This is a genomic window from Gemmatimonadaceae bacterium, assembly GCA_019752115.1.
Taxonomy (GTDB): Bacteria; Gemmatimonadota; Gemmatimonadetes; order Gemmatimonadales; family Gemmatimonadaceae; genus Gemmatimonas.
Genome location: JAIEMN010000007.1, coordinates 55,163 through 112,833, shown reverse-complemented (window position 1 = coordinate 112,833; position 57,671 = coordinate 55,163). Strand labels below are relative to the sequence as shown.

Genomic DNA, 57,671 nt, shown 5'->3' with positions numbered 1-57,671 from the left:
TCCCCAGCAGGTCCTTCACGACCTGAAGATTCAGTGCTTGGTCGGCCACCAGCCGCTTGAGCTGCCGATTCTCCTCCTCGAGCGCCTTGAGCCGCTTCGCCTCCGCGACCTGCATCCCGCCGTACTTCTTCTTCCGGCGATACAGCGTCTGCTCGGTGACGCCGTGGCGGCGCACCAGGTCCGACGTCTTCGCCCCCGCGTCCCACTCGTGCAGCACCGCCACGATCTGGGCCTCCGTAAACCGACTCTTCCACATGCGTCCCCCTCGGCTGGGACTAACATGCAGCGTGGATCAGATTTCGGAGGTCACGTCACGTCATGGGGGGCCCGGCTCGAACATCGTAGGCCCTAACGGCGGACCGTTTATGTGAGGTTGTTGTCAAGCCAGTCGTTCACCTCTTTCGGCCCCCATCCAGAATACGGCTGCCTTAAGGTGATCACGTACACGTTATCGTTCGTGTCGGTGATCTGTCTGATGCGATCTCGCACGACGGTCGGTGATTCATTGGTGCGAATCGCGTAAGACGACTCGGAGAGCTTCGCCCACGAGAACGTCTTGATGTAACCCAACAAATTCGTGTAAGCCTGCCCGGGACTGTTGAGATCGTACGTCACCAATAATACTGCCACAGATTCTCCTCGGTTTCGGGTTTACTCTTCACCGACAGGTTCGCGTCAACGATGTGCATCGGATATGATTGGCCGCACCTTCCGCGACTGGAAGTCGCGGCATTTCCGTATCCGGCCCAAGAAAACCGAGTCACGCCGAACGAAACGGCGTGAGGAGCCTTCGTTGGTGAATTCGGTGAAGGGCACCCGGCTGAACACGCCAAACCGCGTGCGACACCACGGAGAAGAAACGGTTCGGTGAGCGCCCCACTCGCGTCACCTCCCTACTGCTGGCACCGCGGAACCCGATTCTTGGAGTCAGATTCGATGATGATTTCTCCTTGGACGAAGGCGTTCGTGGCGAACGTAGTTTGGTGATCTTTACGCAGCCTTCGCCACGGCGACATCCGCACCGTCGCTATCGGTGGAGCATTTCGCCGTCACAGGCATGCCCGCACACCCCAAACGGCGCGCGGGCCTAGTCGTCCTTCGACATCACGTGCTCGCAGTACCCGCAGTACGGGGCCGAAAGGAGCTCCGACAGCGGAATGTAGGAATTGCATCGTGCACACGTACGGTTCACCGAGCTACCACAGCGCGCACACCGGTTCTCGAAGTCGATGTACGCGTTGGTCGCGCAGTCCGGGCAATCACCGACCGGATTTTCGCCCCCATCGGTGGCGGCGAGGTACTCGTCCCACGCCAGCTCACGCGCGAGGGCCTCGGGGATGACGGTGTCCGCATCGTGTGTCGCACCGCAGGCGCGGCACGACAGCACGATGTCGTCGAACGACCTCGACTCCTCTGTTGGCCGCAGCAAGTCCGAGGCGCAGGCGTCGCATCTCACTTTGACGATGCCGTTCGCCAACGTGTCGGACTCCCAGGCGATGCTTGCCAATGCGTCGTCGCAGGCCTGCCGCTCGATGGCGTGCACGGCGGCGACGTTCAACATTGCCTCCCAAGTATCGACGCCGACGAGATCGCGCGGCGCCCTGTTCAAATGCACTTCGGCGATTCGCCGCACCAACACCATTGCCGACGTAATCACATCGGCGATAGCTTCCACAGACAACTGGGAGCTGTAATGCTCCACGTCATTTCGCACGTCCCCGATCCGGTGTAACGCGTCCCAGTCGAGATGAATGCCGACGGCCGTGCAGCGCTGACGGATTTGCTGCGTGTCGATGGTGCGCTTGCCCTTCCCGCGGTAGACGACCTGCCCGGACTCGTCGAGCTGCGGTTCGATGCTCGCCCGAATGAGAGTCTCTCCAGCGGGACCGGGCACCTTGGTCAGGATGGCCTGCTTGAGCAGGAGGAGGATGCCCGCGTGGATGCTGCGCACGGCGGCCAGCAATCGCGGCCGCGTACCGGTGTGGTAATCCTCGACGCCAACCTGAATGGCATCGACGGCGTTCGAAAGCAGATCCATAGTTCGTACCGTGCTGTGTCGAGTAAAGAACCGCAAGGCCGGGTGCCCGGCCCCGACATCGCCTCGGTGAAGTTCGCGCAATTAGTCCGGCAGCAAATCGCGGAGCGGTTCGAGGCGCGCCAAGAGATCGTCGAAAGAGGGCTGCGAGTCGCCGAAGTACATCTGACGCTCGCTTTGGTGCAGAGCCGCAAATTCCCGACGTTGGTCCGCTGTGGGCGCGAAAGCCGAGCAGGTCTTGAGACCCAGACGCGTCACGTCGAAGTTGCCCCCATAGTAGGCGTTGCTCAGCTCCGCGGCCTCACGCACCAATTTCGTGAAGTCTTCGGAGGCGACGAAGTCCTTAGCTTCGGGTACCGATTCGAAGACCATGACTACGTCGTAATAGTGACGTGGACGAAGCGGGATGTTACCCACAGCGCCGGCGCTCAGCGCCAAGATTTTCTCAACGAGGGTGCGATGGGGGTGAAGCACCTCGAGCGATAGGGGCGCCAGATCAGCCTCGCATTCGGCAAATGCGTCGAGCGCGCTGCCCCGCACCTCATCCAGGTACTCCGCGCACATGGAGCGAACCGTCCGTTGTACGTGCGGGTGCGTCCCGCCGCGGTATCCTAGTTCGACGAGAACGACGTCCTCCGCCGGGCCGAGCGCTTGGTGCGGACGACCGGGCACTGGATAGCGCACATTCATGTAGTATTGACTCCGCCTGCGATACCACTCTCGCTCCTCTCGGCTGCCCAACGTGCTCTTCTCTGGCAGCACCATCCCGGTCATGTCGGTGATCTTTTGGTGCAGCGACTGGAACACGCGCTTGCGGACACCATCGCTCGTCGGCGGCTCGCCGAAGTTAGGGCCCGTGATCAACAGATCGACGTCTTCCGAGAACCGGCGAATGACGTTCCATGCTTTCGAGAGACTGGTGCCGCCCTTGAAGACGACGCAATGCGTTGCCGCTTCGCACGGCGCGATGGCCTCCAACACGCGCGTAACCCAGTAGTCCTTCTCAACCAACGCGGGCAAGAGTGCACGGGCGTCGGCAGTCAGATTGACGAGTTCGCTAAAGTCGCGGTGGTCGGCGAAGCGCATGCGTGCAGTGGCGACGGGGTGGGGTGCCGGCCGCAATGAACGGTGGGGTCCGGCTGCCCCCCAGCGCACTGATCCGGCAGTCTTTCTCGCTTAACGGTCCAACGCAGGCTTGCCCGCCTGCTCCTTTCTGCCCCGGAGGCGCCACGTACGTGCGTGACGAAGCCCAAGGTCCTCCGGCACGTCGTACGTGGTGAGCGGATGGAGCCCATCGCGGAGCTCGTCGAGCGCGCGTCGGATCTCCCCCGTTGTGGACCCAGATGAGCCATCCACGGCCTCCTTAGGCCGACCCGCGTCGGTACGCGTTCCGGTCGGTCGAGCGCGAAGGACCTCCTCGCAAATTGCACCAAGCAGGGCGCGAACGCGCGGAGGCTCTGCGGCGGCGAACTGCGTCAGCCTGGTCACATTCAGCCGTCCGCTGGAGAGCAGGAGTTTCAGCCGACCCACGATTGCCGCTGGCGTGGTGTCCGGCACACGCCGCAGTCGCCGCAGCGCATCCAAGGCCCCCCGCTCCGGAGACGTGATCCCCGCCTGTGCGGCGAGAGGCCGGGACACGACGTGGACGGCAATACCGCGATACGCCTTCGTACGGACGCGCTTGGGCGCTGCCAGCGTGATGGCGGCGCTCATTTGTGTTGTCAGTCCGAGCCGATTGAACTCAGCAAGGCCACTCGGAACGGCTTCGACACCGCGGTGGCGGAGTGCCGCCGCGACAGCCAGCGTCGGGTCCGGCCGGCTTGCCCCGAAACTGGTCATCCGGCCGGCAAAGTAGACGCCTCGCCGGACGCGTTGGAGTGCTCCCCGGCGCGCGAGGCGCGAGAGCGCGGCCGCGACGGCGCCGTCAGCGTCCAGATCGCTGAAGTCCTGAAGGCTCCAGTACCGTTCACTGCCGCCTGACGCGACACGCTCAGCGACGGCGTGCGCGACCGATTGCTCCCGTGCTCGATTCATAGCTCAAGAGTATCGCGCTCAGCCCTATAATGTCAAGTAAATGCCGCCATTTATTTGACATTATAGCTCCGCAGGATCTAAAAAACTCTCGTAAACAGTTGCAATTAAATAACTTCTATCACAGGAGGCTTTCCAAAACACCCGCTGCGTGCAGGAGTGAATGCTTCCGGTAGGGCGCGATTGCGAGGGTCGCCGAGCGTGCCCGATCTTCGCAAAACCTTCGGCTCTCGCCGGTGGTCGACCATATTACGGTAGTGCTGCCCTCCCGTTTGCGCAGAGTGCTAGACGGGTCTCATCGGCCGCGAACTATGATGATTCCTAGTAGCAAACCGAAAACGCTCCGCGACGAGGCCTTCATTGGTCAGCAGGGCGTTAACTTGGTCGCGACCCGCGTAACGGACATGGGCTACGCGTGGCACCCGGGGAACGCCTCCCTTGATGCAGGCATCGACGGGTTCGTGGAACTCAGGGATACGAACACTGGGGCTGCCCTCAACCTCATTCTGCCGGTACAGAGCAAGGCGACTGCGCAGCCGTGGGCGGAGGAGACCGCGACCTCCTTCGAGTTCGTGTGTCGCGAGCGCGATCTCGTGTATTGGTTGGGTGGAAGTCACCCGGTGGTCTTGGTCGTTTCTCGACCGCAGGACGATGAAGCCTACTGGGTATCGGTGCGGGACTACTTCCGCGATCCACTCCGCCGAAAGCAACGCAAGATTGTGTTCGACAAGGCGCGTCAGCGCTTCGACCACTCAGCAAAAGCGGCGCTAATGGAGCTCGGCGTACCGCGAGACGGCGGCTATTACTCGGCGCCGCTTCCCCGGCTGGAGCCGATCTTCTCCAATCTGCTGCGCGTCCGTCGCTTGCCTCGCTACGTCTACACAGCGACAGCGGTCAACAGCGACCCGCGGGTGCTTGGGGGCCTGCTCCGTGAGGCCGGCGTGCGGGACATCGAGTGGGTGCTTCGAAAGGGACGCATGTTCTCGGTCCACGACCTGTCGCAACGTGGCTGGCGGACTGTGGTCGATCTGGGGACAGTCGAGCGGCACGACGGCGCGGAATGGGGGGCGCTCGACGACGTCGCCCGGGCCGACGACCTGCACGACTTCATTCACCTGCTCGGGCGCTGCCTGAGCACGCGCTTGCGACCGCTTGGCGTGCGCTACGAGCGGGAGATGCGCTACCACTTCTTTGAGGCGACGCCCGACCTCACGCCACGCGCAATTGCGTATCGCAGCCTCAAGCACGCCAGTTCGCGCGTGGTGTTCAATCGCTACGGTAAGGCAAGAGGCGACGTGGTGCGCGACTGGTATCGGCACAATGCTTTCACCGGGCGCTTCATGCGGTACGACGGCGCGTGGTACCTCGAGATCGTACCCGACTATCATTTCACCCACGACGGCTGGCGGGCGCTCCGGTTTCAAGCTTCGAAGCGCGCTGGCATTAAGGCGCTCGAGCGCAACGGCACCGTCCTGGGGCAAGTGGTGATGTGGGCCGATCTGCTCTCCCCGACGGGCAGCGATCTGTTTGCCCAACCTGACTACCCCTACCTGGAGTTTGGGAGGCTCGCGGAGTTCACGCTGGAGGCAGGCATTGACGAGAACGAGTGGTTAGGAAAAGAAGACGAGCACGAACTCCGCGCAGCGGACAACGCCTGGACGAACCTCCCGCTGTTCTCGACCGAGCCGTCGCCCTACGCCGATGACGCCCCGCTGCCGAAACGCCCACACGCGCTCGACGATGTAGTGCAAATGCCCAGCACACGCGACGTGGGGATCGCGGATGAGACCCGTCCGGAGAGCGCACCGGCCGCGTCGGCCGGCCCCCTCACGTGGCACGACCGCGACGGGATCCGGGCACCAAAGCGTCGGGGACGGTCGTCCTGATGCAGCTCGACTTTCTGCCCGAGCCCGCGCTGGAGTTCGGCGGTGGCATGTCGCACATAGACATTCGCTTCGGGCTCATGCAATATGGCCCGCTCGACATCACCAGCGAGCTCGCGCCTCGCCGCATCAAGGTGGGCGTCGTCGGCACCCCCGCGGGCACCGAGATGTTGCGCGAGTGGCTGGAACGGTGTCGTGCCGAAATCGGCGCGCGCGAAAGCCGTCAGCGAAACTTGTTTCCGCGATTCCCCGGATTTGCCGAGGACGTGGCTTTCGGATCGACGCTCGTCTTGTCCGACGAAACCACGCGCACGATTGCGGATCGTTTCTTCGACGCCCTGCGACAGGGATCGGCGAACGAAGCAATTCAGGGCGCGGTGGACCTGTTCTTGCAAGAGTGTCGGGTCCTCAGCCACGACCACCGCGTGGACGTCGTCGTCTGCGTGGTGCCCATGCGCATTGCGGAGCTCATGGATCCCGCGTTGCGCGACACGCGAACACCCAGCGCCGAAAACGACGACGCGGAGGCCATCCGCGACGATGCCGACGAGCGCGACCTGCTCGCGCTCAACTTCCGGGATTTGCTGAAGGCGAAGGCGATGGGCGTGGCCCGCCTGAACACGCCGATTCAGCTCATCCTGCCCTCGAGCCTGAATCCGACGCTCGGCCGCAAACTCAAGATCCGGGAGAACGAAACTCGCTCGGTGCAAGACGAGGCGACGCGCGCGTGGAATTTTCATACAGCGCTCTACTACAAGGCTGGCGGACGGCCTTGGCGAATCCCGCGAGATCCGCGACAGTTTACGACGTGTCACGTAGGGATCAGCTTCTACGAGTCGCTGGATCGCCGCGCGATCTTGACGAGCATGGCTCAGGTGTTCGATGAGCGAGGCGACGGAGTCGTCGTGCGCGGCGGACCGATCCAGATGTCGAAGGATGATCGCGTGCCCCACCTGACGGCCCTAGATTCAGAGGCGCTGCTCATGCGCGCCTTGGCACGGTACCGGGACGTGCACAAAAACGCGCCGGCGCGCGTAGTCGTACACAAAAGTTCGCCGCACAGCCTCGCCGAACTGGAAGGGTTCGACGCGGCGGCGACGCGGGCGAACATCGAAGTCGTGGACTGCGTGAGCATCGGGCGACGCCCGACCACCCGGCTCTTTCGCTACGGGAACTATCCGCCGCTCCGCGGAACGTACCTGCACTTGGACGCACGCGACCATCTCCTCTACACGCGTGGAAGCGTCAACTTCTTCGAGACTTACCCCGGGAGCTACGTACCGCGTCCACTCTTATTCCGATGCGACCGCGTAGAGAGCACACCGAAGCACATCGCGCGCGAGATGCTGGGTCTCAGCAAGCTCAATTGGAACGTCACGCAGTTCGACGGCGGTACCCCCATCACCATCGAGGCGGCTCGACGCGTCGGGAAAATTCTCAAGCACCTCGGCGACGACGACCTCGTCGGCCATCAGTACGCGTTTTACATGTAGCGATCCGGCGTTCAGGCGAGGCGCGCGCTGCGCCATCCAGCTTGTTCGCCCACGAGCCAACGGATCGTTGAGATACCGTTCGACTATTCTTTGACGGTCCGTTTCTCCCGTGGAGTGAAGGCTGTCCGAGTTCAGTGTTGTGACCATCGAAGTCAGCGCTCCTCTAGGAGCGCCTGAACCAGAATATCGAGAGCGAGACTTATCCGAGCAGCGGTCAGCAAGGAGACGTTTTTTCTTCCGCGCTCCAATTCTCCCAGATAGGAAGCGTCTAGGCCGGCTTCATTTGCCAGCGCTGCGATGGATCGCCCCTGCTCCTTTCGATGCCGCCGGACGTTCGAGCCGAAACGCGCGAGCAACTGCCGATCTGCATCGGTCCACCCAGCGCCTTCTGCTCCCCTCTCGCCGTCTCCTTCAGCTGCGAACATGAGCCTCAAAGAGCCAACGGGATGCGGGCCGGAAGCTCGCATCCCGTTGATTTGTCGTTAGTTAGACTCGACGACAGTTATGATTCCGCGAAAACGACAATTACGGTTCCACGGAAGCGACAGTTGTGATTCCGCGCTAGGGCTATGGGCGACTCAGCCGCACTCGCTGAAGCCACACACATGGCACTTCACGCAGCCTTCGGCGAACTCCAGCTGTGACCCGCAGTCCGGGCAGGTGCCCATGAACACTTCACCGCCCACCGAGCCGAACTCGATCGCCGGCTGCGCCTGCTCGCCCATCGGCGGGCGCGTGATTGGCACACCCGCGGCCGGCGTCGGCACCGGCGCGCTGAGGGAGTTCACCGGGCCCTGACCCACGGCCGTCGAACCGCCGTTGAGCAGGTCCTGCTGCACGCCCTGCTTTTCCCGCCACCACTGCTCGAGCGCAATACCCACCGCGTCGGGGAGCGAGAGCACCTTGTTCGGGCCAAGGCCCACCGCGCGATCCGACGAGATGCCGCGCAGCTGGCGATGGATTTCCTGGAGCGAGATCCCCGAGCGCAGCGCCAGCGAGATCAGGCGGCCGATCGCTTCGGCGTCGGCCATCGCCGAGCCACCCGCCTTGCCGAGGTTGAGGAACACCTCGAACGGCTGCCCCTTCTCGTCTTCGGTGATGTTCACGAACATCACGCCGAGCGGCGTTTCCTTGCGGATGGTCGTGCCGCGCATCACGTCCGGACGGGCGCGCTTGCCACGACGGCTCGCGTTCTCCGCCTCGGCGCTGAACAGCGACTTCTTGGTGCGATCGAGCTCGTTCGTGAGCTCGGCCAGCGTGCCCTGCAGCTCGCCCATCTCGCGCTTGAGCGCGGTGATCTCGGCCTTGTCGGCCTTGTCACCATCACGCTTGGCCGCGGCATCGGCGGTGGCACCGGTGCTGAGCACCTGGCCGTCGCGCGAACCGTCGCGGTACACCGTGACGCCCTTGCACTTCATGTCGTAGGCGTACTCGTAGATCGCGCGCACATCCTCGACCGTCGCCGCGTGCGAGAAGTTCGTCGTCTTGGAGATGGCCGAGTCGCAGTGCTGCTGGAACGCCGCCTGCATCTTGATGTGGTATTCCGGCGAGATGTTGTTCGCCGTGTTGAACACCTTCTGCCACTTGGCCGGCACTTCGTTGTGCGTCACGACGCCGGTCTTGGCGATGCGCTCCATGAGCTCGTCGCTGTACCAGCCTTCAGCCTTCGCGATCGCCACGAAGTCTTCGTTCACGTCCGGCATCATGACGCCGGCCTGGTTGCGCATGAACGCCACCGCGAAGAGCGGCTCGAGACCCGACGAGCAGCCGGCGATGATGGAGATGGTGCCCGTGGGCGCGACCGTGGTGACGTTGCAGTTGCGGAGCAGCTGCATCGGGCGGATACGCTCGCCGTTCGCGTCACGCGCGCAGGTCTCGTCCGGGCCCCAGATGGAACGCGCCCACTCGGGGAACGCGCCGCGCTCCTTGGCGAGGCGCTCCGATTCCTTCTTGCCTTCGACGTCGAGGAACTCCATGACCTTGCGGCCCATCTCCACGCCTTCCGGGCTGTCGTACGGGATGCCGAGACGCACGAGCATGTCGGCAAAGCCCATCACGCCCAGGCCGATACGACGGATGCGCTTGGAGAGCGCGTCGATCTCGGGGAGCGGGTACTTGTTGACGTCGATGATGTTGTCGAGGAAGTGCGTGCTCAGCGCGATATCGCGGCGCATCGCATCCCAGTCCACCGTGCCGTTCGTGACGTAGTAGCCCACGTTCACCGAACCGAGGTTGCACACGTCGTACGGGAGCAGCGGCTGCTCACCACACGGATTCGTGGCCTCGTAGTCACCGAGGTGCGGCACCGGGTTGTAGCGGTTCGCTTCGTCGATGAAGAACACGCCCGGCTCACCCGTGCGCCACGCGCCCAGGATCATCTTGTCCCACACTTCACGCGCGCGGAGCTGACCGGTCACGGCCTTCGACACCGGGTCGATGAGGTCGTAGTTCGCGTCGGCCTTCACGGCCTCCATGAACTTGGTCGTGATGCCCACCGAGATGTTGAAGTTCGTGATCTTGGTGAGGTCTTCCTTGCACGCGATGAACTCCATCACGTCGGGATGGTCGACGCGCAGGATGCCCATGTTCGCGCCACGACGGGTGCCGCCCTGCTTCACCGCATCCGTGGAGCTGTCGTACAGCTGCATGAACGACACGGGGCCCGACGCCACGCCAGTGGTCGAGCGCACCATGCTCCCGCGCGAACGCAGACGCGAGAACGAGAAGCCCGTGCCGCCGCCGCTCTGATGAATGAGCGCCATGGAGCGGAGCGTATCATAGATGCCGCTCTGGCCATTGCTGAGCGCGTCATCGACCGGCAACACAAAGCAGGCCGAGAGCTGCCCGAGCGGGCGGCCGGCGTTCATCAGCGTCGGCGAGTTCGGCTCGAACCGGCGCTGCGTCATGAGGAAGTAGAACTCCTCGGCGAGGGCCTGGACCGCGCCATCGCTCGCCCCGTAGCGACGATCGGCCTCGGCCACGACCGTGGCAACGCGCCAGAACATGTCTTCGGGCTTTTCCGTCGACTTGCCCGACTTGTCCTTGACCAGGTAGCGCTTATCGAGGACGGTGCGGGCATTCTGGGACAGCGTGACCAAACCTTCCGGCGGCGTGGCGGAGAAGGGCATTCGTGGGGCTCCTAATGGGTATGGCGTGGGGCGGAAATCGGGCGCTCAGGCATGGTCCCGGGTGCGTCCCCGGGGACTCTGGAGGGGGGCCGAGCGGGCGGGTATGCTCGCACCGTCCGTGAGTCCGCGCAAGTCTCGCTGCAAGACATTGACCGGCATGCACTTGCGTGAGACTGATCACGTTCGTGCGACGCGCGTGGAGTTCTCCACCGACCACAAGCTTGTGAGATATTCGCCGGGGCTTCAGTCCAGACCGCCCGAATAAATGTGAACGGCTACGGTCGCGACAGTGTTCCGGGACGATTGGAAGTCATTGCACCGCAACAGTTTCACGCGACGTTCCGAAAGCTGTTACGAGCAGCACCCCAGCAGCACCGCGCCAGACGTCAGAATGTCCGTGGATAACGCACACGGGCCTGCGGATGGGACCGCTTGCCTGCACTCGCGGAGTGAGGGGCGGGTTTGCTTGGAGGCGCGAACGGGACCGCGAACAGCGTATACGAGGAGCGTACAGATGGGGCGTATACATGCCGCGTATACATGAGCGCAACCGCGGTTCCGCTCCACGTATGCGCCCCATGTATACGCCTATCGTATACGCTCCACGTATACGCCTCTACACCACCCCATCCGCCCTCACCGCACCTCCAAAAACTCCCCCCCCGAATGCCGCCGCGCGAGATCCACGTACCGCGCCGCATTCTCCCGAATCCCGGCCTGCTGCTCCGCCGACACCGCACGCACCACCTTCCCCGGCACGCCCACCACCAGGCTCCCCGGCGGCACCACGGTGCCCTCGAGCACGACCGCACCGGCCGCAATCACGCTCCCCGTGCCCACGTGCACCCGGTTGAGCAGAATCGCGCCCATCCCCACCAGCACGCCGTCCTCGAGGGTGGTGCCGTGCACGATCGCCCGATGGCCGATGACGCAGTCGGCGCCGATCGTCGTCGGCACCCCCGGGTCCGCGTGAATCACCGCGCCATCCTGCACATTGCTGCGCGCGCCGATCGTGATGCGCTCGGTATCGCCGCGAATGACGGCGCTGGGCCAGACGCTCGTGTCGTCGGCGAGATGGACGTCACCGACCACGGTGGCGGCAGAGTGAATAAAGGGCTTCGACATGCTTCGGTGCGCTTCGGTTGGAGAACCCCTGAGAGCTCAACGTGAAGAACGTCAGGAGGGAGCGCTCAGGACCGCGACCGACAGCACGCACCGCCGCCGTCCTGACGCCCACTCCCTGAAATTCTGCCCTCTGAACTCTCGCAGGAAAAAGATTCGCTCACTCAGAAGTACCCACCCAACGTGAAGTACACCGCCCCCTTCCGCGCCACCCCCGTCGGCGCGGCATACGGCGCCGCCACGCCCAGTCGGAAGCGATAGGGCACGTCGTACGCGAGCGCGGCATCGAGCACCAGCTCCGCCCCCGCCGACGCGATCCAGCCGTCGCGCACACCCGGGCGTTCGCAGATGCCCACACTCGTGGCCTGTCGCGCAAATGCCCCCGGGCACCACGCGCGCCCGGCATCGCTGAAGACCGTCAGCGACAGCTTGTCGCTGTAGAACGTCAGCGGGCTCGGCACGCGCGAAAAGAGCGTGAGAGGCGCGCGATACTCGGCGCTCGCGGCGAGCGCGCGAATGCCACGCTGCGCCGCCGGCGCAACACCGCGCACGCTGAAGGTCCGCGCCGGATCGCCCACGTTCACACCGGGAAAGACTTCCCCCGTGAGGCCACTCACTCCGCCCACCGAGAACTCGGTCGCCGTCTTCTCATCGGTCACGCCGGCGGCGGCGCGCAATGCGATCACGTGGCGCGCGTAGCCGGCAAAGTCCAGCGGGGCGTACGCGCGCGCCGACGCGACATGGCGCCACGACCCGAGCTCCGGCGCATCCAACCGCCACCGGTACGCACTGCTCGTGGAGAGCGTGACGCCCTCTTCCACACTCACGCTGCGCAGCGCGCGCCGCGCGGTGCTCACGTTGGTGTTGACGAAGAGCGTGGGATAGCGCGTGCCCGTGCGCAGCAGCGAATTGGCCGGCCCCAGCAGGGAGTCCGCCGTGGCGGTGAAGTCGCGCCACTCGTACTGCGCGCCCAAGGTGCCACTCATGGCCCAGCGCACGCGCGGCACACTCACCGTGCTCGACAGCGTCGCGAAGCGCTTCCGCCGCGCAATGCTCCCGATGACCTGGCGCGCGGTGTTCACCACGCCAAACGTGGCATCCCACTGCTGACTCATCGAGAGATCGAACACCGGCACGCCAAGTCCGGCGAAGCGATAGAGCGCGTAGCCATCCACCTCGCGGCGTTCCGGTTGGATGAGCGCGCTCGCCTGCCAGAGGTGCCGCCCGAGAATGTCATCGCCACTCGTGATGAACCCCGTCGTCGGGCGCCCGTCACGCCCCTGCCCCGCGCTGGGGAGCCAGTAGCGCGGGAGCAGCATGCGGAGCGCCGAGTACCGCGTGGCCGGGAGGGAGGCGATCGCGCGCGGATCGACCACCGTTGGGAGCGCCACCGGCTCCGTCGTATACCACGCATTCGTGGCCATCGCCCCGGCCGTATCGAGCGGCAGCACCGCCGCATGCAGCCCGTCGCCCCGCTGCACCAGCACCGCCACCGAGCGGCCATCGGGGCTTACCGTGGGCTCGTACACCGCCGTGCTCACGCGCGACGCCTGCCGTACCTCCTCACGCGCCTCACGCCAGCGCAACGTGTCGAGCATCTCGAGATCGCCCAGCGGCGCGGTCTCGAGCTGCATGCGCCCGCTGCGATCACTCGCCCACACCAACCGGTCGCCCTTGGGCGTGAACGACGGCGACGCAGACACGCCGCGCCCGCCCGCCACCGCCTGCCAGATGTGCCCGAGCGTATCGAGCACCATCACCCGCTGCTCACCCGTCCCCAGCAGCTGCACCGCCGTGAGGTACGCACCCGACGGATGCCACCGCGGCTCCGCCCACATCTCGCGCCCCGCCCCCGCCGCGATCACGCGCACCGACTGCCCATTCGGACTCACGCGCACCAGCGACGAGGTCCCCGCCGCCAACTGGATCGCCACAATCTCTCCATCCCGTCGCACATCCGGCATCACCAAGCGCGCACCCGTCGTCAGCCGCCGCTCCCCCCCGCAGTCCGTCTTCCCGCCGTTCGTCTTCCCGCCGTAAGTCTTCCCGCCCTTCAAGCAGTCCCAATACAGGTCCGCCCGCACCGTATACGGATCCAAGAAGTCGTTCTGCGCCCCCACCAGCCCATCCGGCCCCACCGCCCACGTATCGAGCGACGTCTTCCACCCAAGCCGCCGCGGCGCTCCCCCGCGCACCGACGCCGCATATAACCCGGTGACCCGCCGCCCATCACTCGCCGCGTACACCAGCGAGTCCGCACTCAGCCAGCGCGGGCCGTTCGCGAAGTATCCGTGTGCACTCACCCAGGTGAAGCGATCCGCCGTGGTGTCGATCGGCGCGCGCGTGAGCGAATCGCGATACGCCGCCCAGATCGCATTGAACGAGCGACCGAAACCGATCGTGGCGTTGTACTGCGGGAGGTACGGCACCAGCATCGCCGCCGTCGCGTCCACATATCGCCGCATCCCCTTCCCCGCCGGCGCCGAACGCGCGGCTTGTTCCATCACGGTGGCGCCGTAGAGATACGCGGCGTTACCCCGCGGATAGCGCGTCGCACTGAGCGACCACCGCCCCAATGGCATCAGCAGTGAATCCCGCGCCGCGGCACGCAGCAGCGACGGGAACTCGGTACTCACGTCCCGCCCGAAGCCCGTGAACTTGGACTCGTAGTGTACCGCCAACCCTTCCTTCACCCAGCTCGGCGTGAAGGTGTTCGGAAAGAGGACCGGGTTGCGCCCCAGCACCCACCGCCCAAGCGCCCACACGCCGCGCGCGCGATCAAGGTGAAAGACATGCGCGAGCTCGTGCGTGATCACCGAGCGCAGCCAGTCGCCCGTATAGCGCAACTCCGCCGCGGCGATCGGCGGCGTCGCATAGATCACCACCCGCGGCGTCGGAAACACCTGCGCGTAGCCGTTGCTGAAGTCCACATTGTCCGCAACCAGCAGATCAATGCGCCCCCGCGGCGCCACCAGCTCTCCCGACAGCTGCGCATACGCGCCCTCGGCATACACCGCCGCCGCACGCGCCACCGAATCCAGCCGCGCCGCGAAGTGCACATGGAAGTGCGGCGTGGTGATGGTCCGTATCGGCCCCCGCGGATCCACCTGGGCAGCGAGCGAGCCGGCACCTAGCAAGACGAACAGCAAAGCACACACAGAGCGCACGGCGACAGACGAGCGCACAGAGACTCCCTGTGATCTCCTCACCTCTGTGAACTCTGTGTGAGCTGTTGCTGTTCTTGGCGCGAAGATCACCGCATCAACCCTCGGAAGTACCGCTCCAACCCCGCCACGATCGCGTCCGCGTACTTGTCCTGGAACCCTGGATCACGCATCGCCGCCTCCTGCTCCGGCATCATCACGAACAAGCCCTCCGTCAACGCACTCGGATACCAGCTCGGCCGCGCCACCGCGAGGTTCTGATAGTGCACACCCAGATCGCGCAGCCCGAAGCGCTTCACCAACTCCTCTTCCAGCACGCGCGCCAGCGGCTCCGACGCGTTGTGGAAGAAGAGCGTGCTCGTGCCGTTGGCCGTGAACGGATTCACGCCATCCGGCAACGCGTTCAGATGAATCGACACGAACGCATGCGCGTCGCGCCGCCGCGCAATCACGCCGCGTTCAGTCAGGCCAAGCGGCGCGAGCGACGGGCGCGTGCTGAACGCAATCGCCCCGCGCGCCGTGAGCTTCTCCACCACCTTCTGCCCCACCGGGAACACCGCGTCCCCTTCATAGAGCCCCGTGGGGCCCGTCGCCCCGGCGGGCGGATGCCCGGGATCCACCGCGATCGTGAGCCCCTGCAGCGGCCGCTGCGCATTGATCACCGGCAAGCGCCGCACGCGCAGCACGAACGCGCGCCGGGCCTCATCCCACAGCGACAGCCAGCCATACGCCGGTTGTGACAGTGTCAGCATCAGCCGCACCCGATCACTCGTCACCTGCTCCCACGCGATGCGCCGGATGAGCGTGTCGTTGCCGATGATCGGCGAGATCTCGGGATTCGCCTGCACGCCGTAGAGCGTGAGCACCATCGTGCGTCCGTCGGCTTCCACGAGATGCGCCGGCTTGTCCCCCATCGGGATCGACAAGTCCACCCATTCCTTGCTCGGTGTGACACGCAGCCCGCCGGTCACGCGGCGCGGCATCGCGGCCCCGTCGGGCAGAATCGTCACATCACCATTGGCAACCCAGGCATCGACAGCGCCGTCGAGCACCAGGCGCGTGTACCCCTGCTGACGCCCCGCCACTTCGAGCACGGTGCCCGGCAGCAGCAGCCACTTGTAGGTCCCATCGGGAATGGTGCGCGCGTTCACCACCTGATCGGTGTCGCTCCCAATCGTGCTCGTTGTGCGCAGCATGCCGAGCAGACGCGATTCGGAGTGCAGCGCGCGCACAAAGGGTACCGCCAGGCGAACCGTATCGGCGCCGCGCGCCACGAGCACCCGTGCCGGCTTTGCACTGTCGCCCAGCACGTGCGCGGCGATCTCCGTAGCGAACGTCGCCGAGTAGTCGGCGGTATCGGGCACGCTCACCTCGGGCGGTCGCGCCACCGCGGTACCAAGCCCCACCAGCATCGGGCGCTTCACACTGTCGCGCGACACGAGCCACACCGTGGCATTGCGCGGCGCGCGCACGCTGACGCGCACCAGATCATTCGCGCGCGCCCACCAGCCGCGCACCGGCGACAGTGACGCCGAGTCCACGTGCAGCTTCCCCGTGGCCGGCAGCGCAGTGCGGCGCGCATAGCGCACCGGCACCACCTTCCGCACGGTATCGGCCCCGCGCGACGCGACCAGGGTGTACTGCGGCTGCGACGCCGGCGGGTTGGCGAGGAAGGCGATGAACGCGCCGTTGGGCGCCACCGTGACCGGCGAACCGTTGATCGTGAGCGCCACATCACCCGAGCCCACGCGCCCCAGCACGAAGTTGGAGTCGCGGCTCGTGATCAGCTGGTTGGAGTCCGGATACTCGACCTTGGGCACGATCGGTGCGCCGCGTACCTCCGGAATCGCCGGCAGTCCCGCCAACTGGGGGACCGGTCCCGTCGGGCGCGGGATGATCGGTGCCGGCCGCGGGGTCGGCGTGCCCGGTGCACCGCTCCCCGGACCGGCGGCGCGGCACGCCGCGAGTGCCGCGGCGACCATCAGTCGGGCCGCAAGCCCGGAAACCGCAGAGGCCGAGCCCGCTTTGACACACCGGGCAACGGGAGGGCGCACACGGGGGCGCGCCGGGAGCCGCAGGAAGATCCGCATGGCAGAAAATTGACCTCCCGCCGAAACGTGGACCATCTTTCCGCCGTCCTGTAGCGGAAGTTTCTCGCCGACGACGGCTGGACCCTTCCGCTGCGGGGTGCTGCCAGTGCAACCTCCGGCAGGTTCATCCGTAGGGGGGCCATGGTCCCCCGTCTTCGCACCGGCTCGATCCATGACGCAGTGACCGTTCCCGCATCACCTCCACCAACACCCAGCCAGGGCCATCCCGCGCCGTCGGTTCTCGCGCGCGTTTTTGCCCTGACCGACGTCGGTCGGACGCGGGAGCATAACGAGGACGCCTTCCTCGTCGCGGATCTGGAGTCCGGTACCGCCGTCGACTTTGTCGCCGACGCGGTGGACATCCGTGCCGGTGCCCACGGGGCGCTTTTCCTGGTCGCGGACGGCATGGGCGGCGCCGCCTCGGGTGAGCTCGCCTCCAGCATGGCCGCCGAGCTCGTCCTCTCCGGGCTGCGCCAGGCCTGGCAGGCCGCCGATCCGACCGTCGCCCGGTTCGCCGAGGCGCTGCGCGACGCCACCATCGCCGCCAACAGCCGCATTCACTCGCATGCCCGGGAAAACCCGGAGCATCGCGGCATGGGGACCACCGCCACGATCGCCGGCCTGTACGGCGATCATCTGTACGTGGTCCAGGTCGGCGACAGCCGCGCCTATCTCGTGCGCGAAGGTCAGGCGCAGATGCTCACCAAGGACCAGTCGCTCATGCAGCGCCTGGTCGAAGCCGGTGAGCTCACCCCCGAAGAAGCCGAGCGCTCGGAACGCCGCAACATCATCCTGCAGGCGCTCGGCCCGGAGCCGAACGTCACGGTGGACCTCACGCACCAGCAGGTGCGCAAGGGCGACATCCTCATCCTCTGCAGCGATGGGCTGTCGGGGCAGGTGAAGGCCGACGAGATCGCCTACGTCGCGCAAACCGAACGCGATGTGTCGGGGATCTGCCGCAATCTCATCGACCGCGCCAACGCGCGCGGCGGCCCGGACAACATCACCGTGGTGGCCGTCCGCTTCGACGGGGCCGCGCTGAGCGATATCGAAGCCGGCGACCAGTTCGGCTATCGCGTCTTCCCGCTCGCCGGGACGCTGAACGACGCGTCACGCCTGCCGACGCCGATCCCGCCCGCCAACACGATCAAGAGCGACCCCACGCCGCGCTTCGGCACGCCCAAGCCGAGCGAGGACGCGCTCGAAGCCGCGCGCCAGCAGGCGATCTCCCGCGCCGCCGCCGCGGCCGCCGCAGAGCCCGAAGAGGACCTGTCAGGCGACGGTGAACCCCAGATCCTCGGTCTCCCGGAGCCCGAGATCCAGGAGCGCCGGGAACGGGCCAAGCCGATCTACTTCGTGCTGGGGTTGGTTGCGGTGGCGGCGATCATCTTTGCCGTGATGCAGCTGAGGGCGTAACGGCGTAGACGTAACAGCGTATACGTAGCGCGCATACGTCCAGCGCATACGTGGGGCGCATACAACAGGCGCATACCAATCGCGGTCCACCGCGGTCAGTATGCGCCTTTCGTATGCGCTGGACGTATGCGCATCACGAATGCGCCCCACGTATACGCAGTTCTCCGGAAATCAGCTCACCGCTTCCGCAGCAATCCCCGCCCCGCCGCCTGCTGCATCACCCGATCGCCACTCCACGCCAGCACAGTCGGCACCGCCATCCCGAGCTGCGCCACGAAGCGCGGGTCACCGAGCCCCACGAGCACGACCTCGCGCGACAGCGCCCGCGCCTGATCGGCAAGCGCCTGCACCGCCTCCACTGTCGCCGGCTGCAGCGTGACGCGCCCCTTGTTCGGCAGATAGTCGGCGAACAGCGCAATCACAAACAGTCCGCCGCTCGCGGTGGTCGGCGCACTCACAATGCGCGCATCGTTCCCGGCGAGCCGCATCGCTTCCACGATGCCGGTGCGATCGGCGCGACGCTCGTGGACCTCTTCGTCATCGTCCACGATCGCCACTTCGGTCACGGTGCCCATCGGCGGAATCGGGCCATGTTCGATGCGCAGCACCTTGTCGGCCAGCAACGCGCCCCACGCGGTATCGGCGCCACTTGGCCGGCGCCAATCGTTTGGCGGGCTCGCCCACTGCGCCCACTTGAGCCGGCGGCGCACGCTCTGCTTCACCCGCTCCGGATCGAGCGTGCCGTCATCGAGCGCCTTCTCGAGCGCATCGAGCGCGGGGCCCAGTTCGCCGGGATCGAGCAGCACGTCGCACCCGGCGCGCAGCGCGAGCACCGCCGCCTCGGCGACCGTGCGACCGTCGCACGTGGCCGCCATGGTGAGTTCGTCGCTCACGATGAGGTTGTCGAACTTGAGCTGCTGTCGCAGCAACCACTGCAGCATCTCGCGCGACAGCGTCGCCGGCACCTTGCTCGAATCGAGCGCCGGATACGCGGCATGACTCGTCATCACGCTCGCCACCCCGCTGCTGATCGCCGACCGGAAGGGATGCAGATCGAGCTCCTTCAGCTGGTCGGCCGGCGTCTCGATCATCGGCAGCTCGCGATGCGCGTCGGCCGTGGCGCGTCCGAGCCCCGGGAAGTGCTTCGCGCACGCGAGCACACCCTCGGCCTGCACCGACTCGATCCACGCCGTCACGAGCGGAGCGACCTTGCGGGCATCACTCCCCAGCGCGCGCGTGCCGACGACCGGGTTCTCGTCGAGCAGATCGAGATCGCACACCGGCCCCAGGTTCCAGTTCACGCCCATCGTGCGCGCCTCGCGCGCGGTGAGCCGCGCCGCGCGACGCAGCGCCTCGATGTCCCCCAGCGACGTGATGGCCGCGACCGGGGGCAACCCGGTGGCGCCGGCAAACTGCTGGCCGGCACCGCGCTCCAGCTCGGCGGCGATCAGCAGCGGATGCCGCGACTTGAGCTGCAGCTCCTTGGCGAGCGCGCGCACGCCATCCTGCTCGCCGCCCATGAGCTGAAAACCGCCCACGCCCAGCGCGAGCGCCTCATCGATGAGCGGGCGTACCTCGGCGAAGCCCCGATCGGGGCTCCAGCGAATGACGGGGATCAACAACTGCGCGAGGTCGCGACGCGACTGTTCGCTCATGACTTCAACTCAACTGGATTCGCGGGAGTGAGTGACCCCAGCACGCGGGGTCCTCGGGCACCGGTCGCGCTCGGGATATTCCCCGCGCGCCCGGTGAGATTGCGATAGCCGAGCAAGGCGAAGGCCACCGCCTCCTTGGCTTCGGCGTCGAAATAGACATCACTGAAGGCGCCCACCCGAGGGGCCGGACGCCCGCTGCGCGCCTGATGCCAGGCAAACGCGCCCTCGAGGGCGCGCGGCAGCAGCGGATGCTTCGCGCCGCCACCGGAGAGTAACACCTCGGTGATCGGCGCCGTGATGAACTGCTGGTACTGCGCGGCAATCGTGGCGGCGGTGTAGCCGACACTCGTGGCCACGATATCGGCATCGCTCGCGCCATGCGTGCGGCAATGCGCAATGAAGCCGTCGATGAACGCCGGCGTGAAGAGCTCGCGCCCTGTGCTCTTGGGGGGCGCGTCGAACAGGAACGGCAGATCGAGATACGCGCGCATCGCCTCGTCGAGGATGCGCCCGCGTGCCGCGATCGCGCCGTCCACATCGTACGTCTGATCAAAGAGCCGCCGCACCACGCCATCGGTAATCACCACCCCCGGCCCGGTGTCGAACGCCATCACCGGCGCGTCCACCCCAACCGGGGGCACCACGGTCACGTTGCCAATGCCACCGATGTTCTGCAGCGCGCGCCACTCGGTCGCATGCGCAAAGAGCAACCGATCGGCAATCGGCACGAGCGGCGCCCCCTGCCCACCGGCCGCCACATCGCGCGAGCGGAAGTCGTGCACCACCGCGCAGCCGGTGCGCTCGGCAATGCGCGCGGCATCGCCGATCTGCCACGTGCTGTGCAACGGCTCATGCCAGAGCGTCTGGCCGTGACTGGCCACTGCGGCCACGTCGTGCGGCGCCACACCGGCCGCCCGCATCGCCTCGAGGGCCGCGTCGGCCAACCAGTCCCCCAGATCGGCGCCCAGGCGGCAGTACGCCTGCGCCGTGGCCTGCTGCATGGCGCCCTCGAGCCGCGTGCGCGCCTCGGGCGTGTACGACCGCTGCACGAACGCACGCAGCGTGGCCACCGGTCGGCCGTCGGCGCCGTCGGCGAAATGCACCACTGCCGCACTGATGCCATCGAGCGATGTGCCCGACATCAGCCCCACCACGAGGGTCATGAAACGACCGGTGGCGGTGCGGTGGTCAACCGGCGGATCACGCCACCCACGCGTGCCAGTTCCGCATCGGCGGTCGCGGCATCCACCTGCAGCGCGTGCATCACGATCGCGCGCTTCACGCGGCCATCCGCGCGCGTGAGCAGCGCGCGCGCGTCCTCACGCGACAGCGCCGTCACCTCGCACACAATGCGCTCGGCGCGATCCTGCAACTTCACGTTGGTGGCCTTGAGGTCCACCATCAGGTTGCCATAGCTCTTGCCGATGCGGATCATCGCGCCGGTCGTGAGCATGTTGCACACCAGCTTGGTGGCCGTACCGGCCTTGAGGCGCGTCGATCCCGTCAGCACTTCGGGGCCGACCACCGGGAGCATCAGGATATCGGCCACCGCCTGCATCGCCGCCGGCGGCGGACTGCACGCGATGAGCCCCGTCGTCGCGCCCAGTTCGCGAGCGCGCCCGAGGGCACCGCGCACGTAGGGCGTGGTGCCACTCGCCGCAATGCCGATCACGACATCACCGGCGGTGACGTGATGCGCATCCATGACGTGCGCGCCCTCCGCCGGATCATCCTCGGCGCCTTCGATGGGATTGCGCAGCGCGTAGTCGCCGCCGGCAATGATCCCCACCACCATCGCGGGATCGGTCCCGAAGGTGGGCGGGCATTCGCTCGCATCGAGCACGCCAAGCCGCCCGGACGTGCCGGCGCCCACATACAGCAATCGGCGGCCGGCGCGGAACGCCGTTTCGATGGCCGTGATCGCCGTCGCAATCGCCTCGCGCTGCGAGGCGACCGCATCCATCACCGCGCGATCTTCGGCATTGATCAGATCGACCAGCGCGAGCGGATCAGCGAGATCGATGTCCGCGGTGCGCGGATTGCGACGTTCAGTGACGCGCGGATCGAGCGGTGGCAGGGGCGACTGGGACACGATGAGCAAACGCGGGGTATGAGGCGTGGACCGGATCCTGTCGATCGGTGCCCGAGCATCGGGCCACCGGACCATGCCAGCTGGGATCGTCCGCATCTCCGGCAGGGACTAGCTTCCTCCCTGATACGTCCGGAACACCCGTCATGGGATGTAACCGTGAAACGTAGCCAACCGCTCCCCCATCGAGGAGTCGCCGTGCCCGTACCCTCCCGCCGTCGTTGGACCCTGGCCCTGCTCGCGCTCGGCCTGCTCGGGGCCGCCCGCCCGGCCGCCGCCCAGATCCGCGGCAGCCGCCCCCGCGCCATCGAGCCGAACTACGGCTGGTGGTTCTCCGGCGGCGCGAACGGCGCGGTCGTGAACGACATCATCGACGGCCAGTCCAATACCCGGTGGAAGTTCGGCAGCGACCCGCTCTGGCAGCTCCGGGGCACGCTCGAGAAGGCCCTCGACCCCAACAGCACCCTCGGGCTCGCCGTGGGCTATGGCGTCGTGGACGTGAACATGTCGGCCTACAAGACCCCGTTCGTCCCCTCGGCGAACACGCCCGGCAGCGCCTGCGCCACGACGAGCTGTCTCGCGCAAACGGAGATGTGGTCGGCCATGGGCCAGTTCCGCAGCGGCGGCGGCCAGCGGGGCTTTCAGACGCTCTTCGTGCTCACCGGCGGCGTGAACGCGTTCCGCAACTTCCGCGTGAAGGCCACCGGCGACTCGATCCCCGGTCTCGCCAAGATGCAGACCGACCTCGCCGGCACCATCGGCGGCGGCGTGGCCTACGCCCTGGGCAGCGGCACCGCCATTGAGCTCATCCAGGACTTCGGCATGGGCTGGCACAGCAAGACCGGGCTCACTGAAGGCGACGGCCGCACCTACCGGTCGCGGACTACGCGGGCCGGACTCAGATTCCACTTCGGCGGAAACAGGTAGCCCTCCCGCCGCCGTTCCCACCGCCGTTCCCGCCCCACGTATACGCCCCACGTATACGCCCCACGTATACGCCGTTCGCTCCACCCCCCCGTCCCCAAATGCGCCGCCTCCTCCCCCTCTTCGCCCTCACCGCCGCCTGCGCCGGCTCCCAGTCCAGCGGCCCCTCGAGCACCAGCAGCGCGCCCGCCATCCCGGCCCGCGCCGCCGCGAGCTTCCCCGACGGGTGGCGACTCCCCAGCGGCCAGAAGAGCACCTTCGCGCCCAAGGTGATGGCGGTGTCGAACAGCCCGGAGGCCAGTGCCGCAGCCGCCGAGATCATGAAGGCCGGCGGCAATGCCGTGGATGCGGCCGTGGCGTTGGGCTTTGCCCTGGCCGTGGCGTGGCCCGAAGCGGGTAACATCGGGGGCGGCGGGTACAGCGTCGTGCGCATGGCCGATGGCCGCAGCGCGGTGATCGACTACCGCGAGATCGCGCCACTCGCCGCAACGCGCGACATGTATCTCGATGCCAAGGGCAACCTCACCGACAAGAGCGTCTACGGGCACCTCGCCTCAGGCGTGCCCGGCGCCGTGGCGGGGCTGACGGCGCTCCTCGAGCGCTTCGGCACGATGCCGCTCTCGCGCGTGATGCAGCCGGCGATCCGCCTTGCGAAGGAAGGCTTCGTGGTGGACACCGCGCTCGCCGGCTCGATCAGCCGGGCGCAGGGCATGGTCAACAAGTACACCGGCACGCCCACGCCGTACTTCCCGCGTGGCACGGTGGTGAAGGCCGGCGAGAAGCTCGTGCAGCCCGAACTCGCGCGCACACTCGAAGCGATTGCATCCCAGGGCGCCGGTGCGTTCTATCGCGGATGGATTGCCGATTCGCTGGTCGCTGAAATGCAGCGCGGCGGTGGCATCATCACCAAAGCCGACCTCGCGAAGTACACGCCGGTGTGGCGCGAGGCGCTCAAGACCACCTATCGCGGCCACACGCTGCTCTCGATGCCGCCCTCGAGCTCCGGGGGCATTGTGGTGGCCGAGGCGCTCAACGTGCTCGAGCAGTACGCGCAGCTGCCGGCGTACGGCAGCACGCAGTACTTCCATCTGGTGGGCAGCGCGTATCAGCGCGCCTTCATCGATCGCAACGCCAAGCTGGGCGACCCCGCGTTCGTGAAGGTCCCGATCGCCGCCCTCACGAGCAAGGACTACGCGAAGAGCCTCAAGGCCACGATCGGCACCGGGGCCGCGCGCACACCCGCGCTCGAACAGCAGATGAACGCCATCGCCCCGCCCAAGGTGCGCGAACCGGAGCACACGACGCATTACAGCGTGGTTGACGACAAGGGCAACGCCGTGGCCACCACCACCACGCTCAACAACTCCTGGGGCAGCGGCGTGTGGGTCCACGGCGCCGGCTTCATGCTCAACGACGAGATGGACGACTTCGCCGCCGCGCCCGGCAAGCCCAACATGTTCGGGCTCGTCCAGGGCGAAGCGAACGCGATCCAGCCCGGCAAGCGCATGCTGAGCGCGATGAGCCCCACGATCGTCCTCGACAAGAACGGGCAGACCCTGCTCGTGGTCGGCGCCGCCGGCGGTCCCACGATCATTACCGGCACCAGCCAGGTGATCCTCAATGTCATCGACCACCGCATGACGCTCGCCGATGCCATGCGCGCCCCGCGCATTCATCATCAGGCGCTCCCCGATTCCCTCACCTACGAGGACGGCGGCATTCGCCCCGCCGTGCTCGACTCGCTCCGCGCGATGGGCTACAACATGCGCAAGCTGCGCAGTCTCGTGAATGTGAACGCGATCATGCGCGTGAACGGCGGGTGGGAAGGACAGCCGGAGCCGCGGAGGAGTGGAGGAGCGGTGGGGTGGTGACCGATCAGACGGCTTCGCGCTCAGACATGGGATGTGAGTAACCCCCGAGAGCTCAGGGGGAAGAAATTCAGGGGGGAGAGCTCAGGACTGCCGCGGTCCTGAGCTCTCCCCCCTGACGTTCTCCCCCCTGAGCTCTCGGGGGTGAAAGTCTGACCTCCGAGGTCAGCGCATCAGACGTCCGATTACGGCACCGGCGCCGGCTTTACCGTGACCGGCGAATCCAACACCACCGTAATCGTCCCGCCGCTCGCCAAGCACGTGTCGTAATTCGCCGTCGCCGCCGCGGCCGCCGTGCCCGCCGCCGCACCGGCCGCCGCGCCGACCACCGTGCCCTTGGTGCTCTTGCCGATGATCTGGCCCGCGATGGCGCCGATGATCGCGCCACCGGCGACCTTCTTCGCGTCATCGCCCTTGGTCGCGCTGCGCACGCGCTCCGTGCTCGCGCTCTGCACCGTGCTCTCCACCGGATACGTGTTGCCGTTGTAGCTCACGCTCACGAGCTTGACCTTGAGCGTCGTGTTGTCCTTCGAGTTCTGCGCCGTCTTCGATTCGATCACTTCGAACGTGCCGGTCGCACCCTCGGGAATCTTCACGCCATTGCTCGCGCTCACGGCGTCGTTCAGCGTCGCCGTGAACTTTTCACCCACCGGCGCGCCGTTCGAGCACACCTTGCTGTTGCTCGCGAAGCTCATCGACGTCCCCGCCGCCACCGTACCGGTGAGCAGCGTGGCCTTCGGAGCCGGAGCCGGCGCGGGGGCGGGCGCCGGGGCCGGCGCGGGCGTGCTCTTGCTCGGCGCGGGCTTGGGCGCAGGCTTGGGCGCCGCCTTCGACGGTGCGGGCTCCGCCGCCGGCGGCGGGGCGGCCGGGACATCCTGCAGCTGCGGCTGCGGCGCGCTGTCCTTTTGCGCCAGCGCGAGATCGCGGCCCAGTGCCGTATCCGACGCGAGGCTCGCGTCGTCGGCCTTCTTCTCGCCGCACGCCGCCAGCGACATCAGGGCGACACTCGACACCACCAGCGCGAGACGACCAGTCATCGACCGCTTCGGACTATATTCACGCATACGCCATGCTCCAGATGAGAGTTCGCCTTGAAGTCTAAGCACGTTCTGCAACGGCTGCTCCCGTATTACCACCCCTATCGGGGCCAAGTTGCAGTCGGGCTCGGTTCTGTTGTGATCTCCGCCGCATTGGCCACGTCCATTCCCACGTTTCTGCAGCGGGGACTGGACGCGATTCAGCGCGGCGCCCCACTCAGCACCGTGCTCCGCCTTGGCGGCATCATGCTCGCCACGGCCATGGTAGCCGGGTCGCTGCGCTTCACGATGCGCCAGCTCTTGAACGGCATCAGCCGTCGTATTGAAACGGACCTGCGCCGTGACCTGCTCGCGCACCTGACCACCCTCGACGCCGCCTGGTTCACGCGCTGGCGCACCGGTGATCTCATGGCGCGCCTCACGAATGACCTCTCCGCCGTCCGCATGGCCGCGGGGCCCGCGCTCATGTACTTCACCAACACCATCTTCGGCGGCGTCTTTGCGCTGGCCATGATGGTGCGCATCTCCCCCACGCTCACCGGCGCGGCGCTGCTGCCCATGCTCGGGCTGCCGCTGCTCATGCTGCGCCTGGGCAAGCGCGTGCACGATCGGTTTGAAACGGTGCAGCAGCAGTTCAGCCAGCTCACCACCCGCGCCCAGGAGAACCTCGCCGGCGTGCGCGTTGTACGCGCCTATCGGCAGGAGCAGCCCGAGATCGCGCGCTTCGCCGCCCTGGGCGAGTCGTATCTCGCCGCCAACATGCGCCTCGCCAAGCTCAACGGCGTGATGAACCCCGGCTTCGCCTTGCTGGCCGGGCTCGCCGGCGCCGTGACCGTTGGCGTGGGCGGCCATCTGCTCATCGCGGGGCGCATCACCGTGGGCGGCTACGCCGCCTTCGGCATCTATCTCGCCATGCTCACCTGGCCGCTCATCGCCCTCGGCTGGACGACCAATCTCTTCCAGCGCGGCTCCGCATCCATGACGCGCGTGCTCGAACTGCTCGATGCGCGCTCGCTGTCCGTGACCGACAGCGGCCGGGCCACGCTCCCCGATGCCACACGCCGCACTGGTGAGGCGGCCGGCCGACGCATCACCTTCGATCGCGTGGGCTTCCAGTACCCCGCTCCGCTCGTCGCCGAGGGCGACCCTCCCCCGGACCCCCGGTGGGTGCTGCGCGACATCTCGTTCGACATCCCCGCCGGCGGCACGCTCGCGATCGTCGGTGCCACCGGCTCCGGCAAGAGTGCGCTGATGGATCTCATTCCACGCCTCTTCGACCCGCAGGAAGGCACCGTGCGCATCGATGGCGTGGACGTGCGCGACTGCCCGCTCGCCACGCTGCGCGCCGAGATCGGCTACGTCCCGCAGGAGGCCCTGCTCTTCAGCGAGACCGTCGGCGAGAACATCGCGTATGGCCTCCCCGCATTCGACGCCGATCGTGTCGCCGAGGCCTCCAGCATCGCCCAGCTTACCGACACCATCACGCGCCTCCCCGACGGCTACGACACCCGACTCGGTGAACGCGGCATCAACCTGAGCGGCGGCCAGAAACAGCGCACCGCCCTCGCCCGCGCCCTCGCGCGCCAGCCCGCCATCGTGCTCCTCGACGACGCGCTCTCCGCGGTCGATACCCACACCGAGGCCGCCATCCTCCACGGCCTGCGCGATGCCCTGCACGGCCGCACCGCCATCATCGCGTCGCACCGCGTGAGCGCCGTGCGCGAAGCCGATCACATCATCGTGCTCGAAGAAGGCCGCATCGTGGAAGAGGGCACGCACAATGCGCTGGTTACGCTAGGCGGCCGCTACGCGCGCCTCTTGCAGCGCCAGCAACTCCTCGACGCCATCGAAGCCGCTTGAGGAGTGACGGAGTGAGACGTGAGGGTCTCGCACAGAGGCACAGAGATCACAGGGGTCACACAGAGCACAACAAAACAGAACCGCAGTTCTCTGTGCATTCTCTGTGATCTCTGCGCCTCTGTGCGAGACTCTCAAAGTCTCAGAGTCTCAACGTCTCAGAGTCTCTCCACGAGAAACGCCGGCGTCAGCGGCTGCAGGATCGCCGCCAGCTTCGCGAACCACCCGGTGAACATCCCGATCCCCACCAGCACCAGCAGCACGCCCGCGATGCGGTTCACCGTGCCGATGTTCTTCTTGAAGCTCTTGAAGAAGCCCAGGAACTGATCGAGCAGCAGCGCGCTCAGCAGGAACGGCACCGCCAGCCCCATCGAGTAGAAGCTGAGCAGCGTGATCCCCTTGGTCAGCTCCGTCTCGTTGGCCGCCAGCACCAGGATCGCGCCCAGCGTCGGGCCCAGACAGGGCGTCCAGCCCGCACCGAACGCGATGCCGACCACCACGGTGCCGAGGTAGCCGAGGGGCTTGTCGCTCACGTGGATACGGCGTTCCTGCTGGAGGGCGCCGATGTTGATGACCCCCAGCATCCAGAGCCCCATCAGCACCATGAGCGCGCCGCCGATGCGCGCGATCCAGACGCGGTACTCGCGCATCATCTGCCCGAAGACACTCGCGCCGGCGCCCAGCGCCACGAAGATGAACGAGAAGCCGAGCACGAAGAGCACGGCATGCACGAGCGCCGTGCGCTTCTGCTTGGCCGCGTCGTCGAGCCCCATGCCCGTGATGAACGTGACATAGCTCGGCACGAGCGGCAGCACGCAGGGGCTCAGAAAGCTGAGGAGGCCGGCCGTGAAGGCCACCAGGACGGTCAGGGATTCAGGTGCCATGGGTGCGAAATCTAGCGCTCGGTCGGCCAGCTGCCCCGTCGGCAATTCCCGCACAAACCATAGATCACCAGCCGATGCCGCTGTCGGGAGAAGTCATGGGCCTCGGCGAGGAGCGTCGTCATGCGCTCCAGACGCTCGTCCCGAAACTCCTGCACGCGGCCACAGTTGGTGCACAGCAGGTGCTCATGGTGCGGCACGCCACGCGCGGCTTCGAAGCGCTTGAATCCCTCGCCAAAGTCGCGCTCCACCACCAGCCCACTGCGTACCAGCACCTCCAGGGTGCGATACACGGTTGCCGTGCCCGCCTGGGCGCCGCGGAGCTTGAGCTCCTCCGCCACCTCCTCGGCCGACAGGTGGCGATCCGTCCCCAAGACCACATCGGCGATGGCCAGCCGCTGCGCCGTGGCCGGAAGGTTGTGATCGCGCAGAAATGCGCGAAACGCCTCCCGGTCCGCCGCAATTGCCGCCGCGTCCGTGGCTTCGCTCATCGCCGGTCGGTCAGGCGAGGCTCATGCGCAGCGCGTTCGCGATCTGCGCCTGCGTGAAGCGCACGATCTCCGACTCTTCGCCCGCGCGCCGCTGTACGCCACGCACCACGGTCTCCACCGTCACCAGCGGCGCCTCGGCTTCGGCCTTGACGTTCGCCTCCCACTTGCCGCGCTCCGGCCCCTTGATGACGTAGCGATAGCGCGCCGTGTAGACCGTATGCCGCACCATCGGCACCGGCGCCGCGACCGCCTCGATGACCGCCACGTCCTCATCATCCGACGAGGCCTCGACAACCACCGACTCGTCATGCACCACCACCATGCCATCGTCGGTGGGGTCGGCGGCCGTCACTTCATCGTCGCCCGCTTCGTCAGCGACGACTTCAGCGACGGCTTCGGCAACCATCTCAGCGTCCCGCTCCGAGATGTCGCCGTCCTCCGTGATCTCTGTGCCCTCTGCGTCCTCTGTGCGAGCCGTGTCATCGATATCCGCTGCCGCTTCAGCGTCGGCAACGGCAACGACATCGGCAGACGCGTCCAGCGCCAGCTCCGGCTCCGGCGCGACCGGCACCACCACCGGTACGCGAGCCGCCAGCACGGCAATGCCCGTCTCCACCGTCCCCTGACGCAGCGGCGAGAAGAGATGGAGTTCCTCGATCAGCTCGAGCGGCACCTGGGCCACCACCGCGCGCAGAAAACGCTCGGTCACCTCCGACACCGGTGAGTCCGCACGATCGGGGAGTACGATCGTCGGCGCGTCCATCGTGTCGGGGGTGGCGTCCACAATATCAGTCATCAGCCTGGTGCAGAGAGAAAGACAGGAAGAACTCAGGTAATCGGCAGGAACGGGAACGGATTCCCCTTCCGACGCTTCTTGTGCTGCGGATCGATCGGACGGCGCGCGCGCGCATCGAGTTCGCGCTCGATGAACATGCGCAGGATGTGCAGGAAGTCCTGCGCGTTGGTCACCACGCCAAAGGCCTGACGCGTGCCGCGATCCTTGAGCTTCGCCACCACGAACTCCGACGAATCCACGCAGATCGTGGGGAGTTCGTAGAGCGTGCCATCCTCGTCCATCGTGAACGAGGGGAGCATGTTGCCCGTCGCGATGGCGTGCAGGGCAGTCGCAATCATCACCGCCATCGTGGCCTTCATGGCGTGCTGGCGCATGGCGTCCTGTGCGGCGATCGCGTCGGTGATCACCTCGGGGAGCGGCCCGTCGTCACGAATGGAGCCGCACAGCACATAGGGCACCTTGTGGCGCACGCACGCGTGCATGATGCCATCGGTGATCAGCCCACGCTCCACCGCCGCGGCAATCGAGCCCGCGCCACGCACCGCATTGATGGCGCGCATGTGCAGCCCATGACCGCCCGTGCTCGCTTCACCGGAACCGGTCATGCCGAGCGTGGTGCCGAACATCGACGCCTCGATGTCGTGCACCGCCACCGCGTTCCCCGCGAGCAGCGCCTGCACAAACCCATTCTCCACGAACCAGGTCATGTCGCGGCGGGCGCGCGAGTGCACGAGCGCCGGGCCCGTCACCCAGATCACGTAGCCGCCCTCGTCGCGCTGCTCGAGCAGCGTGCGCGCCATGAGCCCGTAGTCGATCGGCTTTTCGCGCGAGACCTCGCTCGTCATGAAGCGGAACTCGCTGCCGTCGTCGGGTTCGACAAAGGCATGGGCATGCACGAAGACGCCGGTGCTGCCGTCTTCCTCGCGTCCCACCACGCAGAGGTCGCCCGCCTTCACCCGGCGTCCCTCGCGGATGCGCAGTACGCCGTCGGTGCACAGCACCACGGCCGAGTCCATGCGCGGTTCGAGCGGGAGCCGCCACTGTCCGCCGACCTTCACGTAGGTCGGGAGGTTCGTGGTCGAGAAGAAGTCATCCGGCAGGACCCCGTCCGCCGGCGCCGGAACGAACGTGGCATCGGGGGCGCTGGCCAGCGGCTCGGCGTCAAAGGCGGGCGGTCTAAAGCTCGTCACGTCTTAAAGATCGCCGCCTTCTGGGGGCCCGTACAAGGCGCGACGGGCGCCGCATTCTCCAATGAGGAATGCGAATCGCACCCGCCCCCTCTTGCGCCCCGCCGCCGGATTTATAACTTAGCACTCAGCATTTGCTTGGCGCACCTTAGTGCAGCCGGCTATCCGTATCACCTCCATCTCCGAGCGCCGCCCCATGCTCACCGTGACCAGCCGCCGTTTCGCCGCCCTCCTGGCCTTTCCCCTGCTCGCCGCCGCCCGCCCGGTGGACGGCAAGCCGCACGTCATCGACAAGGCGCACAGCGAGATCAACTTCGTCGCCGACTCGCGCCTCCTCTCCGCCCACGGCTTCTTCGGCAAGTGGGACGCCGACGTGAAGCTCGATGCCGCGAACTGGAGCAACAGCGCCGTCGCGATCACCATCGACGCCGCCAGCATCAACACGCGCGTGGACATGCGCGACAATCACCTCAAGAGCCCCGACTTCTTCGACGTCGCGAAGTACCCCACCATCACGTTCAAGAGCACCGGCGTGAAGCAGGTCGCGGCCAACAAGCTGGACATCACCGGCGACCTCACGGTGAAGGGGATCACCAAGAAGGTCGTCGTCCCCGCCAGCGTCGTCTTCTACGAGAAGGGCGCCGGCCGCTTCCGCGGCACCCTGACGATCCTCCGCAAGGATTTCGGCATCAGCTTCGACCCGCCGGTCAACCCGATCGAGAACGAGGTGCAGGTGCAGTGGGATATCTCGTTGAAGGAGCCGGCACCAGCGGGCGCGGGCGCGAGCAAGTAAGGGCGTCGCGTCGGCAAGCCCTCAACCCCTGAGCGCTCAGGGGGCAGAACATCAGGGGGGAGAGCTCAGGACTACATGTGGTCCTGAGCTCTCCCCCCTGACGTTCTATGCCCTGAGCTCTCAGGGGTTACTGACTTCCGCCGTCAGAGTTCTGATCAGCCCATTCGCAACGAGCACAGCCCCTGAGCCGCACGCTCCAGCATCGCCGACGGCTGCACCAGGCTCACCCTGAACTTCCCCCGCCCCGCCTCCCCAAACGCGATCCCCGGCGTCACGACCACACCCGGTCCCGCGATCAATGCATCGACCCATCCCCAGTCGTCGTACCCGGCGGGCACGTCGAGCCACAGATACATCGTCGAACGCGGCGGGGTCACCGCCCAGCCACCGGCGTTCATCGCTGCGCAGATCGCATCGCGCCGCGCGCGATACTCGGCCACAATGGGTGGCACGATCGTGGCTGCATTGGCAAACGCGGCCGCGCCCGCGCGCTGCGCCAGCGTGCTCACACCGTAGCCGATGTTCGCGCGATAGGCATCGAGCCGCGCAATCGCCGCGGAACTGCCGGCCATGAGCGCGCAGCGCACGCCGGCCATGTTGAAGCTCTTACTGCACGTATGGCTCTCGACCGCCACGCGCATCGCCCCCGGCACCTGCAGCACACTCGGCACGGCGTAGCCATCGAAGCTGAGCTCACTGTACGCGAGATCACTCAGCAGCACGATCCCATGCCGCTCGGCGAACGCCACCAGGCGCCCCATCTCTTCGAGTGAAATGCTCGCCGTGGTGGGATTGCCGGGATAGTTCACGATCATCACCTTCGCGCGACGCAACGGGTCGGCGGGAATCGCCTCGAGATCGAGCCGCCCATCGGGGAGGAAGCGCATATACACCGGCTCCGCGCCGGCCAGCAGCGTGGCCCGTGCGTACACCGGGTAGTACACCTCCGGCACCAGCACCGCATCGCCGGGGTTGGTGTGCGACAGAATCAGCTCCGCGATCCCCTCCTTCGATCCCGCCAGCGCGATGAACTCCGCGCGCGGATCGACCGTCGCGCCAAATCGAGTCAGGAGATACCCGCACGCCGCCTCGGCATACGCGGGGTGCGCGCGGAAGTAGGGATAGCCACTGAGCGCACGCTCCGTCGCCGTGCCCTGCATGGCCTCAATGACGACCGGCGGAATCGGCCCGTCCGGGCTCCCGATCCCAACATCCACGAGCGTCTTCCCCGCAGCGCGCGCCTTGGCGCGGCGGTCGTCGAGCTCATAAAACACATACGGCGGGATGGCGTCGAGCGTGCGCTGTGACATGCTCCAACATATCGCGTCTGGCTGTGCGTCGGCGACGTGCGGCTTGCAGGTGTGGTGCGGGCGGCGGCGGCGAGTGCACCGGCGCGAACGGGCCTCTCCCGGGTTGGGCAAGCTCGCTGCGATCGCTTCCCAAGCCGGGAGAGCGCCCGCTCACGCCGGCACACACGCCGCCCCCACACCACGCTCAAAGAAGCGGACAGTCCCCAGCCCCCGACTATGCGCGCGTCCTCCCCAAAGCACGGCCCCCGAGGCGCTCGCTCGCGACCATCACAAGGCGCCGCGACCATCCTGTTGCAAGTCCGACATCCCGATGCGCGCAAAGCGCGCGAGAAGTCCGAAATCCGATCGCAGAAGCCCGCCCCGCCAAGGTATCCGCCAGGGGCGCGGCGCGGGTGTCCGCGAGGGCGGGAGCTCTCCCGGCTTGGGAAGCGAGCGCAGCGAGCTTGCCCAACCCGGGAGAGGCCCGTCCTCGTGGATACCCGCGCCGCGCCCCCCGCGCCCCACCGCCCCCCCACCCCGCCCAGCGCAAAGGCCAGCGCTAGAGCAGCGACACCGGATCGCGGTCCACGACGAGGCGCACGTCGGCCGGCGTCGGACAGTGCTCGGCGATGTAGCGGGCAACGCGCGACATGAGGGCCGGGCGGGAAGACTTGAGGAGGAAGTGCCACCGCCAGCGATCTTTGATGCGGTCGATCGGACACGGCGCCGGCCCCACGAGCACCAGATCGCGCAGCTGTTTGGTCGACGCCAGCTGCTGCACCCAGCGCGCCGCCTCGAGGGCCGATTGTGCCGTCAGCGCCTGATCGGCGCCGCTCAGCACCACGTTCGCGATGCTCACGAACGGCGGATACACCGGCATGCGCCGAGCGCCGAGTTCTTCGCGCACGAAGCCCAGGAAGTCGTGCGTGAGTGCGTGCCGCACCGCGTGGCTCTCCGGCATGCGCGTCTGCACGATCACCTCGCCCCCCTTGGGGCCGCGCCCCGCGCGCCCCGCCACCTGCGACAGCAGCTGGAAGGTGCGCTCCGCCGCGCGGAAGTCCGGCAGGTTGAGCCCCGTGTCCGCATCCACCACGCCCACCAGCGTCACGTTCGGGAAGTCGAGTCCCTTGGCGATCATCTGCGTGCCGAGCAGGATGTCCACCTCGCCGCGCCCCACTCGATCCAGGATCTGCGTGTGCGCCCACTTCCCGCTCGTGGTATCCACGTCCATGCGCGCAATGCGCGCCTCCGGAAAGCGCTCGGCGACGAAGCGCTCCACCTGCTGCGTCCCGAGCCCCCGCTGCCGCATCGTGGCCGCCCCGCACGCCGTGCAACTCGTGGGGACTTCGGCCTGATGCTGGCAGTAGTGGCACACCAGCGCTTCCGGCACGCGATGATACGTGAGCGAAATGCTGCAGTGCGGACACACCTGCACATCGCCGCACGCATGACACTGCAGAAAGCTCGCGTAGCCGCGGCGGTTGAGTAGCAACAGGCTCTGCTCGCCGCGCGTCAGTCGCGACTCCAGCGCCGCCAGCAGCACGGGGCTGAAGACACTCAGCACCGGATCGTACGGCATGTGCATCGGGCGGGTCGCGAGCGCCTCCTTGGTGGCCACGCGCATGTCCACGACCGCCACCGGCGGCAACTGCGCACCGCCCGCGCGATCGGGAAGCGTAAGCCGCACCGCCTGGCCGCGATCCGCGCGCTCCCAGCTCTCGAGACTCGGCGTGGCACTCCCCAGCACGACGAGCGCGCCTTCCGCCCGCGCGCGCACGATGGCCGCCTCGCGCGCATGATAGCGCGGCGTCTCCGACTGCTTGTAGCTGCTTTCGTGCTCTTCGTCGACGATGACCACGCCCACCCGCTCGAGTGGGGCGAAGAGCGCCGAGCGTGCGCCCACCGCGATGCGGCGTTCGCCACGCCGCAGCGATTGCCAGGCATCGAGCCGCTCACCATCGCTCAAGCCGGAGTGCAGCACCGCGACGTCGTCACCGAACGCGCCGCGGAAGCGGTCCACCGTTTGTGACGTGAGCGCGATCTCGGGCACCAGCACGATGGCCGTGCGCCCGGGCTGTTGCAGCACGGCGCGCAGCACCTCGATGTACACGAGCGTCTTGCCGCTGCCGGTGATGCCGTGCAGCAGGAACACCTGCCCCGGATCTCCCGCGAGGATGGCGTCGATCACCGCCCGCTGCGCCGCACTTGGATTGGGCGGCGGCGCCACACCGGCGCGATCGGCAAAGGGATCGCGCGGCCGCACCTCCTGCCGCACCTCCACGAGCCCCTTCTTGGCCATCGCGGTGACCACCGCCGCCGTGCAGTTCGCCTGCACCAGCAGCGCGTCGAGCGGCGCGGCCCCACCCTGCGCCTCGAGCAGCTCATACACCACGCGCTGCTGCTTCGCCCGCGCAAACATCTGTTCGCGCTGCAGCAGCGACGGCAGCTCCTGCGTGAGCCGTACCACGCGCTTGGTCTTGGCCGTCGGCTGCGGCGCCGCCGCACTCGTCAGCGCCGTGGGGAGCATCGACCGCAGCGTCAGCCCGATCGGCGACGCATACCAGTCACTGATCCACTCCGCCATCTCCAGCAGCGGCGCCGGCAGCGAGGGCGTGTCATCCACCACCGCCTTGATCGGCTTGAGCCGCACGCCCTCCGGCGGATCCGACTCACCCAGGCAAATGCCGATCTCCGCCCGATTGCGAAACGGCACCAGCACCCGCGCCCCGCGCGCCACCGGCCACGCCACGCCCTCGGGCACGAGGTACGTGAACCGCTTGAACAGCGGCGCGGGGAGGGCAACGGCAATGCAGCGGGACATGGGGGAAAGGTACTGCGGGACGTCACCGGAGCGTCACCAGAACGACTCGGCGATCGGACAACTATGGACGACTGAACCTGTCCAAACACGGACGTTGTCCGAACACCGAGCCCGAGCGCCCCCGCGTGCCACCACGCAACAGGCGTCCGCTCAGCGTCGCCGCACTCCCAGCCCCGGTTCCCCCGTCAGCACCACCTGCCCCTCCGCAAACCCCGGTCCCACGAACGGGTCATCCGCCAGCAGCGCCGCTCCGTCCAGGTCCGCGTCATCCAGCAGCGGCGCAAACTGCGCCGCGGCGGCGATACCGAGCGACGTTTCGATCATGCAGCCGCACATCACACGCAGACCGTGGGCGCGCGCCACGGCGATCATGCGGAGCGCTTCGCGCAGGGAGCCGCACTTGGCGAGCTTGATGTTGATGCCGTCCACCGCGCCCACGAGCTTCGGGATGTCCGTAGCCACCAGGCACGACTCGTCGGCCACGATCGGGACCGACGAGCGCTCGCGCACGAAGCGGAGCCCCGGAATGTCGTGCGGCGCGAGCGGCTGCTCGAGCATGTCCACGCCCACCGCCGTCAGTGCATCGAGCATCCCCAGCGCCTGCTTGGGCGTCCACGCCGCATTCGCATCCACCCGCAGCGTGGCCTGGGGCGCTTCCTCGCGGACGATGCGCACGATGTCGCGATCCCAGCTGGAGCCCAGCTTGATCTTGAGAATCGGCAAATGCGCCGCCTCACGCACCCGTGCGCGCAGCGTAGCCTCGTCGGGCGCGATCCCGATCGTGAAGCTCGATCGGGGCGCGGCCGCCGCGTCGAGCCCCCACAACTTCCAGAGCGGGAGCCCCACGCGCTTGCCCATCAGGTCATGCAGCGCGGCACTCACCGCGCAGCGCGCCGCGGCGTTGAAGCGGAGCGACTGCTCGAGCGCGCGTTCGATGGCCTCGAGGCTCCACGCATCGGCATCGGCCAGCAACGGGGCAAAACGCTCGAGCGCCACCAGCACCGTTTCCGCCGTCTCGCCGTAGAACTTGCTGGGCGCGGCCTCGCCCCACCCTTCCACGCCGTCATGATCCACCAGCTTCACCCACACCACGCGATATTCGCGCTGGCCGCCGCGCGCGATGAAGAACGGGTGCGTGGTGTGGACCGTGACGACGCTCGCTGTGAGCTGCATGGCTGGAGATCGAGGAGTTAGAGCGGCGTCAGCCCCGACGCCCGCGCCGTGCGCGCATTGCGCAGCTCGGCGCCACCGCTGCCCTGCAGGAACTGTACGAGCGCATCCGCCAGCTCGAAGCCGCGGTCGTACCGCTCGGCCGGCTGCTTCGCGAGACACCGCATCACGATGGCACTGAGGGCCGCCGGAATGCGCGTATCCACCGTATCCGGCGCGACCGGCGCCTCGTGCACGTGCTTGTAGCCCACCGAGTACGAATCGTCGCCATCGAACGGCGGGTTGCCGAGGAGCATCTCGTAGAGCAGCAGCCCCACGGCGTAGAGATCACTGCGGCCGTCCACGAGCCGCCCCATCGCCTGCTCGGGGCTCATGTAGTGCGGCGTCCCCATCGCGCGCCCGCTCGCCGTCAGGCGCCCGTGAAAGCGCGCGGTGGCGATACCGAAGTCGGTGAGCGCCACATTGCCATCCTCGTCGAAGAGGATGTTGTCGGGCTTGATGTCGCGATGCACGACGCCGTGCCGGTGCGCGTAGTCGAGCGCCACGCTCACCTGCGAGGCCACACTCGCCGCCGTCATCGGCGAGACCGTCTTGCGACGCGACAGCAGATCGGCCAGCGAGCCGCCGGCGTAGTACGGCATCACGAGATACTCGATATCCCCCGAGTAGCCCATGTCGGTGATCCCGCAGATGTACGGGTGCACCAGCCGCGCCGCCGCTTCCGCTTCGCGGCGGAAGCGCTCGCGCATCTCCTGCTCCTTGGCGAGCGTCTTGTGCAGCACCTTGATCACCAGCGAGCGCGCCAGCACCGCATGGCGCGCCAGATACACATGCGCCATGCCGCCACTGCCAAGCCGCTTCACGATCGCATAGCGGTTGCCGGTCGCGTTGCGCAGCTCGCGCAGCTCTTCGTCGGGCACATCGATGGGCGGTGCCGAAACCTCGGGCAGCGCCGCGCCACAGCGCAGGCATTTCGCCGCCGCCGCCCGGTTCCAGGTGCCGCAGTCAGGGCAGAACATCGCGCAATCGCAAAGAGGGGAAGGTCACGCCGCGGCCGGGGCTCAGAGCCACCGCCGCCACCGCAGATAGAAAAGTAGCAGCCCGCCCAACGCCAGCTGCAGCAGCAGCATGAACCAGAAGCCGTGCGGCCAGTTGGAGAGCGGCATCTTGGTGAAGTTCATCCCCCACATCCCGCTCACTACCACGAAGGGGATCGACATCGTCGCCAGCACCGACAGCGCCTTGGTCGTCTGCCCCAGCCGGTTCGAGACCTGCGTGAGGTACGAATCCATCGTGCTGCTCAGGAGGTCGCGATACGTGTCGAGCGAGTCGTTGATCCGCAGGACGTGGTCGTAGATGTCCCGGAAGTACAGTTGCACATCGGGCGTCAGCAGGCTGCTCGGCCGATTGGTGAGCACATTCATGACCTCGCGCGACGGCTGGAGGTAACGCCGCAGCGAGAGCACCAGCCGCTTGACCTGAAACAGGTCGCGCAGGGCCCGATCGTCGAAGTCCACGAAGACCCGATGTTCGAGCCCATCGATGAACTGGTCGATCTGCTCGAGAATCGGGAAGAACGAGTCGATGGTGTCGTCCAGAATGGCGTGCAGCGCACGCTCCACACCGCGGCTCAGCAGCTCCGGGCTTTGGCGCATCGTGGACGCCACGCGCTCGACGCTCGGCATGACGCCGGCGTGGACCGTGACCAGATACTGCGACCCGAGGAAGCAGTACAGGTCCTGCGTTTCGAGATCGTACGGGTCGTCGGTATCCGTCGCAAAGGCGATGCCGCGCAGGATGATGAACAGATACCCTTCGTACTCCTCGATCTTGACGCGCGACGCCGGATTGAGCGTGTCCTCGATCGCGAGCGGATGAAACTTGAAGACCTTCTCCAGCAGCGCGTGCTGCGACCGCACCGTGGAGTCGATGTCCACCCACAGCGGTCCGCCCTCGGCCAGCAGCTGCGCGACTTCTCGCGGATGGCAGTCCACCACATCCGTGCCCGTCGGCGACCGGTAGATGGTCCGCGGCAGCGGATCGGGGCGTCCTTCGACGGAACTGGGCACGATGCGGGGCATGGTCCTCGAATCTGGCCCGCGGGGCCGTGATCCGGCCAGCCTAGGCGAGGGCGGCGACGTGCTCGAGCACGGCCTGCGCCACCGCGTCGGGGGCGTAGCCACCCTCGAGGGCACTGACCACACGCCCGTGGCACCAGCGCTCAGCGCGCTCCACCAGCGCCCGGGTCAGCGTGCGCACGTCGTCGAGCGTCAGCGTGAACGCGCCCAGCGGGTCCCCGGCGAGGCAGTCAAACCCGGCACTGATCAGCACGAGGTCCGGCGTGAACCCCTCGGCGGCCGCATCCACGGCCTGCAGCAGCGCGTCCACGTAGTGCGCCGGCGGCAACGACGGGGGCATCGGCACGTTCCAGACGGTCCCCAGTGGCCCGCGATCGTCGGCAGCCCCGGTACCGGGGTACCACGGCCATTGGTGCATCGACACGAAGTGAATGCGCGGCTCGTGCTCCACCAGCGCCTGCGTGCCGTTGCCGTGATGCACATCCCAGTCAACGATCAGCACGCGATCAGCCTTGCCCGTCGCCAGCGCGTAGTGTGCCGCAATGGCCACGTTGCCGAACAGGCAAAAGCCCATCGCCCGATCGCGCAGCGCATGATGTCCGGGTGGCCGCACCGCCGCGAAGGCCCGTGGTGCCCGGCCATCGAAGACCATGTCCACGCCGTCCAGCACGCAGCCGGCGCCGGCCGTCACGGCGTCCCAGGACCCCTCGCTCACCACCGTGTCGGGGTCGAGCCGCCCACCGCCCGCCGCCACCAGCTCGCGCACACGTGCGATGTACGCCGGGTCGTGCGCCAGCGCGAGTTCGCTCTCGGTGGCATGGCGCCCCTCGACATGCTGCAGCGCATGAAAGAGCTCCGGCCGATGTTTGAGCGCCCGCGGAATTGCCACGATGCGCCCCACATGCTCGGGGTGCTCCCACCCGGTATCGTGGCGCCCGCTGTCGGGGTGCGAGATGAACGCCACGCCGGCGGTCATGCGCGGGACTCCGCCTTACAGAATCGGACGGCGACGCCGCGCCGTCACGAACAGCGTCGAGGCCGCCTTCGCACCCGCCTGCGCCAGCGAGATCGACTCGTTGTCGATCAGCGCGCCGCGGAACTTCACGCAGTAGTCATCCGTCGCCACGACATCCGGTAGCAGCACGGCCATCGCCGCGCGCTTCACCTCAGCGACGGTCGCCGTCAATCGGCACGTCACGCGCACCGCATCCCACGCTTCGGCCGCCTGCACACGAATCGTGACGGCATCGGCCCCGTCATCCAGCACGATGGCGCCGGGCTGTGCCCGCAGCGCATTGGCAAAGAGCATGGGCGTGCTCATGACGCCGCCGGCGTGGGCTCGGATGTCTCGGCGATCGCCGTCGGTACCGGCGCTGGCGGAGGCGCCGGCGGCAGCGAGTCGAGGAAGCGCGCGATCTGCTGATCGAACAGATAGCTCGACCCGCTCACCTCGGTTCCGTCGGGCGTCTCGCGCGCGCCGATCACGAGTTCCTCACCCCCCTGCCCGCGCAGGGACACGTAGGTCGGCCCCTGCTTTTCGACGAACGCCGAGTAGATGCCGCTGCCGCGCGAAAAGAAGCGCACCGCCTGCGCGAGCACCTCGGCGACCGGCGCCGACGTCCGGCGCGACTGCAACTGACGTGACGACTGCTGATGCATGAGCACCCGAAGAAAAATCCGTAAATCGACCGTACGACGACGCCGTCCCGAACCCGCGCGAAGCGCTAGCCGCGCACCGCCACAGGGAACAGCAACACGATGGCATGCGCGTGATCGTCACCCGCCGGCGGCATTTCGAGCCGCACGTCGCCCCCCAAGCGGGCGACCAACGCCCGCAGGAGCGGCAGGTCCACGGCCGTGACCAAACGCCCGGCCACCGATCCGTCGAGGTAATCCCCGCGCCCAACCCGTTCAAGTATATCGGCGTGCACGGGCGGGTGCGCCGCGTCGGCCGGCGGCACCTCGGCACGGGCGTCCCAGCGTACCTGCAACGCCAGAAAGCCGCGGCCAAGCTCGACGCCCGCCCGCACCAGCGTGGCAGCGTCGGCCGTGCGCAGGGCGAGGCCAAGGGCCAGATCCATAGCCCGGGTGAGCCACGCCTGACTGGCCCGGATGGTCGGGAGCAGCACCGTGGGCTCCTCGACCTGAATCACCGCCGCCGGCATCCGCTGCCGCCAGCGACCCACCGCCTCACGCAGCGGCTCCCGGGGGTCCACGTCATCATCGCCGGGCGTGAACCCCGCGCGCGTGACCAGCGTGAACTCATGCGACGCCTGCGCCAGCGCGTGCGCGGCCTCGAGCCGGCCCAGCGCGGCGGTCGCCTCGAGCGCCTCCCCCGGCGCGGTGAGTGCCAGCAGCGCGTCCACCACGCGCGTCTCCACCGCATCGCGCTGCTGCTCCGCCTTGGCCCGTGCGCGGGCCTGGACCGCGAGTTCGTGATTCGCCTCGGCCAGCGCCGCATTCGCGCGACGCAACGCATCCGTGCGATGCGCCTTGTCGGTCGCCGCCGCCAACTGATCGGCCACCACACGCACGAGCGTGCGCTGTTCATCCGTCAGACTGGTCGCATCGGCGAAGTAGAACGCCACGGCACCGATCGGCCCGTCCGCCGTCTCGAGTGGCGCCGCCAGAATGGAGCGAAACGACAGCTCGTGGGCGACCTCGTGCCACGCATCCAGAGAGGCATCCGCGAAGAGATCCGGCACCTCCACCAGCCGCCGTTCCGCCACGGCCAGGCCGCTCGGCCCGTCACCGATGCGCACCCGCAACGCTCCGATCCAATGCCGGTGCTTCGACGGCCACTCGTGCTGCGCGACGGGGCGCAGCAGCTGCCCGTCGGCGCCAAGCTCCATCACCAGCGAAAAGCTCGCGCCGAGCAGCGGCGTGACGCGATCGAGCGCGAACTGCTGCACATCGCCCGGGCGCTCGGCAACGAGATACGCGTGCGCGATCTCGCGAACGGCGAGGAGCTCGCGTGACTCGGAGGTCGCGAGCGCCGACACCGATGGCGGGTCGCTGGACTCAGGTGCCAAACGACGCCCGCGGACGCTTGGGAGACAGGGGCCGCACTTCGAGGCGATGCACCAGCATGTGCGGTGGCGCGGTGACCGCGAAGGCCACGGCATCCGCCACGTTCTGCGGATCCAGCATCCAGGTCGTATTCGTGCCCTCGGGGAACAGCTCGGTCGCCACCGACCCCGGCGTGATCACACTCACTGCCACGCCCGCATCGCGCACTTCCAGCATCAGCGACTCGGCGAAGCCCATCACGAAGTGCTTGGTCCCCGTGTAGCAGGTGCCGCCCACGAACGTGTTGCGACCGGCCGTGCTGCCGATGATGCACACATGACCACGACCGCGCTGCACCATGCCGGGCAGCACGGCGCGCGTCACGTGATAGAGCGCGTTCACGTTCACATCCACCTGCCGGTGCCACTCCTCGGCGGTCATCTCGAGGAACGGCTTCATCACGGCGACGCCGGCATTGTTCACCAGCACGTCCACGTGCAGCCCGGTGAGCGCGGCGGCCGCGGCAAGGCCATCGCGGACATCGACCCGCATGACCTGCACCGACGCCCCCAGCGCCTCGCACTCGCCGGCGAGGGTCTGGAGCCGCTCGGCGTCGCGGGCGACCAGGATCAGGTTGTGCGAGGGCGCGAGCGTGAGCGCGATCGCGCGGCCGATGCCACGCGAGGCACCGGTGACGAGCGCAACAGGACGGGAAGTGGTCATCGAGTGTGCCGAAGAGAAGCCGCCCGGCGGCCCACGGCAGGCCCAGGCTGTGTGCATGGAAAACTAGGCCCCGAACCGGTCGCCACACAGCGCGGTGGCCGCCATCGCCTGCAGCCCCGATACCGAGCCGTGACGAAGCCGGCGGCCCCCCGCCAGTCGCGCGAAGCCGGTGGACCGATGAGTTTGCAGCGTCCCGTTTCCCCCTGAGGTCTGCATCATGAACGCGCCCCTGAACACGCGGCGGTCCGTCCGCGCCATCCTGCCATCGGTACGCCGCCGTGGCGTCGTCCGCCCCGCGGTGCTGGGCGCCCTGGTCACCGCCTGCACCACCTCCGACGCGCGCCGTGCCGACAGTGCCCTCGGGGTGCTCCCATCGACGGATACGCTGCGAGCGGTGGTCGTGACCCAGCCCGTCCGGACGGACTCGGATGATCCGGCGATCTGGCTCGACACCACCGATCTCACCCGGTCCCTGGTCGTTGGCACCGACAAGGGTGACACGACCGGTGGCCTCTATGTCTTCCGGCTCGACGGCACGATCGACAGCAGCCGCGTGCGATCCCCGATGAAGCGCACGAACAACGTGGATATCGTGTCCGGGCTGCTGGTGGGCGGGAAGACGATCGATATCGCTGTGACCACCGAACGCGGGGCGCAGGCGCTCCGCGTCTTCCGCCTGCCCGATATGACGCCCATCGACAACGGCGGCATTCGCGTCTTCGATGGTGATGCCTCCCGCGCCCCGATGGGGGTCGCGCTCTGGCGCCGTCCATCCGACGGGATGGTCTTCGCCATCGTGGGCGGCAAGAGCGGCCCCGCCGAGGGCTACCTCTGGCAGTACCGGCTCGAGGATGCGGGCGACGGCACGGTCCGGGGGGGGAAGGTGCGCGCCTTTGGCCGCTACAGCGGCAAAAAGGAGATCGAAGCAATCGCGGTCGATCGCCGATTGGGATACGTCTACTACAGCGATGAAACGGTCGGGATTCGTCAGTACCACGTCGATCCCGACGCGCCGAACGCCAACACCGAACTCGCGCTCTTCGGGACCTCCGGGTTCGTGTCGGATCACGAAGGCATCGGCATCTACGAGGCGACCGACTCCACCGGATACCTCCTCGTCTCCGACCAGCAGGGGCACCGGCTCCGGGTCTTCGCGCGTGAGGGCACCGCAAGCGCACCATTCGAGCATCGTCTGCTGGCCGTGATCCCGGTGGACGCCATTGAGACCGACGGTCTGGACGTCACCTCCCGGAACCTGGGTCCACGTTTTCCGGCGGGCATGCTCGTGATGATGTCCACCGATCGCACGTTCCACTTTTTTGATTGGCGGGACGTACAGAACCGACTCGCGCGTCGAGACACGGCCGTTACCAAATAGCCCTTGGGACCGTAACCGGTCGCACCGATTCTTCGGGGCTTCGCAGCGCCTCGCGCTGTGGCGTCTCCTCCCGCCCCTCAATTCATGCGATCGATATTCCTGCGCGTGGCCCTCGGCCTCGCGATTGTTGCTCCTGCCTTGCAGGCGCAAGGCGTTGTCAGTGGGACCATCACCGATCCGACCGGCCGCCCGCTCAGTGGTGTGCTGGTGCTCGTCGATGGCACGAGCATTCGCGCCGCCACCGACAAGGGCCTGTATCGCGTGGTGAACGTGCCGGCCGGCACTCGCACGATCACCTTCCGCTATCTCGGCTACGCGCCGCTCTCCAAGACGGTCACGGTCACGAGCGGCCGGACCGCCGTGCTTGATGCGAAGATGGTGGAAGTCGCCACGGCGCTTGCCGCGATTCAGGTCAAGGGCCAGGTGGTTGGTCAGGCATCCGCGCTCAATCAGCAGCGGACCGCGCCGACGATCTCGAGCGTCATCGACAATGAACTGGTCGGGCGTCTCCCCGATCCGAACATGGCCGAAGCCCTCGCGCGCGTCCCGGGGATCGCGGTCGTGCGCGATCAGGGCGAAGGGCGCTTCGTGCAGATCCGCGGCACGAACGCGGACCTCAACAGCATGTCGCTCAACGGCATGCGCGTCAGCACACCGGAACAGAACAACCGGCAGCTACCGATGGACGTGATTCCGTCGGACCAGGCGGCGCAGATCCAGGTCGCCAAGACGCTCACGCCGGACATGGACGCCGACGCCATCGGCGGCAACGTGAACATCGTGACGCGCACGGCGCAGGCGAACCGCCCGCTCTTCAACGTCACCGCGGCCGGCGGCCAGAACCAGCTCGGTGGTGGCGCCCTGGTGAACCTCGGTCTCAACGCGGGCAAGCGGTTCGGCGCCAGCCAGAAGTTCGGCGCCATGATCGGCGGCACGTACTATCGCAACGATCGCGCCTCGCAGAACATCGAGGGTGACTGGTGCTCGCAGACGCGCAACTGCGGTATCGCGCCCTCCCTGACCTCGCTCGACGCGCCCAACCTCTTCGAGTACCGCGACTATCCGCAGGTTGATCGTCAGCGCAACGGCGCCAACGCCACGCTCGATTTTCTGCTCAAGAACAACGGCAAGCTCTTCCTGCGCGGCACCTGGAATCAGTTTGCCGACGATGAAGTGCGCGCCCGCGCACGCTTCCGCTTCCGTGGCGGCACGGGCTCCCGCTGGACCATGATCACCCCGGACTCCGGCGTGACGACCGGTTCCCAGTTCGATCGCGACATCCGCCTGCGCAAGGTGGTGCAGAACATCTATACCGCGCAGTTCGGCGGCGAGCACTTCTCGCAGGGCGGCAAGACGTTCGATTGGACCATCGGTACTTCGCTGGCGCAGGAGGACCGTCCAGACGTCCTCACGATGGCGTTCCGGCAGAGTGGCATGTCGCTGGCGTACAACTTCGAGAACGCCGACCGGCCGCGGGCGAATGTCGTGACCGGCTCGTTCGACGACCCGACGCGCTTCCCGTTCAACAGCCTGATTCGTGAAGTGCGCAAGACGCGTGACGACGATGTGAGCGGCAAGATCAACGGCTCCATCCCGGTCCGTTTCGGGAATGTGGAGGGCACGCTCAAGGGTGGCCTCTCGGCGCGCCTCAAGACGCGCAGCAACCGCCTCGACAACACGACCTTCAGCAGCGCGATCGGCACCAACACGCTCGGCGCCACCAGCGCCACGCTGATGTCCCTGCTGACCACCGAGACGGCGGGGCGGACGATCTTCGACGGTGACTACCAGTTCGGCCGCACCTTCAATCCCGCCCGCATGCGGTCGTTCATCGCGGAGAATCCGAACGCCTTCACGGTGAACACGCTCACATCGCAGACCACCTCCGCCGGCGGTACGTACACCGTGGGTGAGGACGTCTACGCCGGGTACCTGATGGCGACGCTGGATGCCGGCCCGGTGAAGCTGATTCCCGGCCTGCGTGTCGAAGCGACCCGTACCGAGAACACCGCCAAGATCGTGTCGCTCAATGCCGCCGGCACGGCGCTGACCCGCCCCATCACGGACACGACGGGTTCCACGAGCTACACGAACGTCTTCCCGAGCCTCAACGCGACCTGGCGCCTCTCGGATTACACGAACGTGAAGGCCGCGGTCACCACGGCGCTCGTACGGCCGCAGTTCCGCGACATGGCACCGTACATCAACATCACCGCCGGCCAGCAGACCGCCAGCATCGGCAATCCGGCGCTCAAGGCCACCACGGCGGTCAACTACGACGTCATGATTGAGCACTACTTCACGAACGTCGGCTTCGTGGCCGCCGGCGGCTTTGCGAAGGAGCTCACCAACTTCATCTTCGCGACGTCACGCGCCCGCACCGCACAGGATGCGGTGGGCCCCGATGCCACGCAGATCATTCAGCCGCAGAACGGCCAGACGGCCAAGATTTACGGTTTCGAGCTGGCCTGGCAGCAGAACCTCACGTTCCTCCCGCATGCCCTGCGCGGCCTCGGCTTGAACGCGAACTACACCTACACGAAGTCGGACGCCACGATCGAAGGGCTCGGCCGCCAGGGCGTCACCACGCCGCTCCCCGGCCAGACGGGTAACGCCGGCAACGTCGGGGTGTTCTTCGACCGGGGTCCGGTGTCGCTCCGCGTGGGCGGCAACTACTCGGGCGAGTTCCTCTCCACGATCAACCCGCAGACCCCGGATGGCGACACGCGCACCAAGTCGCGGTTCCAGGTGGACGCGTCGGGCAGCCTGCAGCTGCGCAACCGCGTGAAGCTCTTCGGCGAATTCATCAACCTCTCCAACACTCCGCTGCGGGCCTACGTCGGCAATCGCCCGAATCGCGGCGGCGGCGGCGATGACCCGAGCTACGAGTTCTACAAGCCCTGGGGCATGCTCGGCGTGAAGATCGAGCGCTGAGCATCCGATCTCGCACGACAACGGGGGCGTGACCACCAGGTCACGCCCCCGTTTGTCTGTCGGCTACCGTTCAGCCGTTCTTCTTCTCGCGGACCGCGCGCTTCACATCCCGCCGCTCCTGCTTCACATCACGCTTGTCGGCGCGGATCTCGCGCGTCTCCTGCTTCACCGCGCTGGAATCGCCCGCGCGCGCCGCCTGACGACGATCCCGCTGGTCGTTGTTGAGCTCCTTCTTGGCCTGCCGCAGCTCCTTCGTTTCCTGCTTCACCTGCTGGGCGCCGGCCACCGCAAACGGGAGCGCCGCGGCGAGTACGATCGAGCAGACAATCTTGCGCATGGGTCGATCCTCCAATTCAGGTCGCGCCCGCCGGGCCCCGTGCCCTGCGCGGCGTTCAGGAGGTAAGACGACGCGGGCCGGCGGATGTTAAGCGCACCCTCCGTGGCCTTGTGGTCCTTCGTGCCCCTGTGCGGCAGTTTCGTGATCAGTGCAAATCAGCGGGACCCATCCGCCGCCGGCGCCGCCAGCACACCCGGCTCCCCATTCGCCGCCTTGAGCTTCTGCAGCTGCCGCTTGGCGAGATTCGCCACCGGCGCGTTGGGGTGCCGCGAGTAGTACTCGAGCCACTCGCGCGTATCCCGGCTGTCGTACCGCGAGCCGAGTTCCAATGCGCAGGTGAGTTCGGCCTGCGTCTTGGCCTCGTCGCTCGTTTCCTGATACACGATCAGCCCGAACGTGTACGCCGTTTCGTTGGCCAGCGAGTCCACCGCCTTCGGCAGCGGAATCGCGAGCGCGGCCTCACCGTCACCGCGCTTGAACGCATCGTTCCGCGCTGCGACGCAGCCGTCCATGGCGCGGGCAACGCGCGTCCGCACCGATTCGCCGCAGCCGGTGCCGAGCGCGAGCGCGCCCGGCACCGTCAGCAGCACCAGCAGGCGCCGCAAAATCACGGCGTCACCGTGCAGCCGGTCACCACGGTGCACTTCGGATCGAGCGGCGGCAGCTTGAGCCGCGCCAGTTCCTTGTTCACCGCCGCGAGGTCGTCCTTCCACACCTTGTCGAGCGTGGCCTGATACCCCGAGAGCTCCTTCGACAGGATGCCGAAGATCTCCGGCATGTACGTCCCCGGCGGGCCGTCACCACGCTCACTCATCGAGAGCAGGTTCGCGAGCCGGTTGTTCACCTTGATCGGGAAGTTGAGCGGGTCCTGGCCGGACTGATTGCGGACCTGATACACGTTCTCCTCCACCGCCGAAGCGTTGGTCTTGAGCGTGCCGCCCTTTTCCTTGAGTGCCGCATCGTCGGCCGCGCGCTTGAGACGGTCTTCCAGCTGCGTCTTCACGCGGCGGATCTCGATCACCGCCTTCTGCGCCTCGTTCGTCTTGTCACGCACCATGCTGCCGAACTTGAACTGGGCATGCAGGTCCGCGTCGGAGACGTCCTTGATGAGCGGGTTCTTCACGATCGTGAGCGGCGCCGTCATCGCCTTGCCGTCGGCCGTGAGGCGCACCGTGAAGTGCCCCGACGGCAGCGCCGGACCGGCCGTGCCCGCGCCCCAGAAGATCATCCCCGGGAAGCTTTCGATGCCCGTGGAGCGCAGATCATAGTTGTAGCGCGACAGCCCCGGCGTGAGCGGGAACGTGGCCGTCGTCCCGCCACGGCGCCCGCCGCCCGCCGCCGGTGCCCCACCACCGCGCGTCGTGTCGCCCTCGAAGCTGCGCACCACCTTGCCCAGCGAATCGAGGATCTCGAGCTGTGCGCGCTTGGGCGCCTGCTTGAAGAACCACGCGAGCTGTACACCACCCGCCGAGCGCACCCCGACCGGCGGCGCGAACAGATGCGCATCCGCCGCGAGCACCGTCGGCGACGCCTGCCGCAGCGGCGCCACGTTGTCGAGGATCCAGAAGCCACGGCCGTGCGTCGCGATGACCAGATCGTTCTGCTCCACGATCAGGTCCGCCACCGGCGTGTCCGGCATGTTGAGCTTGAGGCTCTGCCAGTTCGCGCCGTCGTCATACGAGATGTACACGCCATGCTGCGTGGCCGCGTATAGCAGCCCACGTCGCGTCGGATCTTCGCGCACCGCGTGCACGTAATCCTCGGCGCCCAGCCCGTTCACGATCTTCGTCCACGTCTTGCCGTAGTCCGTGGTCTTGAAGATGTACGGCGCTCGATCGTTCAGCAGCGGACGGCGCACCGAGATGTACGCGGTGCCGGCGTCGAACTTCGACGCGTCGATCTGCGAGACGCGCCCGAACTCCGGCATGTCCTTGGGCGTCACGTTCGTCCACGTGGCGCCGTTGTTCTTCGTGACGTGCACCAGCCCGTCGTCCGAGCCGGTCCAGATCACCTGCTCGGTGATCTTCGACGGGCCCACCGAGAAGATCACGCCATACACTTCGGGGCCGTTCATGTCGCCGGTGATCGGGCCGCCCGATTTCTCCTGCGTTTCCGGCGCGTGCCGCGTGAGATCGGGGCTCATCTGCTTCCACGTGCGGCCGCCGTCATACGAGCGCCACAGGCGCTGCGAGCTCACGTAGAGCGCCTTCGGGTTGGCCTGCGAGAAGAGGATCGGGAACGTCCACTGCCACCGTTCCTTGATGTCCTTCGACGGCTCGCCCGAGTAGAACCAGGGATACGGGTTCACCTCGCGCCCCATACCGAGGCGGCGGTTGAACTTGTCAACGTACCCGCCGTTGTTGGTGCCCGAGTAGAAGACGTCCGGATCGTTCGGATCGGCCGCGATATACCCCGGCTCACCACCGCCCACCTGATACGAGCTCGCCATGCCACCGAACGCTTCCGCGCCGGCGAAGTTCGGGCCACCGCGCCCGCCACCTGCCCCACCGCGACCAAAGCCGCCGCCGTTGTTCCAGTTGCTCGGCGTGCAGAGCGTCGAGTTGTCCTGCTGCGACCCGCACACATGGTACGGCGTGTGCGCCGTCGTGATCGCGTGATAGAACTGCTCGGTCGGGAAATCCTGCTCCGAGAAGCGCGCGGCCGTGTTGAAGGTCACCGCGCCGCCACCGTCGTTGGCAGCCACCAGATGCGTGGGATCATCCGGATCGATCCAGAGATCATGCCAGTCGCCGTGGCTGTTGCCGCTCGCATTCATGAGCGTCTTGCCGCCATCCGTCGAACGGAACATCGACGTGTTCTGGGCATACACCACGTCCGCATTCTTCTGGTCGGCGAAGACGTGCGTGTAGTAGAACGCACGCTGCCGGATGCTGCGGTCACCGTTGATCAGCGTCCACGACGCGCCCGCGTCATCGCTGCGGAACAGGCCACCGTTGTCGTTCTCCACGATGGCGTACACGCGGTTCGGATTGGCCGCCGTCGTGGCGACACCGATGCGCCCCACGAGGCCGCTCGGCATCCCCTTCGCGCGCGTGATCTCCGTCCAGCTCTCGCCGCCATCGGTGCTCTTGAACAGCCCCGACCCCGGGCCGCCCGACGACATCTGGTATTCCTTGCGGTACGCTTCCCACAGCGCCGCGTACATCACCTTCGGGTTCGTGCGATCGAGCGCGATATCGATGGCGCCCGTCTTGTCGTCACGATAGAGCACGCGCTTCCACGTCGCGCCACCGTCGGTGCTCTTGTAGACGCCCCGCTCCGTGCTGTTCACGCTGTACTTGCCGAACACCGCCGCATACACGATGTCGGGGTTCGTCGGATCGACGCGGATCTTCGAGATCGCGTCCACCGTGCGGAAGCCCACATGCTTCCACGTCTTGCCGGCATCGGTGGACTTGTAGATGCCATCGCCCGGCATGATGTTGCCGCGAATGCAGCTCTCCCCCATGCCGATGTAGATCACATCGGGGTTGCTCTCGCTGACCGCGATCGCGCCCACCGACGCACTCGTGATCTGCCCGTCGGTCACGGGGAACCAGTTCTCGCCGCCATCGGTGGTCTTCCACAGCCCACCACCCACGGCACCGAAGTAGGCAACGTTCTTCTGCCCCTTCACGCCGCTCACGGCGATCGAGCGGCCACCACGGTCCGGCCCGATATTGCGCCACCGATAGCCGCGCAGCAGGGTGGAATCGAGCGTGACGGGCGCCAGCGGCGCCGCTTTCGCCGCCGCCGGAGCCGCTTTCGCAGCAGGCTTGGCCGGCGGCTGCACCAGCGCCGCAGCCGGCACGGCCAGCAACGCGAGGGTACGCAGGGTATTCATGGGCTGAGACGGGTCAGAGAGAGCAACTTTGTGATCCCCGCACATGGGATCACCCCTACGTTGCAGGCTACCGCGCCCAACCGCAATGCGCTGACGCCCCGGTGACAGCCGCGGGTATGCTCACCCCATGCGCGCCCCCAACGACATCACCGGCGCCGTGGTCGACGCCGCCATCGAAATCCACCGCACCCTCGGCCCGGGCCTCCTCGAATCCGCCTACGAGGAGATCCTCGTGGTCGAACTCCAGGCGAGGGGGCTCACGGTCGAACGGCAGTTGATGGTCCCGTTTGAGTGGAAGGGCCACCCGATCCACTACGGCTTCCGAATCGACCTGCTCGTCGAGGGTCGGGTCGTCGTCGAGCTCAAGAGCACCGAGAAACACTCACCGATCCACGTGCGCCAGCTGCTGACCTACCTCCGCATCATGAAGCTGCGCTACGGTCTGCTGGTCAATTTCGGCGCCGCGCGCATGATTGATGGAATTCAGCGCGTGTCGAATGGTTTTTCTGTGGACGAGAGTCCGCCGAACTGATCGCACAGAGCGCACAGAGCCACAGAGAACACTGAAGCGCGCCCGGATCCCGCCGGAGCGCGCCTCAGTGTTCTCTGTGGCTCTGTGTTCTCTGTGAGTGCAGTTCCACTCACATCTCATATCTCACCATCTCAGGTCTCACCCCGCCAGCTTCGCCGCCAGGTAGCCCTTGAGCTGGGAAACGTTCACCCGATCCTGCGCCAGCGAATCACGATCACGCACCGTCACCGTCTGGTCGCCCGTGCTCTGCCCGTCCACCGTGATGCAGAAGGGCGTGCCGACTTCGTCCTGGCGGCGGTAGCGCTTGCCGATCGAGCCGGACTCGTCGTAGTCCACCGGGAAGGCGCCACGCAGATCGTTCACGATTGCATGCGCCATTTCCGGCTGGCCGTCCTTCTTCGTGAGCGGGAAGATCGCCGCCTTGATCGGAGCAATCGCCGGCTTGAGGCCGAGGACCACGCGGCCCTCGTCTTCGCCCGGGACCGCTTCTTCGCGATACGCATTCACCAGCGCGGCGAGCGTCACGCGGTCCGCGCCGACCGACGTTTCGATCACGTACGGCACGTAGCGCTTGTTGTTCACCTGATCGTAGTACTCGAGCTTCTTGCTGGAGTACTGCTGATGCTGCGTCAGGTCGAAGTCCGACCGGTTGTGAATGCCTTCGATTTCCTGGAAGCCCAGCGTGCCGCCGAAGTCGAACTGCACGTCGAACGCCGCGCGCGCATAGTGCGCGAGTTCCTTCTCGTCGTGCTGATGGAACTCGAGGCGATCGGGCGAGAGGCCGAGGTCGAAGTGCCACTGCATGCGCATGGCCTTCCACTGCTCGAACCACTCCATGTCGGTGCCGGGCTCGACGAAGAACTGCATCTCCATCTGCTCGAACTCGCGTGTGCGGAAGATGAAGTTGCCCGGCGTGATTTCGTTGCGGAACGCCTTGCCGATCTGCGCGATGCCGAACGGCACCTTCTGGCGCATCGACTGCTGCACGTTCAGGAAGTTCACGAAGATGCCCTGCGCCGTTTCCGGGCGCAGATAGACCACACTCGCGCTCTCTTCCAGCGCGCCCATGTGGGTCTTGAACATCAGGTTGAACTGCCGCGCTTCGGTGAGCGCACAGGCGTCATGCTGGCCCGGCTGCTTCGAGGGCTTCTGCGGGCACCGCGCGTCTTCCAGCTTGTCGGCGCGGAAGCGCCCCTTGCACGTCTTGCAGTCCACGAGCGGGTCCACGAAACCGGCCACGTGGCCGGACGCTTCCCACGTGCGCGGATGCATCAGGATGGCCGCGTCGAGCCCCTCGATGTCGTCGCGCGAGCGGACCATCGCGTGCCACCAGCGATCCTTGATGTTCTTCTTGAGCTCCACGCCCAACGGCCCGTAATCCCACACCGAACCGGTGCCGCCGTAGATCTCGGAGCTCTGGAAGATGAATCCGCGCCGCTTGCACAGCGACACGAGCTTGTCCATCACATCAGGAAAGCCAGACATGGTTGTTTCGGGTTAGCGGAGCAGATCCGCGACGATGGATTCGCCGTGATCGCGACCGTTCTCGATGAAAATGCGATTCGCCTGGTTCCCCGAGGCGATCACTCCCGCAAGGTAGACACCCGGGAGCGGGGTAGCCATGGTAATCGGGTCGTGTGCCGGAATCCCGCTCGCGGGATCGATCGGCACCCCGACCTGCTCGAGCAGCCCCGTCTCGGGGAGATACCCGGTCATGCAGTACACCTGCGTCGCCGGCAGCGATTCCGGCCCCTGCGGCCCCTCGATCCGCACGTGGTCCGGCTCGATCGCCACGACACGACTCGCGAAGCGCGCCCCGATGACCCCTTCCCGGAGCCGCGCCTCGATCTCCGGACGCACCCACGGCTTCACGTTGGCGTCCAGCTGCTCGGCAAAGTGCACCAGGGTGACCTGCCCGCCGGCGCGATACATGTCGAGCGCCGCATCGACCGCGCTGTTGGCGCCGCCGACCACCACCACCTGCTGGCGCCACGCCTCATGGCCCTCGGTGTAGCCATGACGGACATGCGGGAGCGATTCCCCCGGCACGCCCAGGAGATTCGGCCGGCCGAAATACCCCGTGGCGACCACCACCGCGTGCGCGGCCGTTTCGTACGGCACCCCGGCGCGCGTCTCCGACCGCAGGAGCCAGCGCGCCGGACGCTCCGGCTCCGGCACACCAGGCGGCAGATCGACGCGAACGGGGCGGAGCGTCGTCACCCGCTCGAACTGCCGAACCTCCAGCTCGTACAGCGAGGCCACCCCGCGATAGTAGGCCAGCGCATCGCGACGCGTCGGCTTCTCGGTCGCCACGATGAACGGCACACCGCCGATACTCAGACGCTCGGCGGTCGAGAAGAACGTCATGTACGTCGGATAGCTCACGAGGCCGGCCACGATCGGTCCGCGGTCGAAGACCACGGCCGTCAGGCCGGCGCGCCGCGCCGCGATCGCGGCCGCCAGACCACAGGGCCCGGCACCCACGATCGCGAGATCGATCACCGGTGGCGTACGGCCATCGGGCATGAGGACGCCGCTTACAGCGCGGCGGCGTGCACCGCGATGATCTGATCGCGGCGCGTACCCACGCTCACATAGCTGACCGGCGTCTCACACAACGCCTCGAGCCGGTCGATATACGCCCGCGCCGCCGCCGGCAGCTCGTCGAGCGTGCGGCAGTCCTGCGTGCTCGTCTTCCACCCCGGCAGCCACTCGTAGATCGGCTTCGCCCGCTCGAGGAGCGAGAGATCGGCCGGGAACTCGGTGTGCACCTCCCCGTCGATCTCGTACCCCGTGCAGATCGCCAGCTGGTCGAGCGTATCGAGCACATCCACCTTCGTGATCGCGAGCCCGGTGAGCCCGTTCACGCGCGCGGCGTAGCGCACCACCACGCTGTCAAACCAGCCGCAGCGCCGCGGACGCCCGGTCGTGGCCCCGAACTCATGGCCCAGCGCGCGCACATGGCTGTGCAGCGGCTCCTCGAGCTCGGTGGGCAGCGGGCCGTTGCCGACGCGCGTCGTATACGCCTTCACCACGCCCAGCGCGCACTGCAGCGACATCGGCGAAATGCCCACGCCCGTGGCCGCCCCACCCACCGTCGTGTTGCTCGACGTCACGAACGGATACGTACCGTGATCCACGTCCAGCAGCGAGCCCTGCGCGCCTTCCAGCAGCACCGCGGCGCCATTCTTGATCGCGCGGTGCACACACAGCCCGACGTCCTCGGCGAGCCCCAGCAGACGCGGCGCGAGGGCGCCCAGCGTGACCATCGTCTCATCCACACTCGCACGCACGTCGGAGCCGCTGCGCTCGAGCTGCGCATTGGCGCGCTCCACGCCGGCGGTCACCAGCTCCCGGAGGCGGTCGGTGTTGCGCAGGTCCAGCACGCGCACCCCACGACGCGCCACCTTGTCTTCGTAGGCCGGACCGATGCCGCGACCGGTCGTGCCGATCGCCTTGCTCGCCGCGCTCGCCTTGTCCACCAGCTTGTGGTAGGGCATCACGAGATGGGCGCGCTCGCTCACATAGAGACGCCCCTCCACGTCGATCCCGTCGGCCACGAGCTTGTCGATCTCGACGAACAGCGTCTCCGGGTCCATGACCACGCCGTTGCCGATCGCGCACCGCACGCCCGGGTGCAGGATCCCGCTCGGGATCTGGTGCAGGATGAAGGACTTGTCCCCGATGTGCACCGTATGACCGGCATTCGCGCCGCCCTGGTAGCGCACCACCCAATCGGCGCGCTCGGCCAGCACGTCCACGAGCTTGCCCTTCCCTTCATCGCCCCACTGCGAGCCCACCACGACCACGGTGCGCGTCGTCGAATCGAACATGCGGTTGTCTCCGGCAGCCGACTCGGCCGCCCACAAAAAACGCCCCGCGGACGGTCCGCGGGGCGTTGTTGGAATCTAGCTCCTCACCGAGCCGAAGCAATGCGTCGGACGCGCTCAACCGCCCGTCAATCGCCCAGTCAGCAGCAGCGCGCCGACCAGCGCCACGATGGCCACGCCGATGCCCGTCTTCACGGCCGCGGCCGCCACGCGCCCGAGCAGGGCCCCGCGTGCGACCCGCACCGGTTCGCCGCGCTGCGCCTTGGCCACGGTCAGCTCCCCCAGAAGCGCGCCGACGAAGGCGCCGGCAAAGGCGCCGAGCATCGAGCCCACCACCGGCACCGGTACGCCCAGCACGGCCCCCACCAGACCGCCCAGGATGGCCCCGAACGACGCCCGCCGGCTCCCCCCGTGCTCGCGCGCATACCGGCCGGCAATGGTGAACTCCAGCACCTCGGCCACCACGACCAGCGCCGCGACCACCCCAAAGGTCACCGGCCCGATGGGGCCCGCCGGCACGACCACCCAGTGCAGCAGCGTCGCGCCGAGCATGCCCCACAGCCCCGGGAGTCCCAGGGGGACCAGCGCCAGGCCAACGAGGAGCGCGGCAACGAGCAGAAGACCACTCAGCATGGTGAACGGTACGTCATGGTCCAACGACAGGTTTCATCGTTAGGAAAGAAGGTCCTATCCGTGCGTTACATCACGACGCAAACACTCGTCACCCTGTGTATCGCAGCACACCGCACTCTTTGTCGGCAGGGAGCATCGCAATGGCATTCGGCTGGTTCAGCAAGGTCAAGCAGGCATTCGGATCGGGAGGCGCCGCCGCCACCGCGTCGCGGCCATCCGTCGCGGCCATCGAGCCGACCCCGACCACTGCTCCCGAGCCGGCCGCCGAGATCGCGCCTGAAGCCTATGTCGCCTTCCTCGAGCATCCGGCACCGGTCCCGCCGCCCCCGCCGACCCCGACCGAAGAACTGATCGCCCAGCTGCGGCAGCATCCGGCACTCAAGGACTCGCCCGACGGCCCCGATCTGCTCGACCTGCTCAGCAGCAGCCCGAATGCGATGGTTCGCCAGCTGCCCTCCGCGGCGCAGGCCAGCCTCGCCCTCTGTGACGATCCGGGACTGACCCGTCGCCAGCTGGCCGAAAAGCTCGCCTCGGACCCGGCGCTCGTGCAGGCCCTGCTCAAGACCGCCAACAGCGCCGCCTTCGGCGCCGGCAAGGACTCGGTGATCAGCATCGAGCCCGCGCTTGATCGCATCGGCGTGGCCGGCGCGCGCAGCATCATCTTCGCCAACGCGGTGGACGGCGTCCTGAGCCGCCCCGGCGGGGAATTCAACGGCATGGCCAACGAGGTGTGGAACCACATGGTCCGCACCGCGCCCATTGCACGCGCGCTCGCGCAGGCGTTCGACGCCAATGGCGACGAGGCGTTCGCGATTGCCCTGCTGCACGACGTCGGCAAGCTCGTGATCTTCGATCGGATCTCGGCGCTCCGTTCCACCAAGCGCCGCGACGTGAAGCTGGCCCCGGCGTTCACGGACGCGCTGCTCAACTCCCTGCACGAACCCCTCGGTGCCCTCGCAGCGCGCACATGGGGCATGGGCGAGCGCTCCGCGCGCGCCATCGGCTTCCATCACTGCCGCACCAGCGACGGCGAACCGAACACGCTCGCCGAAATCACCTACGTCGCCGAACTCGCCGATCATGCGGTGCGGCGGGGCATGGCCGTTGATCTCCATCGCGTGTGGTTCGATGGCAAGATCACCGCGGATCTGCA

The 57,671-nt window shown here is 67.3% G+C and carries 45 protein-coding genes (2 of these 45 running past the window's edge); 11 read left to right on the top strand and 34 right to left on the bottom strand.

Features of this window, described 5'->3' with window-relative positions:
• The 4 genes from K2R93_03805 to K2R93_03790 all read right to left on the bottom strand — a co-directional run.
• Positions 1-223, bottom strand: partial view of a transposase gene (locus K2R93_03805; protein ID MBY0488946.1) — the 5' portion only. Its footprint begins 206 nt before the window's first position; 223 of the gene's 429 nt are visible here — the first part of the coding sequence; the start codon lies at positions 221-223; its stop codon lies off the left edge, out of view.
• Positions 224-1,087: 864 nt separating this feature from the next.
• Positions 1,088-2,038, bottom strand: coding sequence for a hypothetical protein (locus K2R93_03800; GenBank protein MBY0488945.1), 951 nt, complete (start codon positions 2,036-2,038; stop codon positions 1,088-1,090).
• 81 nt (positions 2,039-2,119) lie between these two features.
• On the bottom strand, positions 2,120-3,121 hold the full coding sequence (locus K2R93_03795; GenBank protein MBY0488944.1) for a nucleotidyl transferase AbiEii/AbiGii toxin family protein: 1,002 nt from the start codon (positions 3,119-3,121) through the stop codon (positions 2,120-2,122).
• Positions 3,122-3,211: 90 nt separating this feature from the next.
• On the bottom strand, positions 3,212-4,069 hold the full coding sequence (locus K2R93_03790) for a hypothetical protein (protein MBY0488943.1): 858 nt from the start codon (positions 4,067-4,069) through the stop codon (positions 3,212-3,214).
• Between the two features lie 308 nt (positions 4,070-4,377).
• Here K2R93_03790 and K2R93_03785 point away from each other — a divergent pair, with 308 nt between their 5' ends.
• Both K2R93_03785 and K2R93_03780 read left to right on the top strand, forming a co-directional pair.
• Positions 4,378-5,952 carry a DUF4365 domain-containing protein gene (locus K2R93_03785; protein MBY0488942.1) on the top strand — a complete coding sequence of 525 codons (1,575 nt, stop codon included), beginning with the start codon at positions 4,378-4,380 and terminating at the stop codon, positions 5,950-5,952.
• Positions 5,952-7,442 carry a hypothetical protein gene (locus tag K2R93_03780; GenBank protein MBY0488941.1) on the top strand — a complete coding sequence of 497 codons (1,491 nt, stop codon included), beginning with the start codon at positions 5,952-5,954 and terminating at the stop codon, positions 7,440-7,442. Before K2R93_03785 ends, K2R93_03780 begins: the two co-directional genes overlap by 1 nt.
• Positions 7,443-7,594: 152 nt before the next feature.
• Here the strand turns inward: K2R93_03780 and K2R93_03775 are convergent, their stop codons facing one another.
• From K2R93_03775 to K2R93_03755, 5 genes are all read right to left on the bottom strand, one after another.
• Positions 7,595-7,867 carry a helix-turn-helix domain-containing protein gene (locus K2R93_03775; GenBank protein ID MBY0488940.1) on the bottom strand — a complete coding sequence of 91 codons (273 nt, stop codon included), beginning with the start codon at positions 7,865-7,867 and terminating at the stop codon, positions 7,595-7,597.
• A gap of 153 nt (positions 7,868-8,020) precedes the next feature.
• Positions 8,021-10,570 (bottom strand): vitamin B12-dependent ribonucleotide reductase, encoded by a 2,550-nt coding sequence (locus K2R93_03770; GenBank protein MBY0488939.1) that lies wholly within the window; start codon positions 10,568-10,570, stop codon positions 8,021-8,023.
• Positions 10,571-11,206: 636 nt separating this feature from the next.
• The gene (locus K2R93_03765; protein ID MBY0488938.1) at positions 11,207-11,695 is read right to left on the bottom strand and encodes a gamma carbonic anhydrase family protein; all 489 of its coding nucleotides are present in this window, start codon (positions 11,693-11,695) and stop codon (positions 11,207-11,209) included.
• A 161-nt stretch (positions 11,696-11,856) separates the two neighbouring features.
• On the bottom strand, positions 11,857-14,859 hold the full coding sequence (locus K2R93_03760; GenBank protein ID MBY0488937.1) for a BamA/TamA family outer membrane protein: 3,003 nt from the start codon (positions 14,857-14,859) through the stop codon (positions 11,857-11,859).
• Between the two features lie 86 nt (positions 14,860-14,945).
• Positions 14,946-16,838 (bottom strand): N-acetylmuramoyl-L-alanine amidase, encoded by a 1,893-nt coding sequence (locus K2R93_03755; protein ID MBY0488936.1) that lies wholly within the window; start codon positions 16,836-16,838, stop codon positions 14,946-14,948.
• 249 nt (positions 16,839-17,087) lie between these two features.
• Here K2R93_03755 and K2R93_03750 point away from each other — a divergent pair, with 249 nt between their 5' ends.
• Entirely contained in the window at positions 17,088-18,362 is a 1,275-nt protein-coding gene (locus K2R93_03750; GenBank protein ID MBY0488935.1) for a Stp1/IreP family PP2C-type Ser/Thr phosphatase, read from the top strand.
• A gap of 176 nt (positions 18,363-18,538) precedes the next feature.
• Here K2R93_03750 and K2R93_03745 read toward each other — a convergent pair whose 3' ends face one another.
• From K2R93_03745 to murQ, 3 genes are read right to left on the bottom strand one after another with little or no spacing between them, the layout of a single operon-like run.
• Positions 18,539-20,017, bottom strand: coding sequence for a hypothetical protein (locus K2R93_03745; protein ID MBY0488934.1), 1,479 nt, complete (start codon positions 20,015-20,017; stop codon positions 18,539-18,541).
• On the bottom strand, positions 20,014-21,180 hold the full coding sequence (locus K2R93_03740) for an anhydro-N-acetylmuramic acid kinase (protein MBY0488933.1): 1,167 nt from the start codon (positions 21,178-21,180) through the stop codon (positions 20,014-20,016). Before K2R93_03740 ends, K2R93_03745 begins: the two co-directional genes overlap by 4 nt.
• Positions 21,177-22,184, bottom strand: coding sequence for an N-acetylmuramic acid 6-phosphate etherase (murQ, locus tag K2R93_03735; protein MBY0488932.1), 1,008 nt, complete (start codon positions 22,182-22,184; stop codon positions 21,177-21,179). The genes K2R93_03740 and murQ overlap by 4 nt, the downstream gene beginning before the upstream one ends.
• 120 nt (positions 22,185-22,304) lie before the next feature.
• On the opposite strand from murQ, the gene K2R93_03730 reads away from it, so the two are divergent.
• Positions 22,305-23,033 carry a hypothetical protein gene (locus K2R93_03730; protein ID MBY0488931.1) on the top strand — a complete coding sequence of 243 codons (729 nt, stop codon included), beginning with the start codon at positions 22,305-22,307 and terminating at the stop codon, positions 23,031-23,033.
• 98 nt (positions 23,034-23,131) lie between these two features.
• Entirely contained in the window at positions 23,132-24,901 is a 1,770-nt protein-coding gene (gene ggt / locus K2R93_03725) for a gamma-glutamyltransferase (GenBank protein MBY0488930.1), read from the top strand.
• 182 nt (positions 24,902-25,083) lie between these two features.
• Here the strand turns inward: ggt and K2R93_03720 are convergent, their stop codons facing one another.
• The gene (locus K2R93_03720; protein ID MBY0488929.1) at positions 25,084-25,935 is read right to left on the bottom strand and encodes a hypothetical protein; all 852 of its coding nucleotides are present in this window, start codon (positions 25,933-25,935) and stop codon (positions 25,084-25,086) included.
• Between the two features lie 138 nt (positions 25,936-26,073).
• On the opposite strand from K2R93_03720, the gene K2R93_03715 reads away from it, so the two are divergent.
• Positions 26,074-27,795, top strand: coding sequence for an ABC transporter ATP-binding protein/permease (locus K2R93_03715; protein MBY0488928.1), 1,722 nt, complete (start codon positions 26,074-26,076; stop codon positions 27,793-27,795).
• A 155-nt stretch (positions 27,796-27,950) separates the two neighbouring features.
• Here the strand turns inward: K2R93_03715 and K2R93_03710 are convergent, their stop codons facing one another.
• The 4 genes from K2R93_03710 to K2R93_03695 are packed head-to-tail and all read right to left on the bottom strand — an operon-like array spanning position 27,951 to position 31,150.
• Positions 27,951-28,676, bottom strand: a complete 726-nt coding sequence (locus tag K2R93_03710) for a cytochrome c biogenesis protein CcdA (GenBank protein MBY0488927.1) — start codon at positions 28,674-28,676, stop codon at positions 27,951-27,953.
• A gap of 11 nt (positions 28,677-28,687) precedes the next feature.
• Positions 28,688-29,164 carry a transcriptional repressor gene (locus tag K2R93_03705; protein MBY0488926.1) on the bottom strand — a complete coding sequence of 159 codons (477 nt, stop codon included), beginning with the start codon at positions 29,162-29,164 and terminating at the stop codon, positions 28,688-28,690.
• Between the two features lie 10 nt (positions 29,165-29,174).
• Positions 29,175-29,960, bottom strand: a complete 786-nt coding sequence (locus tag K2R93_03700; GenBank protein ID MBY0488925.1) for a hypothetical protein — start codon at positions 29,958-29,960, stop codon at positions 29,175-29,177.
• 32 nt (positions 29,961-29,992) lie between these two features.
• Positions 29,993-31,150: a hypothetical protein gene (locus K2R93_03695; GenBank protein ID MBY0488924.1), complete on the bottom strand. Its 1,158-nt coding sequence runs from the start codon at positions 31,148-31,150 to the stop codon at positions 29,993-29,995.
• 193 nt (positions 31,151-31,343) lie between these two features.
• Here K2R93_03695 and K2R93_03690 point away from each other — a divergent pair, with 193 nt between their 5' ends.
• The gene (locus tag K2R93_03690; protein MBY0488923.1) at positions 31,344-31,940 is read left to right on the top strand and encodes a YceI family protein; all 597 of its coding nucleotides are present in this window, start codon (positions 31,344-31,346) and stop codon (positions 31,938-31,940) included.
• 155 nt (positions 31,941-32,095) lie between these two features.
• Here the strand turns inward: K2R93_03690 and K2R93_03685 are convergent, their stop codons facing one another.
• The 10 genes from K2R93_03685 to K2R93_03640 form a co-directional block, all read right to left on the bottom strand.
• Entirely contained in the window at positions 32,096-33,250 is a 1,155-nt protein-coding gene (locus tag K2R93_03685) for an aminotransferase class I/II-fold pyridoxal phosphate-dependent enzyme (protein MBY0488922.1), read from the bottom strand.
• Positions 33,251-33,788: 538 nt separating this feature from the next.
• Positions 33,789-36,050, bottom strand: coding sequence for a primosomal protein N' (gene priA / locus K2R93_03680; GenBank protein ID MBY0488921.1), 2,262 nt, complete (start codon positions 36,048-36,050; stop codon positions 33,789-33,791).
• Between the two features lie 150 nt (positions 36,051-36,200).
• Positions 36,201-37,223, bottom strand: coding sequence for a dipeptide epimerase (locus K2R93_03675; protein MBY0488920.1), 1,023 nt, complete (start codon positions 37,221-37,223; stop codon positions 36,201-36,203).
• Between the two features lie 17 nt (positions 37,224-37,240).
• Positions 37,241-38,239, bottom strand: coding sequence for a serine/threonine protein kinase (locus K2R93_03670; protein MBY0488919.1), 999 nt, complete (start codon positions 38,237-38,239; stop codon positions 37,241-37,243).
• Between the two features lie 42 nt (positions 38,240-38,281).
• Complete coding sequence (gene corA, locus K2R93_03665) at positions 38,282-39,301, bottom strand: magnesium/cobalt transporter CorA (GenBank protein MBY0488918.1); 1,020 nt, start codon at positions 39,299-39,301, stop codon at positions 38,282-38,284.
• 40 nt (positions 39,302-39,341) lie between these two features.
• Complete coding sequence (locus tag K2R93_03660; protein ID MBY0488917.1) at positions 39,342-40,274, bottom strand: histone deacetylase; 933 nt, start codon at positions 40,272-40,274, stop codon at positions 39,342-39,344.
• Between the two features lie 15 nt (positions 40,275-40,289).
• Positions 40,290-40,619, bottom strand: coding sequence for a hypothetical protein (locus tag K2R93_03655; GenBank protein MBY0488916.1), 330 nt, complete (start codon positions 40,617-40,619; stop codon positions 40,290-40,292).
• Positions 40,616-40,957 (bottom strand): hypothetical protein, encoded by a 342-nt coding sequence (locus tag K2R93_03650; protein ID MBY0488915.1) that lies wholly within the window; start codon positions 40,955-40,957, stop codon positions 40,616-40,618. Before K2R93_03650 ends, K2R93_03655 begins: the two co-directional genes overlap by 4 nt.
• Before the next feature lie 65 nt (positions 40,958-41,022).
• Complete coding sequence (locus K2R93_03645; protein MBY0488914.1) at positions 41,023-42,330, bottom strand: GAF domain-containing protein; 1,308 nt, start codon at positions 42,328-42,330, stop codon at positions 41,023-41,025.
• The gene (locus K2R93_03640) at positions 42,320-43,030 is read right to left on the bottom strand and encodes an SDR family oxidoreductase (GenBank protein MBY0488913.1); all 711 of its coding nucleotides are present in this window, start codon (positions 43,028-43,030) and stop codon (positions 42,320-42,322) included. Before K2R93_03640 ends, K2R93_03645 begins: the two co-directional genes overlap by 11 nt.
• A 217-nt stretch (positions 43,031-43,247) precedes the next feature.
• Between K2R93_03640 and K2R93_03635 the strand changes: the two genes are divergently transcribed.
• Entirely contained in the window at positions 43,248-44,408 is a 1,161-nt protein-coding gene (locus K2R93_03635; GenBank protein MBY0488912.1) for a phytase, read from the top strand.
• 84 nt (positions 44,409-44,492) lie between these two features.
• Complete coding sequence (locus K2R93_03630; GenBank protein MBY0488911.1) at positions 44,493-47,342, top strand: TonB-dependent receptor; 2,850 nt, start codon at positions 44,493-44,495, stop codon at positions 47,340-47,342.
• Positions 47,343-47,412: 70 nt separating this feature from the next.
• On the opposite strand, the gene K2R93_03625 is transcribed toward K2R93_03630, so the two are convergent.
• From K2R93_03625 to K2R93_03615, 3 genes are all read right to left on the bottom strand, one after another.
• Positions 47,413-47,679 (bottom strand): hypothetical protein, encoded by a 267-nt coding sequence (locus tag K2R93_03625; protein MBY0488910.1) that lies wholly within the window; start codon positions 47,677-47,679, stop codon positions 47,413-47,415.
• A gap of 155 nt (positions 47,680-47,834) precedes the next feature.
• A complete protein-coding gene (locus tag K2R93_03620; protein MBY0488909.1) occupies positions 47,835-48,323 on the bottom strand; it encodes a hypothetical protein in 489 nt (162 codons plus the stop codon).
• Positions 48,287-51,523, bottom strand: coding sequence for a glycosyl hydrolase (locus K2R93_03615; GenBank protein ID MBY0488908.1), 3,237 nt, complete (start codon positions 51,521-51,523; stop codon positions 48,287-48,289). Before K2R93_03615 ends, K2R93_03620 begins: the two co-directional genes overlap by 37 nt.
• A 127-nt stretch (positions 51,524-51,650) precedes the next feature.
• On the opposite strand from K2R93_03615, the gene K2R93_03610 reads away from it, so the two are divergent.
• Positions 51,651-52,055 (top strand): GxxExxY protein, encoded by a 405-nt coding sequence (locus K2R93_03610; GenBank protein ID MBY0488907.1) that lies wholly within the window; start codon positions 51,651-51,653, stop codon positions 52,053-52,055.
• 138 nt (positions 52,056-52,193) lie between these two features.
• On the opposite strand, the gene K2R93_03605 is transcribed toward K2R93_03610, so the two are convergent.
• From K2R93_03605 to K2R93_03590, 4 genes are all read right to left on the bottom strand, one after another.
• A complete protein-coding gene (locus K2R93_03605) occupies positions 52,194-53,540 on the bottom strand; it encodes a glycine--tRNA ligase (GenBank protein ID MBY0488906.1) in 1,347 nt (448 codons plus the stop codon).
• Between the two features lie 12 nt (positions 53,541-53,552).
• On the bottom strand, positions 53,553-54,581 hold the full coding sequence (locus tag K2R93_03600) for a YpdA family putative bacillithiol disulfide reductase (protein ID MBY0488905.1): 1,029 nt from the start codon (positions 54,579-54,581) through the stop codon (positions 53,553-53,555).
• 11 nt (positions 54,582-54,592) lie between these two features.
• A complete protein-coding gene (locus tag K2R93_03595) occupies positions 54,593-55,888 on the bottom strand; it encodes an adenylosuccinate synthase (GenBank protein ID MBY0488904.1) in 1,296 nt (431 codons plus the stop codon).
• A gap of 114 nt (positions 55,889-56,002) precedes the next feature.
• A complete protein-coding gene (locus tag K2R93_03590; protein MBY0488903.1) occupies positions 56,003-56,518 on the bottom strand; it encodes a DUF456 domain-containing protein in 516 nt (171 codons plus the stop codon).
• Positions 56,519-56,658: 140 nt separating this feature from the next.
• Between K2R93_03590 and K2R93_03585 the strand changes: the two genes are divergently transcribed.
• Positions 56,659-57,671, top strand: partial view of an HDOD domain-containing protein gene (locus K2R93_03585; GenBank protein MBY0488902.1) — the 5' portion only. Its footprint extends 46 nt past the window's final position; the window shows 1,013 of its 1,059 coding nt (coding positions 1-1,013); it begins with the start codon at positions 56,659-56,661; its stop codon lies off the right edge, out of view.

What these genes read in the sequence shown, in the direction of transcription:
- K2R93_03740 (MBY0488933.1), bottom strand. Translation starts at nt 21,180, where the DNA reads ATGACCCTCGTGGTGGGGCTGATGTCGGGCACATCGCTCGATGGCATC.
- K2R93_03700 (MBY0488925.1), bottom strand. Translation starts at nt 29,960, where the DNA reads ATGACTGATATTGTGGACGCCACCCCCGACACGATGGACGCGCCGACG.
- K2R93_03630 (MBY0488911.1), top strand. Translation starts at nt 44,493, where the DNA reads ATGCGATCGATATTCCTGCGCGTGGCCCTCGGCCTCGCGATTGTTGCT.
- murQ (MBY0488932.1), bottom strand. Translation starts at nt 22,184, where the DNA reads ATGGTCCGGTGGCCCGATGCTCGGGCACCGATCGACAGGATCCGGTCC.
- K2R93_03745 (MBY0488934.1), bottom strand. Translation starts at nt 20,017, where the DNA reads ATGAGCGAACAGTCGCGTCGCGACCTCGCGCAGTTGTTGATCCCCGTC.
- K2R93_03705 (MBY0488926.1), bottom strand. Translation starts at nt 29,164, where the DNA reads ATGAGCGAAGCCACGGACGCGGCGGCAATTGCGGCGGACCGGGAGGCG.
- K2R93_03790 (MBY0488943.1), bottom strand. Translation starts at nt 4,069, where the DNA reads ATGAATCGAGCACGGGAGCAATCGGTCGCGCACGCCGTCGCTGAGCGT.
- K2R93_03685 (MBY0488922.1), bottom strand. Translation starts at nt 33,250, where the DNA reads ATGTCACAGCGCACGCTCGACGCCATCCCGCCGTATGTGTTTTATGAG.
- K2R93_03755 (MBY0488936.1), bottom strand. Translation starts at nt 16,838, where the DNA reads ATGGTCGCCGCGGCACTCGCGGCGTGCCGCGCCGCCGGTCCGGGGAGC.
- K2R93_03605 (MBY0488906.1), bottom strand. Translation starts at nt 53,540, where the DNA reads ATGTCTGGCTTTCCTGATGTGATGGACAAGCTCGTGTCGCTGTGCAAG.
- K2R93_03800 (MBY0488945.1), bottom strand. Translation starts at nt 2,038, where the DNA reads ATGGATCTGCTTTCGAACGCCGTCGATGCCATTCAGGTTGGCGTCGAG.
- K2R93_03650 (MBY0488915.1), bottom strand. Translation starts at nt 40,957, where the DNA reads ATGCATCAGCAGTCGTCACGTCAGTTGCAGTCGCGCCGGACGTCGGCG.
- K2R93_03690 (MBY0488923.1), top strand. Translation starts at nt 31,344, where the DNA reads ATGCTCACCGTGACCAGCCGCCGTTTCGCCGCCCTCCTGGCCTTTCCC.
- K2R93_03590 (MBY0488903.1), bottom strand. Translation starts at nt 56,518, where the DNA reads ATGCTGAGTGGTCTTCTGCTCGTTGCCGCGCTCCTCGTTGGCCTGGCG.
- K2R93_03780 (MBY0488941.1), top strand. Translation starts at nt 5,952, where the DNA reads ATGCAGCTCGACTTTCTGCCCGAGCCCGCGCTGGAGTTCGGCGGTGGC.
- K2R93_03655 (MBY0488916.1), bottom strand. Translation starts at nt 40,619, where the DNA reads ATGAGCACGCCCATGCTCTTTGCCAATGCGCTGCGGGCACAGCCCGGC.
- K2R93_03625 (MBY0488910.1), bottom strand. Translation starts at nt 47,679, where the DNA reads ATGCGCAAGATTGTCTGCTCGATCGTACTCGCCGCGGCGCTCCCGTTT.
- K2R93_03795 (MBY0488944.1), bottom strand. Translation starts at nt 3,121, where the DNA reads ATGCGCTTCGCCGACCACCGCGACTTTAGCGAACTCGTCAATCTGACT.
- K2R93_03775 (MBY0488940.1), bottom strand. Translation starts at nt 7,867, where the DNA reads ATGTTCGCAGCTGAAGGAGACGGCGAGAGGGGAGCAGAAGGCGCTGGG.
- K2R93_03610 (MBY0488907.1), top strand. Translation starts at nt 51,651, where the DNA reads ATGCGCGCCCCCAACGACATCACCGGCGCCGTGGTCGACGCCGCCATC.
- K2R93_03595 (MBY0488904.1), bottom strand. Translation starts at nt 55,888, where the DNA reads ATGTTCGATTCGACGACGCGCACCGTGGTCGTGGTGGGCTCGCAGTGG.
- K2R93_03615 (MBY0488908.1), bottom strand. Translation starts at nt 51,523, where the DNA reads ATGAATACCCTGCGTACCCTCGCGTTGCTGGCCGTGCCGGCTGCGGCG.
- corA (MBY0488918.1), bottom strand. Translation starts at nt 39,301, where the DNA reads ATGCCCCGCATCGTGCCCAGTTCCGTCGAAGGACGCCCCGATCCGCTG.
- K2R93_03765 (MBY0488938.1), bottom strand. Translation starts at nt 11,695, where the DNA reads ATGTCGAAGCCCTTTATTCACTCTGCCGCCACCGTGGTCGGTGACGTC.
- K2R93_03640 (MBY0488913.1), bottom strand. Translation starts at nt 43,030, where the DNA reads ATGACCACTTCCCGTCCTGTTGCGCTCGTCACCGGTGCCTCGCGTGGC.
- K2R93_03675 (MBY0488920.1), bottom strand. Translation starts at nt 37,223, where the DNA reads ATGCAGCTCACAGCGAGCGTCGTCACGGTCCACACCACGCACCCGTTC.
- K2R93_03600 (MBY0488905.1), bottom strand. Translation starts at nt 54,581, where the DNA reads ATGCCCGATGGCCGTACGCCACCGGTGATCGATCTCGCGATCGTGGGT.
- K2R93_03710 (MBY0488927.1), bottom strand. Translation starts at nt 28,676, where the DNA reads ATGGCACCTGAATCCCTGACCGTCCTGGTGGCCTTCACGGCCGGCCTC.
- K2R93_03635 (MBY0488912.1), top strand. Translation starts at nt 43,248, where the DNA reads ATGAACGCGCCCCTGAACACGCGGCGGTCCGTCCGCGCCATCCTGCCA.
- K2R93_03785 (MBY0488942.1), top strand. Translation starts at nt 4,378, where the DNA reads ATGATGATTCCTAGTAGCAAACCGAAAACGCTCCGCGACGAGGCCTTC.
- priA (MBY0488921.1), bottom strand. Translation starts at nt 36,050, where the DNA reads ATGTCCCGCTGCATTGCCGTTGCCCTCCCCGCGCCGCTGTTCAAGCGG.
- K2R93_03750 (MBY0488935.1), top strand. Translation starts at nt 17,088, where the DNA reads ATGGTCCCCCGTCTTCGCACCGGCTCGATCCATGACGCAGTGACCGTT.
- K2R93_03720 (MBY0488929.1), bottom strand. Translation starts at nt 25,935, where the DNA reads ATGACTGGTCGTCTCGCGCTGGTGGTGTCGAGTGTCGCCCTGATGTCG.
- K2R93_03770 (MBY0488939.1), bottom strand. Translation starts at nt 10,570, where the DNA reads ATGCCCTTCTCCGCCACGCCGCCGGAAGGTTTGGTCACGCTGTCCCAG.
- K2R93_03670 (MBY0488919.1), bottom strand. Translation starts at nt 38,239, where the DNA reads ATGTTCTGCCCTGACTGCGGCACCTGGAACCGGGCGGCGGCGGCGAAA.
- ggt (MBY0488930.1), top strand. Translation starts at nt 23,132, where the DNA reads ATGCGCCGCCTCCTCCCCCTCTTCGCCCTCACCGCCGCCTGCGCCGGC.
- K2R93_03660 (MBY0488917.1), bottom strand. Translation starts at nt 40,274, where the DNA reads ATGACCGCCGGCGTGGCGTTCATCTCGCACCCCGACAGCGGGCGCCAC.